Source organism: Haloarcula halophila (assembly GCF_029278565.1).
GTDB classification, from domain to species: Archaea; Halobacteriota; Halobacteria; order Halobacteriales; family Haloarculaceae; genus Haloarcula; species Haloarcula halophila.
The window spans coordinates 2,678,048-2,732,138 of record NZ_CP119559.1 but is presented as its reverse complement, the minus strand read 5'-3'; the positions used below and the strand labels follow the sequence as shown (position 1 = coordinate 2,732,138).

59 protein-coding genes and 1 pseudogene (2 of these 60 cut by a window edge) are annotated in these 54,091 nt (G+C 66.5%); 23 read left to right on the top strand and 37 right to left on the bottom strand.

Annotated elements, in window-relative coordinates; all coding sequences use genetic code 11:
- A protein-coding gene (gene rocF / locus P0204_RS14385) for an arginase (RefSeq protein WP_276180429.1) crosses the window boundary here: on the bottom strand, positions 1-888 show its 5' portion. The gene continues 27 nt to the left of window position 1, outside the view; the window shows 888 of its 915 coding nt (coding positions 1-888); it begins with the start codon at positions 886-888; its stop codon lies beyond the left edge, outside the window.
- A gap of 70 nt (positions 889-958) precedes the next feature.
- Here rocF and P0204_RS14380 point away from each other — a divergent pair, with 70 nt between their 5' ends.
- A complete protein-coding gene (locus P0204_RS14380) occupies positions 959-1,711 on the top strand; it encodes a hypothetical protein (RefSeq protein WP_276180427.1) in 753 nt (250 codons plus the stop codon).
- Positions 1,630-2,517 carry a PAS domain-containing sensor histidine kinase gene (locus P0204_RS14375; protein WP_276223290.1) on the top strand — a complete coding sequence of 296 codons (888 nt, stop codon included), beginning with the start codon at positions 1,630-1,632 and terminating at the stop codon, positions 2,515-2,517. The genes P0204_RS14380 and P0204_RS14375 overlap by 82 nt, the downstream gene beginning before the upstream one ends.
- Before the next feature lie 105 nt (positions 2,518-2,622).
- Here P0204_RS14375 and P0204_RS14370 read toward each other — a convergent pair whose 3' ends face one another.
- On the bottom strand, positions 2,623-3,540 hold the full coding sequence (locus P0204_RS14370) for an NAD-dependent epimerase/dehydratase family protein (protein WP_276180425.1): 918 nt from the start codon (positions 3,538-3,540) through the stop codon (positions 2,623-2,625).
- Positions 3,541-3,643: 103 nt separating this feature from the next.
- Between P0204_RS14370 and P0204_RS14365 the strand changes: the two genes are divergently transcribed.
- From P0204_RS14365 to P0204_RS14355, 3 genes are all read left to right on the top strand, one after another.
- Complete coding sequence (locus P0204_RS14365; protein WP_276180423.1) at positions 3,644-4,177, top strand: HTH domain-containing protein; 534 nt, start codon at positions 3,644-3,646, stop codon at positions 4,175-4,177.
- Positions 4,178-4,307: 130 nt separating this feature from the next.
- Complete coding sequence (locus P0204_RS14360; protein ID WP_276180421.1) at positions 4,308-5,471, top strand: NAD(P)/FAD-dependent oxidoreductase; 1,164 nt, start codon at positions 4,308-4,310, stop codon at positions 5,469-5,471.
- A 185-nt stretch (positions 5,472-5,656) separates the two neighbouring features.
- Positions 5,657-6,043 carry a zinc ribbon domain-containing protein gene (locus P0204_RS14355; RefSeq protein WP_276180419.1) on the top strand — a complete coding sequence of 129 codons (387 nt, stop codon included), beginning with the start codon at positions 5,657-5,659 and terminating at the stop codon, positions 6,041-6,043.
- 80 nt (positions 6,044-6,123) lie between these two features.
- Here the strand turns inward: P0204_RS14355 and P0204_RS14350 are convergent, their stop codons facing one another.
- The 5 genes from P0204_RS14350 to P0204_RS14330 all read right to left on the bottom strand — a co-directional run bounded on the left by P0204_RS14350 (position 6,124) and on the right by P0204_RS14330 (position 9,817).
- Positions 6,124-6,948 (bottom strand): nucleoside phosphorylase, encoded by an 825-nt coding sequence (locus P0204_RS14350; RefSeq protein WP_276180417.1) that lies wholly within the window; start codon positions 6,946-6,948, stop codon positions 6,124-6,126.
- Positions 6,945-7,337, bottom strand: a complete 393-nt coding sequence (gene cdd / locus P0204_RS14345) for a cytidine deaminase (RefSeq protein ID WP_276180415.1) — start codon at positions 7,335-7,337, stop codon at positions 6,945-6,947. The genes P0204_RS14350 and cdd overlap by 4 nt, the downstream gene beginning before the upstream one ends.
- A gap of 88 nt (positions 7,338-7,425) precedes the next feature.
- The gene (locus P0204_RS14340; protein ID WP_276180413.1) at positions 7,426-8,787 is read right to left on the bottom strand and encodes a phosphohexomutase domain-containing protein; all 1,362 of its coding nucleotides are present in this window, start codon (positions 8,785-8,787) and stop codon (positions 7,426-7,428) included.
- 77 nt (positions 8,788-8,864) lie between these two features.
- On the bottom strand, positions 8,865-9,596 hold the full coding sequence (gene psmB, locus P0204_RS14335) for an archaeal proteasome endopeptidase complex subunit beta (RefSeq protein ID WP_276180411.1): 732 nt from the start codon (positions 9,594-9,596) through the stop codon (positions 8,865-8,867).
- 50 nt (positions 9,597-9,646) lie between these two features.
- Positions 9,647-9,817 carry a hypothetical protein gene (locus P0204_RS14330; protein ID WP_276180409.1) on the bottom strand — a complete coding sequence of 57 codons (171 nt, stop codon included), beginning with the start codon at positions 9,815-9,817 and terminating at the stop codon, positions 9,647-9,649.
- 254 nt (positions 9,818-10,071) lie between these two features.
- Between P0204_RS14330 and P0204_RS14325 the strand changes: the two genes are divergently transcribed.
- Together P0204_RS14325 and P0204_RS14320 are read left to right on the top strand one after the other, a co-directional pair.
- Complete coding sequence (locus P0204_RS14325; RefSeq protein ID WP_276180407.1) at positions 10,072-10,440, top strand: DUF555 domain-containing protein; 369 nt, start codon at positions 10,072-10,074, stop codon at positions 10,438-10,440.
- Positions 10,441-10,485: 45 nt separating this feature from the next.
- Positions 10,486-11,028, top strand: coding sequence for a CBS domain-containing protein (locus P0204_RS14320; protein ID WP_276180405.1), 543 nt, complete (start codon positions 10,486-10,488; stop codon positions 11,026-11,028).
- Between the two features lie 14 nt (positions 11,029-11,042).
- Here the strand turns inward: P0204_RS14320 and P0204_RS14315 are convergent, their stop codons facing one another.
- The 4 genes from P0204_RS14315 to P0204_RS14300 form a co-directional block, all read right to left on the bottom strand.
- Entirely contained in the window at positions 11,043-11,168 is a 126-nt protein-coding gene (locus tag P0204_RS14315) for a hypothetical protein (RefSeq protein WP_417374539.1), read from the bottom strand.
- 161 nt (positions 11,169-11,329) lie between these two features.
- Positions 11,330-12,322 carry a phosphoribosylformylglycinamidine cyclo-ligase gene (gene purM / locus P0204_RS14310; RefSeq protein WP_276180403.1) on the bottom strand — a complete coding sequence of 331 codons (993 nt, stop codon included), beginning with the start codon at positions 12,320-12,322 and terminating at the stop codon, positions 11,330-11,332.
- 42 nt (positions 12,323-12,364) lie between these two features.
- Complete coding sequence (locus P0204_RS14305) at positions 12,365-12,997, bottom strand: site-2 protease family protein (protein ID WP_276180401.1); 633 nt, start codon at positions 12,995-12,997, stop codon at positions 12,365-12,367.
- Positions 12,994-14,502, bottom strand: coding sequence for a TraB/GumN family protein (locus P0204_RS14300; protein WP_276180399.1), 1,509 nt, complete (start codon positions 14,500-14,502; stop codon positions 12,994-12,996). Before P0204_RS14300 ends, P0204_RS14305 begins: the two co-directional genes overlap by 4 nt.
- A gap of 269 nt (positions 14,503-14,771) precedes the next feature.
- Between P0204_RS14300 and P0204_RS14295 the strand changes: the two genes are divergently transcribed.
- Entirely contained in the window at positions 14,772-15,047 is a 276-nt protein-coding gene (locus P0204_RS14295) for a PadR family transcriptional regulator (protein WP_276180396.1), read from the top strand.
- Between the two features lie 141 nt (positions 15,048-15,188).
- Positions 15,189-16,331, top strand: coding sequence for a KaiC domain-containing protein (locus P0204_RS14290; protein ID WP_276180394.1), 1,143 nt, complete (start codon positions 15,189-15,191; stop codon positions 16,329-16,331).
- A gap of 7 nt (positions 16,332-16,338) precedes the next feature.
- Here the strand turns inward: P0204_RS14290 and P0204_RS14285 are convergent, their stop codons facing one another.
- Complete coding sequence (locus tag P0204_RS14285; protein ID WP_276180392.1) at positions 16,339-17,040, bottom strand: DUF4013 domain-containing protein; 702 nt, start codon at positions 17,038-17,040, stop codon at positions 16,339-16,341.
- Positions 17,041-17,143: 103 nt separating this feature from the next.
- Between P0204_RS14285 and P0204_RS14280 the strand changes: the two genes are divergently transcribed.
- Positions 17,144-17,587, top strand: coding sequence for a universal stress protein (locus P0204_RS14280; protein ID WP_276180390.1), 444 nt, complete (start codon positions 17,144-17,146; stop codon positions 17,585-17,587).
- Here the strand turns inward: P0204_RS14280 and P0204_RS14275 are convergent, their stop codons facing one another.
- Together P0204_RS14275 and P0204_RS14270 are read right to left on the bottom strand one after the other, a co-directional pair.
- Positions 17,588-18,019: a universal stress protein gene (locus P0204_RS14275; RefSeq protein ID WP_276180388.1), complete on the bottom strand. Its 432-nt coding sequence runs from the start codon at positions 18,017-18,019 to the stop codon at positions 17,588-17,590. It abuts the gene before it with no gap.
- Between the two features lie 47 nt (positions 18,020-18,066).
- Entirely contained in the window at positions 18,067-18,762 is a 696-nt protein-coding gene (locus tag P0204_RS14270) for a Bax inhibitor-1 family protein (RefSeq protein ID WP_276180386.1), read from the bottom strand.
- Positions 18,763-19,017: 255 nt separating this feature from the next.
- Here P0204_RS14270 and P0204_RS14265 point away from each other — a divergent pair, with 255 nt between their 5' ends.
- Positions 19,018-19,881, top strand: a complete 864-nt coding sequence (locus P0204_RS14265; RefSeq protein ID WP_276180384.1) for a class 1 fructose-bisphosphatase — start codon at positions 19,018-19,020, stop codon at positions 19,879-19,881.
- A gap of 12 nt (positions 19,882-19,893) precedes the next feature.
- Here the strand turns inward: P0204_RS14265 and P0204_RS14260 are convergent, their stop codons facing one another.
- Positions 19,894-21,714 carry an ATP-binding protein gene (locus P0204_RS14260; RefSeq protein ID WP_276180382.1) on the bottom strand — a complete coding sequence of 607 codons (1,821 nt, stop codon included), beginning with the start codon at positions 21,712-21,714 and terminating at the stop codon, positions 19,894-19,896.
- Between the two features lie 126 nt (positions 21,715-21,840).
- Between P0204_RS14260 and P0204_RS14255 the strand changes: the two genes are divergently transcribed.
- Both P0204_RS14255 and P0204_RS14250 read left to right on the top strand, forming a co-directional pair.
- Positions 21,841-22,623 carry an endonuclease/exonuclease/phosphatase family protein gene (locus P0204_RS14255; RefSeq protein ID WP_276180380.1) on the top strand — a complete coding sequence of 261 codons (783 nt, stop codon included), beginning with the start codon at positions 21,841-21,843 and terminating at the stop codon, positions 22,621-22,623.
- 47 nt (positions 22,624-22,670) lie between these two features.
- A complete protein-coding gene (locus P0204_RS14250; RefSeq protein WP_276180378.1) occupies positions 22,671-23,009 on the top strand; it encodes a DUF7113 family protein in 339 nt (112 codons plus the stop codon).
- 17 nt (positions 23,010-23,026) lie between these two features.
- On the opposite strand, the gene P0204_RS14245 is transcribed toward P0204_RS14250, so the two are convergent.
- Complete coding sequence (locus tag P0204_RS14245) at positions 23,027-24,277, bottom strand: DNA double-strand break repair nuclease NurA (RefSeq protein ID WP_276180376.1); 1,251 nt, start codon at positions 24,275-24,277, stop codon at positions 23,027-23,029.
- Between the two features lie 117 nt (positions 24,278-24,394).
- Here P0204_RS14245 and P0204_RS14240 point away from each other — a divergent pair.
- Both P0204_RS14240 and P0204_RS14235 read left to right on the top strand, forming a co-directional pair.
- A pseudogene (locus tag P0204_RS14240) lies at positions 24,395-24,763 on the top strand (sodium:calcium antiporter); the annotation flags it as partial.
- 157 nt (positions 24,764-24,920) lie between these two features.
- A complete protein-coding gene (locus P0204_RS14235) occupies positions 24,921-25,460 on the top strand; it encodes a sodium:calcium antiporter (protein WP_276180374.1) in 540 nt (179 codons plus the stop codon).
- A gap of 1 nt (position 25,461) precedes the next feature.
- Here the strand turns inward: P0204_RS14235 and P0204_RS14230 are convergent, their stop codons facing one another.
- Positions 25,462-25,854, bottom strand: coding sequence for a DUF7522 family protein (locus tag P0204_RS14230; RefSeq protein WP_276180372.1), 393 nt, complete (start codon positions 25,852-25,854; stop codon positions 25,462-25,464).
- 112 nt (positions 25,855-25,966) lie between these two features.
- Here P0204_RS14230 and gpmI point away from each other — a divergent pair, with 112 nt between their 5' ends.
- Positions 25,967-27,526, top strand: coding sequence for a 2,3-bisphosphoglycerate-independent phosphoglycerate mutase (gpmI, locus tag P0204_RS14225; protein WP_276180370.1), 1,560 nt, complete (start codon positions 25,967-25,969; stop codon positions 27,524-27,526).
- 21 nt (positions 27,527-27,547) lie between these two features.
- Here gpmI and P0204_RS14220 read toward each other — a convergent pair whose 3' ends face one another.
- From P0204_RS14220 to nadA, 5 genes are all read right to left on the bottom strand, one after another.
- On the bottom strand, positions 27,548-28,195 hold the full coding sequence (locus P0204_RS14220) for an RNA 2'-phosphotransferase (protein ID WP_276180368.1): 648 nt from the start codon (positions 28,193-28,195) through the stop codon (positions 27,548-27,550).
- A gap of 38 nt (positions 28,196-28,233) precedes the next feature.
- Complete coding sequence (locus tag P0204_RS14215) at positions 28,234-29,532, bottom strand: hypothetical protein (protein WP_276180366.1); 1,299 nt, start codon at positions 29,530-29,532, stop codon at positions 28,234-28,236.
- Positions 29,533-29,641: 109 nt separating this feature from the next.
- Positions 29,642-30,448, bottom strand: coding sequence for a carboxylating nicotinate-nucleotide diphosphorylase (nadC, locus tag P0204_RS14210; RefSeq protein ID WP_276180364.1), 807 nt, complete (start codon positions 30,446-30,448; stop codon positions 29,642-29,644).
- The gene (locus tag P0204_RS14205; protein ID WP_276180362.1) at positions 30,448-32,034 is read right to left on the bottom strand and encodes an L-aspartate oxidase; all 1,587 of its coding nucleotides are present in this window, start codon (positions 32,032-32,034) and stop codon (positions 30,448-30,450) included. The genes nadC and P0204_RS14205 overlap by 1 nt, the downstream gene beginning before the upstream one ends.
- A gap of 2 nt (positions 32,035-32,036) precedes the next feature.
- A complete protein-coding gene (nadA, locus tag P0204_RS14200; RefSeq protein WP_379801846.1) occupies positions 32,037-33,173 on the bottom strand; it encodes a quinolinate synthase NadA in 1,137 nt (378 codons plus the stop codon).
- 253 nt (positions 33,174-33,426) lie between these two features.
- Between nadA and hmgA the strand changes: the two genes are divergently transcribed.
- A complete protein-coding gene (gene hmgA, locus P0204_RS14195) occupies positions 33,427-34,638 on the top strand; it encodes a hydroxymethylglutaryl-CoA reductase (NADPH) (protein WP_276180357.1) in 1,212 nt (403 codons plus the stop codon).
- 6 nt (positions 34,639-34,644) lie between these two features.
- Here the strand turns inward: hmgA and P0204_RS14190 are convergent, their stop codons facing one another.
- The gene (locus P0204_RS14190) at positions 34,645-34,992 is read right to left on the bottom strand and encodes a hypothetical protein (RefSeq protein ID WP_276180355.1); all 348 of its coding nucleotides are present in this window, start codon (positions 34,990-34,992) and stop codon (positions 34,645-34,647) included.
- Positions 34,989-35,513 carry a DUF5817 domain-containing protein gene (locus P0204_RS14185; RefSeq protein WP_276180353.1) on the bottom strand — a complete coding sequence of 175 codons (525 nt, stop codon included), beginning with the start codon at positions 35,511-35,513 and terminating at the stop codon, positions 34,989-34,991. Before P0204_RS14185 ends, P0204_RS14190 begins: the two co-directional genes overlap by 4 nt.
- An 87-nt stretch (positions 35,514-35,600) precedes the next feature.
- On the opposite strand from P0204_RS14185, the gene P0204_RS14180 reads away from it, so the two are divergent.
- Together P0204_RS14180 and P0204_RS14175 are read left to right on the top strand one after the other, a co-directional pair.
- On the top strand, positions 35,601-35,939 hold the full coding sequence (locus P0204_RS14180) for a cupin domain-containing protein (protein WP_276180351.1): 339 nt from the start codon (positions 35,601-35,603) through the stop codon (positions 35,937-35,939).
- 46 nt (positions 35,940-35,985) lie between these two features.
- Positions 35,986-36,789 carry a hypothetical protein gene (locus P0204_RS14175; RefSeq protein WP_276180349.1) on the top strand — a complete coding sequence of 268 codons (804 nt, stop codon included), beginning with the start codon at positions 35,986-35,988 and terminating at the stop codon, positions 36,787-36,789.
- A gap of 63 nt (positions 36,790-36,852) precedes the next feature.
- Here the strand turns inward: P0204_RS14175 and icd are convergent, their stop codons facing one another.
- The 7 genes from icd to mfnA form a co-directional block, all read right to left on the bottom strand.
- Entirely contained in the window at positions 36,853-38,115 is a 1,263-nt protein-coding gene (gene icd, locus P0204_RS14170) for an isocitrate dehydrogenase (NADP(+)) (protein ID WP_276180347.1), read from the bottom strand.
- Positions 38,116-38,195: 80 nt separating this feature from the next.
- A complete protein-coding gene (locus P0204_RS14165) occupies positions 38,196-38,891 on the bottom strand; it encodes a hypothetical protein (protein ID WP_276180345.1) in 696 nt (231 codons plus the stop codon).
- Positions 38,892-38,942: 51 nt separating this feature from the next.
- The gene (metG, locus tag P0204_RS14160) at positions 38,943-41,057 is read right to left on the bottom strand and encodes a methionine--tRNA ligase (protein ID WP_276180343.1); all 2,115 of its coding nucleotides are present in this window, start codon (positions 41,055-41,057) and stop codon (positions 38,943-38,945) included.
- A gap of 103 nt (positions 41,058-41,160) precedes the next feature.
- Positions 41,161-41,745 (bottom strand): YqaA family protein, encoded by a 585-nt coding sequence (locus P0204_RS14155; protein ID WP_379801845.1) that lies wholly within the window; start codon positions 41,743-41,745, stop codon positions 41,161-41,163.
- 115 nt (positions 41,746-41,860) lie between these two features.
- Positions 41,861-42,538 (bottom strand): DUF7504 family protein, encoded by a 678-nt coding sequence (locus P0204_RS14150; protein WP_276180341.1) that lies wholly within the window; start codon positions 42,536-42,538, stop codon positions 41,861-41,863.
- Positions 42,535-43,452 (bottom strand): GAF domain-containing protein, encoded by a 918-nt coding sequence (locus tag P0204_RS14145; RefSeq protein WP_276180339.1) that lies wholly within the window; start codon positions 43,450-43,452, stop codon positions 42,535-42,537. Before P0204_RS14145 ends, P0204_RS14150 begins: the two co-directional genes overlap by 4 nt.
- 218 nt (positions 43,453-43,670) lie before the next feature.
- Positions 43,671-44,723 (bottom strand): tyrosine decarboxylase MfnA, encoded by a 1,053-nt coding sequence (gene mfnA / locus P0204_RS14140; RefSeq protein ID WP_276180337.1) that lies wholly within the window; start codon positions 44,721-44,723, stop codon positions 43,671-43,673.
- A 121-nt stretch (positions 44,724-44,844) separates the two neighbouring features.
- On the opposite strand from mfnA, the gene P0204_RS14135 reads away from it, so the two are divergent.
- Both P0204_RS14135 and P0204_RS14130 read left to right on the top strand, forming a co-directional pair.
- Positions 44,845-45,774, top strand: a complete 930-nt coding sequence (locus tag P0204_RS14135) for a GAF domain-containing protein (RefSeq protein ID WP_276180335.1) — start codon at positions 44,845-44,847, stop codon at positions 45,772-45,774.
- Positions 45,771-46,421 carry a DUF7504 family protein gene (locus P0204_RS14130; RefSeq protein ID WP_276180333.1) on the top strand — a complete coding sequence of 217 codons (651 nt, stop codon included), beginning with the start codon at positions 45,771-45,773 and terminating at the stop codon, positions 46,419-46,421. The genes P0204_RS14135 and P0204_RS14130 overlap by 4 nt, the downstream gene beginning before the upstream one ends.
- Before the next feature lie 61 nt (positions 46,422-46,482).
- Here the strand turns inward: P0204_RS14130 and P0204_RS14125 are convergent, their stop codons facing one another.
- The 3 genes from P0204_RS14125 to P0204_RS14115 all read right to left on the bottom strand — a co-directional run bounded on the left by P0204_RS14125 (position 46,483) and on the right by P0204_RS14115 (position 50,739).
- Positions 46,483-47,388 (bottom strand): RAD55 family ATPase, encoded by a 906-nt coding sequence (locus P0204_RS14125; RefSeq protein ID WP_276180331.1) that lies wholly within the window; start codon positions 47,386-47,388, stop codon positions 46,483-46,485.
- 44 nt (positions 47,389-47,432) lie between these two features.
- Positions 47,433-49,742: a phosphoenolpyruvate synthase gene (ppsA, locus tag P0204_RS14120; protein WP_276180329.1), complete on the bottom strand. Its 2,310-nt coding sequence runs from the start codon at positions 49,740-49,742 to the stop codon at positions 47,433-47,435.
- 85 nt (positions 49,743-49,827) lie between these two features.
- Complete coding sequence (locus tag P0204_RS14115; RefSeq protein ID WP_276180326.1) at positions 49,828-50,739, bottom strand: PhzF family phenazine biosynthesis protein; 912 nt, start codon at positions 50,737-50,739, stop codon at positions 49,828-49,830.
- A gap of 262 nt (positions 50,740-51,001) precedes the next feature.
- On the opposite strand from P0204_RS14115, the gene P0204_RS14110 reads away from it, so the two are divergent.
- Positions 51,002-51,712: a phosphoribosyltransferase gene (locus P0204_RS14110; protein WP_276180324.1), complete on the top strand. Its 711-nt coding sequence runs from the start codon at positions 51,002-51,004 to the stop codon at positions 51,710-51,712.
- On the opposite strand, the gene P0204_RS14105 is transcribed toward P0204_RS14110, so the two are convergent.
- Positions 51,709-51,981: a hypothetical protein gene (locus tag P0204_RS14105; protein ID WP_276180321.1), complete on the bottom strand. Its 273-nt coding sequence runs from the start codon at positions 51,979-51,981 to the stop codon at positions 51,709-51,711. The genes P0204_RS14110 and P0204_RS14105 overlap by 4 nt on opposite strands.
- 50 nt (positions 51,982-52,031) lie before the next feature.
- Positions 52,032-52,295, bottom strand: a complete 264-nt coding sequence (locus P0204_RS14100; protein WP_276180319.1) for a hypothetical protein — start codon at positions 52,293-52,295, stop codon at positions 52,032-52,034.
- Between the two features lie 83 nt (positions 52,296-52,378).
- On the opposite strand from P0204_RS14100, the gene P0204_RS14095 reads away from it, so the two are divergent.
- A complete protein-coding gene (locus tag P0204_RS14095) occupies positions 52,379-53,026 on the top strand; it encodes a hypothetical protein (RefSeq protein WP_276180317.1) in 648 nt (215 codons plus the stop codon).
- A gap of 5 nt (positions 53,027-53,031) precedes the next feature.
- On the opposite strand, the gene P0204_RS14090 is transcribed toward P0204_RS14095, so the two are convergent.
- Positions 53,032-54,091: the 3' portion of a site-2 protease family protein gene (locus tag P0204_RS14090; protein WP_276180315.1), read on the bottom strand. The gene runs 104 nt beyond the window's last position; only the last 1,060 of its 1,164 coding nucleotides appear in the window; the start codon falls outside the window, past its right edge; its stop codon occupies positions 53,032-53,034.

Genomic DNA, 54,091 nt, shown 5'->3' with positions numbered 1-54,091 from the left:
CGAAACGAGTTCACAGGCCAGTTCCGCGGTCCGGTTGTGTTCGTCGAGGATCGGGTTGACCTCCACGACTTCCATCGAGCGGAGCGAGGCGCTGTTGTCGGCGACGTGCTCCATGGCGATGTGTGCCTCCCGGTAGGAGACACCGCCCCTGACGGGTGTCCCGACGCCGGGCGCTTCCGTCGGATCGAGCCAGTCCAGATCAAGCGAGACGTGGATCGCGTCGGTGCCGTCGGTAGCGATAGCGAGCGCCTCCTGGACGACCGTCGAGGCCCCACGGGTGTCGATATCGGACATCGTAAAGGCCGTCACGTCGCTCTCGGTGAGCAACTTCCGCTCGCCCTCGTCGAGGCTCCGTAGTCCGACGAGGACGACGTTCTCCTCGCTGACGCCCGGAGCACGCGCCCACGGTGTTTCCCCGAACCGCCCCTTCCCGAGAATCCCGGCCAGCGACATCCCGTGGATGTTGCCGCTCGGCGTCGTCTGTGGGGTGTTGAAATCTCCGTGTGCGTCGAACCAGACGATTCCGAGTTCCTCGTCGGGGTCGGTCGCTCCGTCGACGGTGCCCATGGCGATCGAGTGGTCACCACCGAGAACCAGCGGGAACTCGCCGTCGGCACGTGTCGCCGCAACAGCCGCCGAGAGATCGGCACAGACCTCCCGTGTCTCGGGGAGGAACTTCGTACGACCGTCCGGGAGGTCGTTCGCGTCCGGATCGCCCGCCTCCGGTCGTGGAACGGCGATATCACCGCCGTCGATACAGTCGAACCCGAGATCGTCGAGCCGATCCGCGAGGCCACCGTACCGGATGGCCGACGGTCCCATGTCGACGCCCCGGCGGTCGGCACCCAGATCCATCGGGACCCCCAGGACACGTACGTTCTGTCGCATACATTCAGTATCAACGGCCGCAGTAAAAAATGGTGCCAGTTAAGTTAGTCTACCGAGTACCTTCGGGACGATGGAACGATGCGAGTCGGCCCACTCCACCGAAGGGTCGACCCACGTCCTCGTCGTCGATCCCAACTCGGCACGGGGGGATCGACTCGCGGACTCGCTGGAAAGGCAGGGTGCCATCGAAGGATACGGGAGTGTGTCTGTCAGCGACGCCATCGACCGACTGGCGTGGCCCGATATCGACTGTCTGGTCGTTCGCCACGGCACTGAGGGGTTCGACGCCGTGGAGGCAGCCGACGCGATCGGTGAGAAACACCCCTGTCTCCCGATCGTCCTGTTTACGACCGTCACGGACCCGACGATCGCGGAACAGGCCGTCGGGACTGCAGTCGACGAGTTCGTCGACGGCACCGACGGTGACGCGATGGCTCGGCTCGCGGCCACCGTGGAAGACGCCGCACTGGATTCGAGCGCACGGGGAGGACTGGCGACACCACCCCTCGACGAGAACCCAACGCCGAACGTCGATTCCGGGGCTGTCGAGGAGTTGCTGGCCGAGGGCATCGATGCGGGCTACCTCTCGCAACTCCTCCACAAGAGCCGGCTGTTCGATACGATCATGGAGTCGATTCCAGTCCACCTCTATATCAAGGACGCCGACGCGCGTCACCTCTACGTGGGAACCGGCTACTTCGAGGAGCCACTGGAGGAGTTCATCGGGAACACCGCCCCGAGATCGGGCTCTTCGCCGGCAGACAAGCGCTGCGAGCCCACCGAGAGGACAGCCACGTCATCGAATCGGGCGAGCCGATCCTGAACAAGGTCGAATACCTGCCGATGATCGACCAGTGGAACCTCACCTCGAAGGTCCCCTGGCACGGCCCCGACGGGGACGTCGTCGGACTCATCGGTGTGACCCGTGATATCTCGGCCCGCAAGGAGCGCCAGGAGGAGGTCAAACGCCAGAACGAGCGGCTCGAACGGTTCTCGAAGATGGTCAGTCACGACCTCAGGAACCCGCTGCAGTTGGCGACGATGCGGCTCGAACTCGCTCGCCGGGCCGACGACCCGACGCCACACCTCGACGACATCGACGAGGCGCTCCAGCGGATGGATAGCCTCATCGAAGACGGACTCGCACTGGCGAGACAGGGCAAACAGGTCGTCAGTCCCGAACCAGTCGAACTCGACGGCATCCTCCGGACGGCCTGGAGTTCGGTCGACGCCCCGGGAGCGACGTTCGTGATCGACTCTCCACCCGGGGTGGTCTTGGGTGACGTGGGACGCTTACGACAGTTGGTGGCCAACGTCTTCCGGAACGCGATCGAACACGGTGGACCGTCAGTGACAGTTACCGTCGGGCAACTCCCAGACGACACCGGGTTCTTCATCGAGGACGACGGTCCCGGGTTCCCGAACCCCGATGACGCCGACCTGTTCGAGGTCGGCTACACCACCAGCGAGACGGGAACCGGGCTCGGGCTCTCGATCGTCGCGGAGATCGCCGACGCACACGGCTGGACGGTCCGTGTGGGGACGAGCGACGAAGGCGGTGCACGGCTAGAGTTTGTGGACGTCGAGCGGCCGTCCAGCGGGTTCGATACCGACGCTGACGAAAACTGAGTCCGGGAACCCCCGCCCAGCGAGGGACGGACTGTGACGGGTCCCTCGCTTCGATCGGCTCAGCGGATTCCCGTCACGCCTCGATCTGTGGCCACTCGTCGGCGGTCACGTATACTGCTCACAGACCCGTTCGATTCCGTCCTCGAACGAGATCTGGGGCTCCCAGCCGGTCGCCTCGTTGATCTTCGAGTAATCGCCACAGGTGTCGTGAACGTAGACGTCTTCGGGGATCGGGTTCTCGACGAACTCGGGGTCGATGTCGGTCCCGAGTTCGTCGTTGAGCATCTCGACGACAGTCAGGAAGTCGTAGGCCTCGCCGGTTCCCAGGTTGTAAACGCCGTTCAGTTCGTGATCGGCGGCCTGTTCGAGTCCGCGGACGATATCCGTGACGTGCGTGAAATCACGGGTCTGAGTGCCGTCGCCGTACAACACCGGTGGTTCGCCGTTGGCCATGTCGTCGGCGAACTGTGCGATGACGTTGGCGTACTCACCTTTGTGTTCCTCAGCCCCACCGTAGCCCTGGTAGACGGAGAAAAACCGCATCCCGGCGAGCGAGAGGTCGTAGTGGTTGTGGAAGTATTCGGCGTACGTCTCCCGTGCCATCTTCGAGGCCTCGTAGCCGGTGTTGACCGTCACGTCCATCTCCTCGGGGGAGGGGTCGGTCTGGCTGCCGTAGATCGACGACGTGGAGGCGTAGACGACGGTGTCACAGCCGTCGTCACGGGCCTGTTCGACCGTGTTGACGAACCCCTCGACGTTGACCCGAGCGCCGTGGGTCGGGTTGTCCTCGTGCATCTGATAGGAGGACAGCGCCGCCAGATGGAACACGACGTCGACGTCCGTCGGGAGATCGTCCTCGACGACGCTCCGCTCGACGTACTCGACCGCCTCGGAGACGTTCGCCGGCGTCCCCAGATAGCCGTCGTCGACCACGATCACGTCGTTGTCCGCCGCCAGCGAGTTCGCGAGGTTCGACCCGATGAATCCGCCACCACCGGTAACCAACACGCGTTGACCGTTCATGTTTGTCCCACGTATACCGACTGACAAGTGGGTATCGGTTGCGGGTCGCCGGCGTGGACCCACCACCGTCGCTTTTAAGGACGGTTGTACCGAACGAAATATTATGTCATCGATAGAACTGACTCCGAGTCAAAAAAATATCTTACAGGAACTCGTAAACCTCTACCGCGAGAGCGAGAGTGCCGTCAAAGGCGAAGATATTGCGGAGAAAGTCGACCGGAACCCCGGGACGATCCGTAACCAGATGCAGAGCCTGAAGGCGCTCCAACTCGTCGAAGGCGTTCCTGGCCCGAAAGGCGGGTACAAACCGACTGCGACGGCCTACGACGCCCTCCAGATCCAGGACATGGACCAGGCAGCCGAGGTCCCCCTTCGGCACAACGGCGAACTCGTCGAGAACGCAAACGTCGAGGAGATCGACCTCACGAGCGTCCACCACCCCGAGGAGTGTCGCGCCGAGATACAACTGCAGGGGTCGATCTCGCAGTTCCACGAGGGCGATTCGGTTACTGTCGGCCCGACACCGCTCTCGAAGCTCCAGATCATCGGGACCCTCGAAGGGAAAGACGACACGAACAACAAGCTCATCCTGACGATCGACGATATGCGGGCACCGGCCGGAGAACCGGAGCACTGACCGGCGGCGACTCTCTGCTGTTCTCTTTTCCGTTACCGCACGCGAATCCGTCACGAACGATTGCTCGGGAAAGCAGTCCTCCGACAGCGATTTCAAAGCCTTTGTATCACCGGACTACCGAACCCACTGTATGACAGACCACGTTGTCGTTCTCGGCGCAGGGTATGCCGGTGCTGGTACCATAAACAGCCTCGAATCCGAACTAAACGGGGAGGCGGACATCACCTGGATCTCCGATACGGACTACCACCTCGTGCTCCACGAGTCCCACCGCTGTATCCGTGACCCGAGCGTCCAGGAGAAGATCTCGATCCCGGTCCACGAGATCAAAGAGCCAAGCACCGCGTTCATCCAGGACGAGGTCACCGGTATCGACACCGAGGATCGACAGGTCGAACTGGCCGACAGCGACGACGTCGAGTACGACTACCTGCTGGCCGGTCTGGGCACCAGTACCGCTTTCTTCGGCATCGACGGTCTCGAAGAGTACGCACACACGCTCAAGAGCCTCGACGACGCGCTGGGTATCCACGACGCGATCCAGCAGGCCTCCCGAGAGGCCTCCCGGAACGACCCCGCACAGATCGTCGTCGGCGGTGCCGGCCTGTCGGGCATCCAGACGTGTGGCGAGATCGCGGAGTTCCGTGACGATCACCGCGCACCGCTTGACATCCACCTCGTCGAGGGGCTGGACGAGATCTTCCCCGGGAACGACCCCGAACTCCAGGGGGCACTGCGCAAGCGCCTGGAGAACCGCGACGTGAGCATCATGTGTGGCGAGTTCATCGGCGAGGTCGACGAGGAGACCGTCTACATCGGCGACGACGAGGAACTCGACTACGACGTGCTCATCTGGACCGGCGGCATCACCGGCCGGGAGTGTATGCAGGACGTCGATCTCGACAAAGACGAGCGCAACCACCGCGTCCACGCGGAAGGTGACTTCCAGACGGAAGACGAGCGCGTCTTCGCCATCGGCGACTGCGCACTGATCGACCAGCCCGGCGAGAACCCCGCCCCGCCGACGGCCCAGGCAGCCTGGCAGGCCGCCGAGGTCGCCGGCGAGAACCTCGCTCGCGCGGTCCGCGGCCAGCCGCTGAAGACCTGGACCCACAAGGACAAGGGGACCGTCATCTCCGTCGGCGAGGAGGCCGTCGCTCACGACGTCGTGAACGTTCCCATCGACACGTTCGGCGGACTGCCGGCGAGGATGCTCAAGAAGGGCATCGCCGCCCGCTGGATCTCCGACGTGACCGGCTTCGGCCGCGCCGCGAAGGCGTGGCCCGACATGTAAGACCGCGTTTTACTGCATCACCCGTCGTCGCGTACTCGACGAGTTCCAGCACACTCCTGGCCACCGCACCGTACAGACGGCGATTCCACAGCTCAGGTCCGCAAACCCACCGCGACTCCGTTGAGTCGGGCGAGAACGCGGCGGGTGGGACCGCTTTTTTGTCTCCGTATCACTGAACGCCACTAATGGCCCCCGATGACAGCGAGCCGGACGACGACAGCGACTCCCCCCGCCCCTCCTCCGTCCACTGTCCCGACTGCGGGACGAAGGCGTCGGCGGACTGGTCGTTCTGCCGGAGTTGCGAAGCGTCGCTCAGCGACGCGGAACCGGCGGACCGGACGCTCGGCGACGGGAGTGAGTTATCCGAATACATCGACGGGGAGACGGGTTGTCCGAAGTGCGGTCACGCGGACGCGGAGGTCGACAACATCACGACGACGGGCGAGGGCGTCACCAGGCTCCTCGACATCCAGAACCGGCGGTTCAAAGCCGTCTCCTGTACCAGATGCGGGTACACGGAGTTCTACAGGGGACAGGACGCGGGCGTGGTGCTCGACCTCTTCATCGGCTGAGAGCGGGCGGCGACGGGTGGGTGTCCTACTCCGCCCACAGCCCGGAACCAAAGCGGTGGGACGGAGCGACACACCGACCGCTACCGGTCGATCGAGAGCCCGGCGTGCCACCGGTCGGCGTCGGCGGCGGCGACGGCCTCGTCCATCCGTTCGAGGTAGGTCACCGCGAGACTGGCACAGTTTGCGGCCTTGCGCTCGCCCTCGGTACGGAACTCGCCGGTGACGCGGTTGGCGTACACCGTACAGACGGCGCCGGCGCGTAGACCGTAGAGGCCGGCGAGCGTGAGAATGCTCGCGGCCTCCATCTCGAAGTTGAGGACGCCCGCCTCGCGGAGTTCGTCGAGTCGTTCCTCGGTCCCACGGGCCTCGAAGCCGCCGAAGCCCGGCCGTGACTGGCCAGCATAGAAACTATCCGTCGAACAAGTCACCCCGAGGTGGTAGTCGTAGCCCAGTTCCTCGGCGGCGGCAACCAGCGCCGAGACGACCCGGTGGTCGGCGCTTGCGGGGTAGTCCTCGCGGACGTATTCGTCGCTGGTCCCCTCCTGACGGACCGCACCAGTCGTGATGACCAGATCCCCGACGCTAGCTTCCTCGCGGATCGTGCCACAGGAGCCGACCCGGAGGAACGTATCCGCACCGACCCGGGCCAGCTCCTCGACGGCGATCGCGGCCGACGGGGAGCCGATCCCCGTAGAGGTGACCGAGATGGGCGTTCCCTCGTGGGTACCAGTCGCGGTACGGTACTCCCGGTGGTTCCCGACGATTTCGTGGTCCTCCCAGCCGTCGACGACCTTCGCGACCCGTTCGGGGTTGCCCGGCAACAGGACACTGTCAGCGACGTCGCCGGGGCCGACTTCGAGGTGGTACTGCTCGTCGTCGTTGGGGTCTTCGCTGTCGCCGGTCATACGTCCAGGTGGGCCTTCGTGATGGTGTTTGGAAGCAGTTCCCCCAGCGTGTACTCGCTGACTTCACCGTCGCCCTCGTCGCAGTAGACCGGTAGATCCTCGCCACAGAACTCCGCGAGCGACTGCCGACACATCCCACAGGGCGTGACGCCGTCGCGCTTGTCCGAGGCGACCGCGAGGCGAGCGAACTCGCGGTGGCCGTCCTGGACCGCCTTGCTCAGCGCGAGTTCCTCGGCGTGGATGCTGTTGCTGTAGTTGGCGTTCTCGATGTTGCAGCCGGTGTAGACGGCTCCGTCGGCCGTCTCGATAGCGGCACCGACCCGGTACTCGGAGTAGGGGGCATAGGAATCCCCGATAGCCGTCCGGGCTGTCTCCAGCAGGTCGTTCATACCGGGGCAACTCGTGGGACGGGCAAATACCCACCGGCGCCGGCCGGACGGTGGCGAGGGACAGTCTGGACGGTCACAGAGCGCCGACTCAGCCCTCGGACTGTGTGGCGACGGCCTCTGCGACCGTCTCGACGACGCCCTCGACGAGCGTGTCGACGTCGTCGCTCTCGGCGTAGACCCGGACGTACGGTTCGGTCCCGCTGGGGCGGACCAGCGTCCAGGACCCGTCGTCGAACGAGAGGCGGACACCGTACTCCGTCGAGACACTGGCCTCGGGGTAGGTGGCGGGCAATGATTCCGTCAACGTCTCCATGGCGTCCGCTTTTGCGGCGTCCGGGCAGTCGACGCTGACTTTCCGGTACGGTCGTTCGGGGACGACCGCTCGCCGGTCGGCCAGCGACTCTGAAGCGAACAGACAGGTCAGGACGGCCGCGCTGACGACGCCGTCGATCCAGCCGCCGAAAGCCGGGTGGATATGTTTCCAGGGCTCGCCGGCGAAGACGACCGCTGTCCCCTCGTCGGCGTCGGCCCTGACCCGTGCGATGCCCTCGTGGAGCGCACCGAGGTGGACCCGTTCGACCCGGCCGCCGGCGGCCGAGACGCGTTCGTCGACCCGCCCGGAGGCGTTCGGCGTCGTCACGACGACGGGGTCATCGGCGGCCGAGGCCCGCGTGTAGTGCTCACCCAGGATCGCCAGGATCGTGTCCTCGTGAACGACCGCGCCGTCGCTGTCGACGACGACGATGCGGTCGCTGTCCCCGTCGTGGCCGATGCCGATGTCGACCGTGGTGTCGGCGACGAACGACCGGAACTCCGACAGCGTCTCGGCCGTGGGTTTGCTCTCCCGTGCCGGGAAGTAGCCGTCGACGTTGGCCTCGACGGCGCGGACGTCTGCTCCCAGTTCCCGGAGAACCTGTGGCGTCGCGACGCCGGACATCCCGTTGCCGCTGTCGACCGCGACCGTCAGGTCGCTGGGATCGCTGCCGTAGTCGCCCGCGTACGCGGCGACCGCCCGGCGGTACTCGGCGAGTGGCTCGACAGCGGTGGTGTCACCCCACCGGCCCCACTCGGTCGGCGCGACTCCGGTGTCGATGCGGTCGCTGATACGGCGCTCGGCCTCGCCGTCGTACTCCTGGCCGTCGACGAACAGTTTGATGCCGTTGTCGTGTGGCGGGTTGTGACTCGCCGTGATCATCACGCCCCGGCGACCCCGTGACGCCCAGGCCAGCGTCGGCGTCGGCACCGCTCCGACGCGGACGACCTCGATACCGGCGCTTGCCAGTCCTGCGGCGAGTGCGTCGGCCAACGCCGGGGAAGTGATCCGGCCGTCGTACCCGAGCACGAACTCCTCGCCGTCCTGTCCAGCGGCCCGCCCCACCTGCAGCGCGAGTTCGGGGGTCACTCGCTCGACGACGTCTCCTCGAATTCCGGCCGTCCCGAACAGTTCCATACCGCTTCTCGGAACGGCTATCGCTTAGTTCTGTCCTCGCTCGTGTTGCGATGGTGATCGCCGCCGGGAAAACAGCCTCAGAGCAGTTCGTCGAAGTCGTACCCTTCGATGTCGACGCCGTCGCTCGTGACGTCGGCCAGGTAGATACCGTTACCCGATCCGGTATCGCGTTCGGCAGCAGCCTTGATCGCGGCGGCGGCGACCTCGCGAGCCTCCTCGTTGGTCATGTCCTCCTCGTAACGGTCCTCAAGGGTCCCGTAAGCGACGGTCAGCCCGGAACCAGTGACGGTGTAGTCGTCCTGCATGACGCCGCCGGCGGGGTCGATGGAGTAGACGTGGTGGCCGTCCTCGTCGACGCCCCCGAGGATGGGGTTGATCATGAAGAAGGGGCCGCCACGGGCGAAGTTCCCCGCGAGCGTCGAGAGCGCCTGCATGCTCATGTCTTCACCGCGACGGGCCTCGTAGAGGTTCACTTCGGCCCGCAGCGAGCGGATGAACGACTGGGCGCCACCGACGCTGCCGACCAGGGTCAGCGCCGCAGTCGGGTGGATCTGTTCGACCTTCTGGACGTTTTTGTTCGAAACGAACCGGCCGCCCAGCGAGGCGCGCATGTCAGTCGCGATGACGACGCCCTCGCTCGTCGCGATCCCGATCGTCGTCGTCCCGGTCTTGTTGACTTTCTCCGTGTCCTGCTCGCTACGGTCGGGCAGGGAGCCGACCTCCGGCTCGTAGGGGTCGGTCTGGAACTCGTCGGTCGACGGGGGACGCTGTCGCTGAGAGAACGGTGAGTCAGGAGTGGTGTCGCGCATTAGCGCTTCTTTCCCGTCGGGCGGTGATAAAACCTCTTCTTGGAACTCCCCTACGCACTCGCCCGGTCGTAGGCCGAGTTCAGTTGGGTCACCAGGCGGTCGATCGGCAGTCGCAGTCCCACGCGCTCGGTGACCATCGCAACCGGCAGGAGTGCGATCCCGAGCAGCAGCGTCAGTTGATACAGTGCGAGCACCGCAGCGGAGTACAGTCGAACGTCCATCGGTCTATAGCACCAGACAGGGAGAGAGTCGTATATAAACCTTCCGTCGGATTTAGCGAGAAAAAACCGCCGCAGTCTGGTGGTTTTCCGGGACACCCTCTCGTTTGGCCGCTGCTGGCTCAGTGGCCCCGCTTCGAGCGTAACACGAGTGTCGATGAACTCCCTCGTTCGCATAACTTATGGCGATAATGACGGTGACGTGCGCACACCGACGAATCAAAACTATCGAGTAGTCGGCCCACATTGGAGGAGATATGAACTACCTCGTGGCGATGGAAGCAGCCTGGCTGGTTCGTGACGTAGAAGATATCGACGACGCGATCGGTGTTGCCGTGAGCGAAGCGGGCAAGCGCCTCAACGAGGCCGACATGGACTACGTCGAGGTCGAGGTCGGCGCCACCGGGTGTCCCGCCTGCGGTGAGCCGTTCGACTCGGCGTTTATCGCGGCCGACACGGCGCTGGTCGGACTGGTCCTCGAAATGGAAGTGTTCAACGCCGAGTCGACCGAGCACGCACAACGGATCGCCAAGAGCGAGATCGGCGGCGCGCTCCGTGACGTCCCGCTGAAGGTCGTCGAATCCTTCGAGACCGAGGCCGACGAGGAGTCCGAAGCCGAGGCCTGAGTCGACCGCCGGTGGCTTTTTGTATTACCCCAGGTTATCGGGGGTATGGACTTACCCACGTCAGCGGACCTCCGGGAACGCCGTACCGAACTCGATCTGACCCAGAGCGAGTTGGCCGACAGGGCCGACGTTTCACAGCCGCTGATCGCGCGGATCGAGGGCGGCGACGTCGACCCGCGGCTCTCGACGCTGCGCCGGATCGTCAACGCCCTCGAAGAAGCCGAAGGCGGGATCGTCCGGGCACGGGATCTGATGAACTCGCCGGTCCACAGCGTCGAACCGGACGATTCGGTCCACAACGCCAAGGAACTGATGGACGGGAAGGGGTTCTCGCAGGTCCCGGTCGTCCGGGACGGCTCCCCCGAGGGACTGATCGGGAACTCGGACATCCGCCAGCGCGACGAGGAGAACGTCGGCGAACTCCCGGTCGCCGAAGTGATGAACGAGTCGATCACGACCGTCGAACCCGACGCGACCATCGACACCGTCGACGACTACCTCAACCACAACGCCGCCGTCCTGGTCGTCGAGGACGGACGGACCGTCGGCGTCATCACCGAGGCCGACATCGCTCGGACGGTTAGCTGATCGGCGTCGCGGGGTCACTCGGTCAGTTCGAGCCCGCGAATCGCGACGGCTTCGTCGCCCTCGGTGATCTCGCCGACGATCCGCGCGTCCTCGCTGTCCTCGACGACCGCCGCGGCGTCCGCTTCCGGCAGCGCCGCCACGAAACCCGTCCCGCGACCACTTTTTCCTCCTCGGGTTCGACTCGCGGCTTCACCGCGGTCGAACCGCTCGTCGCAAAAACGTGGGGCAAAACTCCCTGCTGGCTCACTGCGTTCGCCAGCAGTACGCATCCTCTCGTCACCGCAACCGCACCGCGACCGCACTACTGTAGTTCTAGTCCCCGCACCGCCACGCACTCCTCACCCTCGGTGACTTCGCCGACGATCCGCGCGTCCTCACTGTCATCGACGACCGCCGCGGCGTCCGCTTCCGGCAGCGCCGCCACGAAACCCGTCCCCATGTTGAACGTCCGGTGCATCTCCTCGTCGTCGACGGTCCCTTCCTCTTGGACGAACTCGAAGACCGGCTGGGCCTCGAACGGATCGGTGATCTCGTAGCGGTGTTCACCCATCCGTGTGAGGTTCGTCCAGCCGCCGCCGGTGACGTGGGCGGCGGCGTGAGTTTCGTGGCCCCGCAACGTCGGCAACACGTCGGTGTAGATACGGGTCGGTGTCAGCAGTTCCTCGGCGATCGTCCGGTCCGGATTCGGCGGGAACGGGTCGGTGTACTCGTGGTCGCGGGTGACCGCTTCGCGGGCCAGCGTGAGCCCGTTCGAGTGGATACCCGAGGACGGCCAGCCGACGATCGCGTCGCCGACCTCGGCTTCGCCGGGGAAGACAGCGTCTTTCGGCGCCAGGCCGGCACAGGTGCCGGCGATGTCCAGGCCCTTGATCACGTCGGGCATCACCGCCGTCTCGCCGCCGACGAGTGCGACACCCGCCCGCTCGGCGCCCTCGCGCAGGCCCGCACCGATCGCCTCGCTGGTCTCTTCGTCGGGTGCTTCGACCGCCAGATAGTCGACGAAGGCGACGGGTTCGACGCCGGTAGCGACGAGGTCGTTGACGTTCATCGCCATGCAGTCGATCCCGATCGTCGAGTAGTCGTCGATCGCCTCGGCGACGAGCAGTTTCGTCCCGACGCCGTCGGTCGCAAGCGCGAGGTACTGATCACCGATGTCCACCAGCCCTGCGTAGTCCCCCTCGAACTCGCCGGCGGCGCCGATGAGTGCCATCGTAGCTGCCTCGCTCTCGTCGATGTCGACGCCGGTCTGGGCGTACGTGAGTCCCTCTTCTTCGGGGTCGTCCTCTGCAGTCATGTCCGAGAGGGTGCGGGGCGCGGGCAAAAGCCCATCGTTCCATCAGAGCACGAACAGCGCGCCGATGCCGAGCAGGATCGAGGGGACGGCCACGGCGACGAACACGCCCGTGTTCCACTCGCGGACCTTCCGGCCGTCCAGCGGACCGAACGGGATCATGTTGAACCCGGCCAGCAGGAGGTTGATCTGGAGCCCGCGGCTGGCGAGGTCCCAGAGAAAGCCGCCGACACCGCTGGCGGCGAACGAGAGATACGGAACGAGAAAGACCACGGCCAGTCCGATGTTCGTCACCGGCCCGGCCAGCGCGATGAGGCCGTTCTCCTTGGGCGTGATCCGTCCGCGATGGACCACGGCACCGGGCGCAGCGAAGAGAAAGCCCACGAGCGCGCCGACGATCGCGAAGCCCAGCATCCGGTAGTCGGCTTTGAACGCGGCGACCTGGCCGAAGCGGATCGCGACGACCTTGTGTGCGAGTTCGTGGAGCAGGAAGGCGACGCCGACGGTCAGGAGGCTGACCACGAGGGTCAGTGTGACGACGCCGACGGAGACTCCGCCGGCGGTCCCGAGGAGCGCATCGGTCAGCCGTGGTTCCAACAGGAGCGTAAACGCGAGCCCCAGCGCCAGCCAGGCGACGAACAGGTCCCGGAGTTCTTGGCGAGTGAACGTCAGGTTCACGTCACCACCCCCCAGAGGAGGTCCGCGCTGTTGCGGGCACCGCGGAGCATCAGACGGGCGACCCCGTCGACGCCCCCGATCTCCTGTGAGAAGTACGGTAACAGGACCGTCGCGAACAGGAAACTCGCGATCATACTCCCGACGTTTGTCAGCGCGACGATCATGATGAGCCGGAAGAGCGGCACCGCACGCAACCGCTTGACGAGGTCGAGGATCGGCGACTCCTCGTCGGCCAGGATCTCGTTCAGCGTCGCGATATCGCCGACGTTGACCGAGATGTACCGCAACTCGACGTAACCGGCGAACCAGCCCGGCGCGAGCAGGGGGTTGACGCTGGTCATCCAGGCGACCCCACCGCCGACGAGCGAACTCGTCCAGTGGGCGCCGGCCAGTCGAGCGAGCCCCGCGGCGATGATACCGTTGATAAAGAACCAGGCGCCGAACAGTCGCAGGAGGAACGCGTCGTTGACACCCGCCATCACGAGCAGGAGGAAAAACACCAAGAAGCCGACTGTCATCGCGTAACCCAGGAGTTTGTACACCGAGAACCGGCTTCCCGTCTCTTTCCCGGTCAACGACTCCATGGGCGGGAGTTCCCCGGGGTGTTCCAGATACCGCTCGATCCCCTCCCTGTGTCCGGCACCGACGACGGCGACCACGTCGTAGCCGGCGTCACGGAGCGCAACGAGCCGGTGGGCGATGTAGGCGTCCCGTTCGTCGATCAGTGCCTCGGCGCCGCCCGGCGAGAACCGTCGGAACTCCTCCATCATGGCGCTGACGGCGTCGGTATCGGTCAGTTGCTCCATGTCGAACTCGTCGATCTCCTCTTCACTGTGAAGTTGCGTGACGAACGCGGCGACAGGGACGCCGATCCCTGCGGTCACGAGGACGCCGACGAGGACGGTGTTCAGGACGGAGGCCAGCGATCCGACGGCGGCGGTCGGGATCAGGACCGGCCAGCCGACGACACCCGAGACGACGGCCGCCATCACACCGAAGACGGCACCGATAGTGAGGCCGACGGTCAGTGGCGGCCCCATCTCGGCCATGAGGCTTCCGAGCAGTTTCAGTTTCTCCAATGCGGTGAGCCGGGACCAGAACCGCTGGACGGTCGTCTGGATATCGCGGTCGACGAGCGCGACGCCGAGCCCGTGTTGCTCGGCCGTGTCGATCGCGGCCTGCATGTCGGCACCGGGTTCGATATCGAACCGGTCACCCAGGCGTGCCTGGATGTACGAGAGCATCCAGTACGCGAGAAACTGGAAGACGGTGTTCCCACGGAGGAGATCGCCGGCGTCGAGGTCGTCGGGCGTCTCGCCTTGCATCTGCCGGTAGCGACCCTCGTCGAGTTCGACAGCGACGATGTCGGGCTGCTCCTCGGTGATGCGTTCCCGTACTTCCTCGACGCTGTGCTCCGAGACGTGGGCGGTACCGACGACACGGACACGGCCGGCGCCCGACGGCTCCGGGAGTCCGTCTGCCACCGACTCCGCGTGTTCGGTCATCAACCGCTCTACACAGTCGGGTCCTTTACCCTTGTCGGGACACAGCAAGCTCCGTGAGGAGGAGACCACGGATCGACGTGGGTTTCTGTTACAGTTCCAGTTCGGAGACATACCCGCCGATACCGGCGACAGTATCTCCGGAGGTCGAAGTTAGATTTAGCAGCCGAGTCCCGAGAACTACCGGACGTGGGGAGATAACTATCTGGTAAGTAGGTTACCCGTATACCATGAATATTGATATGTATGGCGCCGAAACAATCCGGAGACGAATGTACGATCTGACCGGATTCCAACGAGATCTGTTGTACGTGATCGCTGGCCTCGACGAACCGCACGGGCTCGCGATCAAAGAGGAACTGGAGCACTACTACGAAGGCGATGTCAACCACGGCCGTCTCTATCCCAACCTCGATACACTCGTCGAGAAGGGACTCATCGAGAAAGGCGAACTCGACCGCCGGACGAACTTCTACACACTGACGAAGCGTGGTCAGCGTGAACTGGACGCACGCAACGACTGGGAAGCACAGTACGTCTCGGCGTAGTGGCATCAGTGGATTCTGTTCCGCTATCGGAAGCGAGTGGCTATCTGTCGACGGCAAACAGCGGATAGCGACAGCAAGGATATATCAGGCTCCACGAAAACTCTGGGGTATGGTGCGTCTTCGCGGTCGGTGGTCGGACGCATGAGCGACGACGACTCCACAGAACAGGAGGACGGTGACTGGTTCGAGGAGGCAATCGAGGAGGCGGACGACGAGTCCAGCGACCGAGTCGTCGGTGGTGACGACGCCGACCCCTTCGAGGAGGGTACTGACGGTTCCGAGAGCGCCGGCGCCGGGACGAGCGAGAGCCCCGACGCGGAGAGCGACGGCCCGTTCGACGATAGCAGTAATGAGAGCCCCTTCGACGATAGCGGCAGTGACAGTCCGTTCGACGGGGGCGGCGGCGACGGTCCGTTCGGTGACAGTGGTGGTGACAGCCCGTTCGACGATAGCGGTGGCGAGTCGTTCGACGACAGTGGTGGAGAGGGCGAGGGCGGTCTGTTCGACGACGACTTCGCGTCCGCGTTCGATTCAGCCGGGGGCGGAAGCGGCAGTGGCGGCGAGTTCGAAGACGAAGATTTCGATTCGGACATCCCGAGGATCGATATCGGTATCGAGGGACTCGACCGGATGATCCAGGGTGGGATTCCCGAACGCCACCTCGTCGTCACGATCGGTTCTGCGGGGACCGGGAAGACGACGTTCGGGCTCCAGTTCCTCCATCACGGCCTGGAGATCGGCGAGAGTTGCATCTTCATCACGCTCGAACAGTCCTACGAGTCGATCATGGACACCGCTAACGACCGGGACTGGGAGTTCGAGCAGTACGAAGCCAACGATCAACTCGCCGTCATCGACTTAGACCCCGTCGAGATGGCAAACAGCCTCGACAACATCCGCGGGGAACTCCCGCGGCTGATCGAGGACTTCGACGCCGACCGGCTTGTGCTCGACTCCGTGTCGCTGCTGGAGATGATGTACGACGACCAGGCCAAGCGCCGTACCGAGGTGTTCGACTTCACCCGAGCGCTGAAAAACGCCGGCGTGACGACGATGCTGACCTCGGAGGCGAGCGAAGACAACGCCTACGCCTCCCGGCACGGGATCATCGAGTATCTGACCGACGCCGTCTTCATCCTCCAGTACGTCCGCTCGGAGACCAGAGAGACGCGACTGGCCGTCGAGATACAGAAGATCAGGAACGCCAACCACTCACGCGAGACCAAACCCTACGAGATCACGATGGAGGGGATCAGCGTCTACCAGCAGGCGAATATTTTCTGAACGGCGTTCAGACTGCGGCCGCCGCGGAGGGTTCGGTCTCGTCGGATCGTTTCATCACGTCGTTGTAGCCACCGGCCCACAACTCCGCGGCGACGATGTAGGCGTAAAACGAGAAGAACGGCCCGATGACCGCTCCGAGGCCGGGCACCACGTTGAGGACGCTGACGGCGATGCCGGCCGCGAAGAAGATCCCGACCGAGATGAGCCACGGGACCGCGTAGTCCGAGGACAGCGCCAGTTTCCGGAGCGCTCCGATGTCGAAGGCGGCACCGAGGCTGTCCTCACAGGCGAAGTTGACGATGGCCGCGACAGCGAAGTAGCCGAACACGAGCGAGAGGATCCCCGAGATGACGAACCCGCCCAGCAGGCTCGCCATTCCGAGCCCGGCGCCCGCATCGGTGCCGGTCAGGAACCCCATGATCGCCGTGCCGACGGTGAGGACGAACACGCCGACCGGGATGATCATGTAGACCAGTCCGATGACTGTCGCCTTCAGTCCGTCGACGAGGAGGTCTCCCCACTCGTCGAACACCGGCGGTTCGGTCGCGCCCCCAGCGCGCTCGCGGATCGCCCGGACGACGTATCCGCTGACCAGGATCGCCGGAACGATCAGGAAGCTGAACAACCCGAGCAGACCGCCGATGATGACCGTCTTTACCCACTCGTCGCTCTCCATCGGATAGCGCAGTGAGTCTTCACTGAAGCTCATGTTACGGATACATACTTTACACCTACATAACCTTTTGTGTCGTGTCACCGGCCCGCACTCGCGACCGGCAACAGTTAACTCACGCCCGGTCCAGACGCCCGATATGGTTCTGTTAGTTCCGTTCGACGGGTCGGATCTGTCCGCGGCAGCGCTCGAACGAGCGACCGAGTTCGCCGCCTACCGGGACGAGGAGGTACTAGTGTTGAGCGTGGTCCCGCAAGCCCCGGAGTTCGCGCTGGAACGGGGCTGGCTCACCGCCGACGAGACGTTCAGCACCGAGTTGGTCGCGGAGAAACTCGAAACACAGGTCCACGAGATCGCCCCCGACGCACGCTTCCGCTGTGAAGTGCCGGAGGACGTGAGCTCGATGGCGTCGCTGACCACCGACGTCGTTCGGACGATCCGAGCCGTCGCCAACGAAGTGAACGCCTCGATCCTCTTCATCGGCAGCGAGAACGCCGGCCGGGTGTCGACGCCGGTCACGAGCGTCGGTGCGCCGGTCTCGGAGGACCCCCAGTACGACGTTCACATCGTCAGGCACGCCTGATCAGCGGACGACCGTCACCGGAACCGTCGCCCGTCGGACGACGATCTCCGCGACGCTTCCGAGGAGGATGCGGGAGACGCCGGAGCGGCCGTGACTCCCCATCACGATGTGGTCGATGTCGTTGTCCCCGGCGTAGTCGACGATGGTCTTCGTGGGGCGGCCGACCTCCAGCGCGTGCTCGGTCTCGCCGCCGCCCGCAGCACGGACCGTCTCGTCGAGTTTGTCGAACAGTTCCTCGGCCGTGCGCTCCTGTTGTTCGTACCACTGCTCGGAGAAGGAGGGGACCGATGCCTGGGCGCTGTAGCCCGCCTCTGCGGGATTGATGACGTGTAACAGCACCAGAGTCGCGTCCGGGAACTCCTCGGCGGCGAACTCACAGGCGTGTGCTGCCCCGTCGGACCCGTCGACGGGAACGAGGATGCGCTTTCCCATACAGTACGTGGTCACGCCGTCGGGCTTGAACCTTTGGCCCGAGATCACTACAGTTCCGAGAGCACTCGGAGGACGAGTTGGAGGATGTGGATGAACACACCCATCACGGCGATGTAGATGCCGATGGCGTTGAGCAGGTCGCTGGCGTACTGGTCGGTCTTGAGCGCCCAGATCTCGTAGACGAGGTCGGCGAGGAACCCGAGGAAGAAGAACACGCCCGCGACGACGACGAAGGCTGGCGCGGCGAAGTACGCGACCGCCCCGACGACGAAGCCGCCGCCGAAACAGACGTAGGAGTACAGTTGCCAGCGCGAGAAGTCGTGGTCCGTCTTGAACACGATGACGGCGGCGACAGCGGTGATGAGGCCGGTGACGACCGCGGTGATTCCCAGCGCCGGCGCCCGGATCGACGCGGGTGCGACCAGGAGAATCGCCGAGCCGAGCAGCCCGTAGCCAGTCTGTGTCAGGGCCACGCCGGCGCCAGCAAGCGGCATGTTTCCGCTCTCAGTTCCCTTTCCAGCCAGCCAGTAACCGCCGCCCACCGTCACGAGGAAGACGGCGATACCGATGAAGAAGTTCGAGAACAGCACGGCCCCCAACTCCGCTATCGGGGTGTACGAGAGGGCGAGCATCAACAGGACGTTGACGACGACCAGTGCGGACGCGATGCCCGCGACTTTGTTGACGTTAGTCGTCGCTGTCGGCTGTGCACTGACCGATCCGTAACCGCCGGATTCCGCCATATTCGGTTTTCTCACTGCCGTCGTACTTGTAACTTAATGGACCGTGCCCGTAATCCAGGCTGGTAGCCGGAAGCCAGGTTCGGACGACGGTGCGGCCCGCTCGCTGCCAGCGTTCGGCATCACTTGACAGACACGGTGATCCGGGGAGCCGGGAGAGTTACGTGGCTATCACGTCAACGGGGAAGCGATGCGCTATCAGGCCGCGGCAGTCGACGACGAAACGACCGACGACACTCCGGTAGCGGGGGGTCGTCGATGACGGCCTACGAACCGGGCGGGGACGCCGTCGACCGGATCGTCGACAGCATCGCTGAGACGGCGACGGCGGTCCGGGACGGACTCGCCAGCGACCGGACCGCGAAGGTCGGAACGAACCCCAGCGGCGAGCGCCAGGAGGCCGCCGACGTCCGCGCGGACGAGTTGTTCGAGGAGGCGCTGTTGGCCCACGAGGGGGTGGGGACCTACGCCAGCGAGGAGCGCCAGGAACTCGTCGACGGCGGGTCGGGGGAGTACCACATCGCACTCGATCCGCTGGATGGCTCCTCGAACCTCCGGTCGAACAACGCGATGGGAACCGTCTTCGGCATCTACGACGCGCCGCTGCCCGCGAAAGGACGTGACCTCGTCACCGCCGGGTTCGTCCTCTACGGACCGATCACGACGATGGTCGTCGCCCGCGACGGCGTCGTCGCCGACTACCTCATCGAGGGCGAGACGCCGGAGCGACTCGCCGACGACGTCACGCTCCCCGAGGACCCCGACATCTACGGGTTCGGCGGGTTCGTCCCCGACTGGCCGGACGATTTCACGGCCTTCGCCCGGGAGATCGAACAGGAGCTGAAACTCCGCTACGGCGGTGCGATGATCGCCGACATCAACCAGTTGCTCACCTACGGCGGCATCTTCGCGTACCCCGGACTGGAGAGCAACCCGAACGGGAAACTCCGGCTCCAGTTCGAGGGGAACCCCATCGCCTTCGTCTTCGAGGCAGCCGGCGGAGCCTCCTCGGACGGCACACAGTCGATGCTCGACATCGAACCCGAGGGGTTCCACCAGCGGTGTCCGCTCCACGTCGGCAACACCGAACTCATCGAGCGACTGGAAGCGAGCCTGGAGTAGCCGGGCCGTGGGTCATTCCCGTCCGTGGCGGGTCACGCACGTCGAGAGACCGATCAGCTCGACGGGCTCGGAGTTGTCCGGCGAGTACACCACCCGCTGGCCTTTCTCCATGTAGGGGACCTTCGATTCGAGGTTCGTGGGGATGTTCACCGCGGAGATCGCGTCGTCGTCGCCCAGGTTCAACACCATCGTCGTGTTGATCTGTTTGAACACCGAGTCCGCGATGTCCTGGGGGTCCTGGGTGATGAGATACAGCCCGAGCCGTTCCTTGCGGCCCTGTTTCGCCGCTTCGGTGAACCTCCCGATGACTTTCCGGGCCTGGACGCTGTCGGCGTCTGTCAGGAAGTTGTGGGCCTCGTCCATCCCCAACACCAGAGGCGTCTCCTTGATCCGGTCGTACGTCGGGTCGTTCGAGAGCTTCTGGTCGATGAGCAGGCTGGACACCGCCAGCACGACCGTCGAGGCCGTCCGCGAGTCGGAGATGTGGTAGGTCGGGATGACCGTCAGCCCGCCCGCCCGGACGAACTGTGAGATCTGGTCGGTGATCGGCCGGGCGTCCTGGTCGAAGACGGCCCCGAACCCTCGCACGCGTCGCTTGACCGCGTCGAAGGTCGCCTCGTGGACGTCACCGGTTTCGTCGAGTTCCTCCTTGAGCGCCGGGTCGTTGAGGAACGTCAGGAACTGGTCGTAGGTCGCCTCCCGGCCGTACTCTCGCTTGAAGCGCGGCAAGAGGGTGTTCACGAGGGCGCCGTACTGGTTGTCGTTGAGGCTGGAGCCGGCGATGAGCCACGGGTTCTCGTGGACCAGCGAGAACGGAACGGTGAACTCGACCTGCTCGGCGCGGTGGTGGCTGGCGCTGTAGTCCGCGCCGGCGACCTTCGGAACGAACGCGATAGTGTCGTCGTAGCCGCCCGTCGCGACCCCCTCCCGTTCACAGCGGCGGGCGAACTCGTCGGTCATCGCGGGGTTGTCGTCGTGCATCTGTGCGTACTCGTCCTGGGGGTCGAACTGGACGACGGCCAGTTCCGGGGAGCGACCGTCGGTCATCTCGTATGTCCGTCCGAGATACTGCCGGAGGACGTTCTTCGAGGCGTGGGTCTTCCCCGACCCCGTCCCGCCGGCCACGAGCGTGTGCCGGAAGACGAGCGGGTCGCCGTCGTCGTAGCTGTCTTTCAACCGGTAGTCGATCGTCGGTGGCTCCGCGGCCGTCTGGACCTTCTCGCCGCCGACCGAGAGGTGACCCAGGAAGACGCCGTCCTCGGGGATCTTCAGCCCGGTCTTGATCTCGCTCTTGTCGGTGGCCTCCCGGACGACCGTCTCCGGTTTCGGGACCCGATCGGTCATCCGCCGTTTGAGGTCGTCGCCGTCCGAATAGAGGACTGCGACCGGGTCCAACTCGGCGATGAACTTGAAGTCCTGCTCGTCGATCCCCTGCTCGCGCATCGCTCGCCGGGCGTGGATCTCGGTGGCGTCGTCGGCCCGGAACTCCTGGGCGTACTCCAAGGCAGTGATCCGACAGAACAGCCGCTCGCCGTCGGGATAGGGGACCAGGAGGTACTTGCCGAGCCGGACCGCCGAGCGGTTCGCGGCGGTGACGTAGGCGAGCAGGAGCGATTCGTCTTCCTCCTCGCTGATCCGGAGCCCGTTGGTCGCCGAGAGCACGCCGAGCCCGCTGTCGGGGTCGGCCGGCGAGACGTCCATCGGCTCGAAGGCGCTGTCGGGTTCCGCCTCTTCGGCCGCGCGGTCGGTCTCGCCGGTCGGAGCCTCGGCCGTGTCCTCGTCGGTCGGCCCGTCGTCGGCGTCGAAATCCGTGAAATCCCCGAGGTCTGACATGGTCTCATCGAGGGTGGCGGGGAACTAACGCCTTTCCCTGCCCGGGCGGGCACGGGGACGTCCGGTGGAGGGGGACAGTCAGTCCGGAACTGGAACCCTTACCACGGAGGGCGCCACAGCACAGATATGAACCGGGTGCGGGTGGCGTCGTTCAACGTACGGTACGACGCCGCCACCGACGGCAGGGACAACTGGGCGCACCGCCGGCGGCTGGTGGCCGGGACGATCCGGTACCACGCCCCCGCCGTCGTCGGCGTCCAGGAGGCGATGACACACCAGCTTCGGGAACTGCAGTCGATGCTCCCGGAGTACGACTGGGTCGGCGACCCGCGGGACGGCGTCGCCAGTGGCGGCGAGCACACCGCTATCGGCTACCTGACCGACCGCTTCGACTGCGTCGCGACGGGGACGTTCTGGCTCTCGGAGACCCCCGACGAACCGGGCAGCGTCGGCTGGGACGGGGCCTATCCCCGCGTGGCAACATGGGCTCGTCTGGACGACGACAACCCGCTCGTCGTGGTCAACACCCACCTCGACCACAAGGGCGAGCAGGCCCGCCGGCGCGGGGTCGACCTGGTGCTGGAGCGACTGGACGGCCTCGTCGACGGCGAACCGGCCGTCCTCCAGGGGGACTTCAACTGCGTCGTCGGTGACCCCGCCTACGAGCGTGCGGCGGGCCGGTCGCTGTCCGACGGCCGCGAACTCGCGGACACGCGGTCCCTGGCCGACCACCGTCACGGACCGACGACGACACGGACCGACTTCCACGACCTACTCCCCGAGATGGGCATCGACCACGTGTTCGCCACGGACGACCTCGACGTGACGAGCCACGCCGTCTGTACGGACCGGGACGACGACCACTACCCGTCGGATCACCTCCCCGTCGTCGTCGATCTCAGTCGGTGACGCCGTCCGGAGAGAGCCTTTTATCGCTGTGGTCCCTACGTTCGGGCATGCTCCACATCCGCGGATCGGCCGGCGGTACCGGGTTGACCGGGACCCTGTACGAACCCGGTGAGTCGCCACCGTCGTTCAAGGGCGCACCGGACGGCGGCGCTCCCTACGTCTGGGTGTGTGACGCCTTCTACGAGGTCGAGAGCGGTGGCCAGACGCAATCGATCGGCGACCGCGAGGTCAACGTCGCCTTCGAATCGCCGATGCCACAGGGGTTCGAGGACCGCGATACCGCTATCGAGGCGGCCAAAGACCACGTCCGGACCCAGTTCGCCCGCCTCGGCGTCGCCGAGGCCGCGGTCGAGGTGACCGTCCTGCAAGCCGAGGAAGCGCGGTAGTCCGGCGCTGAGAGCGATCAGAAGGCTTCTTCGACGGCTCCCCAGCGCAGGTCGTCGTAGCCCCGCTCCCGGTCGGTGTCGAAGGCACGTTCGATGCGGCGCGTGAGTTCCTCGCCGCCCTGACGGTCGATCCCGGCGAGTTCGTCGGCCTTCGAGACGGCCAGCGGAGGACCGCGCTCGGCCGCGACATCGTGGAGCACCTGCCGGGCGAGCCGTTCCCGACAGTCGGGGTCCCGTGTGAACGCGTAGGGAGCTTCCACGCGGAAGACGAGGTCGTTGCGCGGGTCGTAGCAGACGAAGAACGTGACCTCGTAGGCCTCGGGGTCCAGCTCCCGCTCGATGCCCAGCGCGCTCCCGTCGGCGGCCATGATCCCGTCGGTGCCCGCCCGCGAGCGGAACCAGTTCGTACAGGTGAGCGCGTCGGTCCGCCGCTCGCCGTCGTCGTCGCGCCGTTCGAGTACCCGCCGGAAGAAGGCGGCGTCGTCGACCCACGGCGCGTTAGTCTTGCGGCGAACCGCGCGGGTCAGGGCCTTCGTCGAGGAGTTCTTGACGAACCCGATCAGTGGAACGTCCCGCTCGACGAACCGTTCGACGAGTTCGACGTAGTTACCGACGACGGTCTTCGGGCGGTCGTCCTCGGCCAGTAGGTCGGCCAGTTCCGTCTCGCGGTCGGCCCAGCGCAGGAGGCCGGTCGGGTAGATCGGCCCGTCGAGGACGAACAGGTCCTCGACAACGTCGGCGTTGGTCAGTGCGTGCTCGCTCTCGGCGAGATACAGCGCCAGCGCGTGGACGACCCGCTGCTCGTAGCGGTCGACCTGGGGGGCGTTCAGGACCCGGCGTTTCGCGTAGCCCCGGTCGTCGACCGCCCAGTCCTCGGAGAGCGAGACGGTGGCGTCGTTGGAGTGGACCGCCATGATGATCGTCCGCCCGCGGTGGAGTTCGACGTCCGACGGGACCGCGCTCATCGCCGCCTGAGCGACGTCCAGCACCAGGCCGTTCTTGAACGTCGTCGGGTTGATCGTCCCCGAGTCGAGTCCGTGCTGGGTGGGAAAGGGTGGGTCCGTCAGTGCGATATCGTCGATCGGGACCTTCCGGCGGCGTCGGTCGCCCATCGGAGTCAGGATCTCGTCGCCGTCGTGATAGAGCGGGTCCAGAAAGTCCTCCCACACCCGTTGGGCTGCGGCGTCGTGGTCGCTCGTCTCGACGGTCTGGCGCACCTGGCGTGCGAGGTGCGCGATGCCGTCGACGTGTACCGGGTCCAGGGTCATGGCGGTTGTTCGACGGCGGGGAGGTAAGGCTTTGGTGGGACATTTTAAGGACGGCCGGCCGACAGCGGGAGTATGAACTTGGGCAGACGGCGCCGTGTCGGAGGGAGACACTGACCCGTGTTGTTCGACGTTCTCTTCGTCGCTGTGGCCGTCGTGGGGCTGTGGGTCGGTGCCGAGCAGTTCGTCGCCGGTGCGAGTCGGGCGGCCCGCCGGCTCGGCGTCCCGGGACTCGTCGTCGGGCTGACCGTCGTGGCCTTCGGGACCTCCGCGCCGGAGTTCGCGGTCACTCTCGACGCCGCGCTCTCGGGGCGGCCGGACGTCTCGGTCGCGAACGTCGTCGGCTCGAACGTCCTCAATCTGGGCTTCATTCTGGGCGGGGTCGCGCTGGTCCGCTCGCTGCCCATCGGTCGTGACCTCGTCCGGCGGGACAGCACACTGCTTGTCGGGACCACGCTCCTGTTGCTCGTGGTCCTCCGCGACCTCCGAGTGAGCCGCGGGGACGGGCTCGTGCTGTTGGGTGTCCTGGTTGCCTATCTCGTCGTCCTGGTGCGTGCGGGCTCGTCGGGGACGGGCTCGTGCTGTTGGGTGTCCTGGTTGCCTATCTCGTCGTCCTGGTGCGTGCGGGCTCGTCGGGGACGGGCTCGTGCTGTTGGGTGTCCTGGTTGCCTATCTCGTCGTCCTGGTGCGTGCGGGCTCGTCGGGGACCGGCGAGGACCGTCCGACGGGTCGGCCGTTCGGCTGGCTCGACCTCGGCCGGTTGGTCGGCGGGCTGGGACTGGTCGTCGGCGGGGCGCACCTCCTGGTCACGTCGGCGGTCGACATCGCGCTGGCTGTCGGCATCTCCGAGTGGGTCATCGGCGTGACCGTCGTCGCGGCCGGCACCTCGATCCCGGAGTTCGCGACTTCCGTCGCCGCCGTCCGCCAGGGACGGGTCGGCATCTCCGCCGGAAACGTCGTCGGAAGCTGCGTGTTCAACACGCTCGGCGTGCTGGGGCTGGCCGCCGCAGTCCAGCCGCTCCCCGTCGCTGGGGCCGCTATCGGGACGGCGCTGTGGCTGCTGGGGTTGACTGTTCTCGTGACGGTGCTGTTCTACACGAACGAACTGCTCTCGCGCGTCGAGGGCGCCGTCCTGGTCGCACTCAACGCGGTGAACTGGGTCCTGGATTTCGTCGTCTACGGGTAGTTCACTCCTCCCCGGACTGGTCGCGCAGGAGTTTGTCGATGGCGTCGGCGATCTCCTCGTAGGAGTTCATCGAGAGTCCGTCTGTCGTGATGAGCACACCCTGGCGCTGTGTCGCCACCCGGAGGAGGTAGCCGTTCTCGAAGGCCCGAACGGTAAAGCGATAATCGCCGAGTTCGGACTCCTGATAGGCGTTCTCGGTCTGTTTGTACCCCTGCCACTCGTGGCCGACGAAGTCGTTGAGGTCGGCGTCGCGTTCGAGGTCGTCCCGCAGATAGAGCTGTTCGTAGTCGGCGCGAGTGAAATAGGTGACAGAGCGCAGTGAGTCGCCGGTCGCCGTCCGGGCGGTGGTGACGATGCTGTCGGCGAGCTCGTCCGAGAGGATATCTGGGCTCATAGCCGGACGGAGACGTTCCACCCTATTAATATCGAGGTTCCCGGCACCCTCGACGACCGCGGGACGGTACGTGACCGAAGCCCTCTTTTGGGTCTCCCGTGAGGGTTCACCCATGCACGTCGGCCTCGTCATCCTCGACGGCTGGGGGCTCAATCCGGACGAAGACACGCGGGACGCCGTCGCCGCGGCCGAGACACCGAACTTCGACCGCTACTGGGACGACGGTGCCCACTCGACGCTCGCGACCCACGGCCGCCGGGTCGGTCTCCCGGAGGGCCAGATGGGCAACTCCGAGGTCGGCCACCTCAACATCGGCGCCGGCCGGGTCGTCAAACAGGACTCGGCGCGGATCACCGACAGCATCGCCCGCTCGCGCGGCGAGAGCGCGCCCGACGACGCCGCAGAAGACCCCCCGTTCTTCGAGAACGAGACGGTCCTGTCGGCCTTCGAGTACGCCGACGATCACGACGGCCGCGTCCACTTCATGGGGCTGGTCTCCGACGGCGGCGTCCACTCGTATCAGGACCACCTCCACGCGCTGATCGAACTGGCCGGCCAGCGCGGGACCGAAGCGGTCAGCCACGCCTTCACCGACGGCCGAGACACCTCCCCGACCGGGGGCGAACAGTACCTCACGGACCTCCAAGCCCACGCCGAGGCCCACGGGACGGGCCACGTCGCGACCGTCTGTGGCCGCTACTACGCGATGGACCGGGACCAGAACTGGGACCGGACCCGCCGGGCCTACGACGCCATCGTCGACCGGGCTGGCGACCACCACGCCGACGATCCCGTCACGGCCGCCACGAGGTCCTACGAACGGGACGACACCGACGAGTTCATCGAGCCGACGACGGTCGGGGACCACGCCGGACTGGCCGACGGCGACGCGGTCCTCTTCTTCAATTTCCGGGCCGACCGCGCCCGACAGCTCACCCGGATGCTCGGGGACATCCGCCCGGAGGACTGGGGCGCGGACACCACCCCGCCGGAGACCCGGCTGGTGACGATGACCGAGTACGACGCGACCTTCGACGTACCCGTCGCCTTCCCACCGAACCAACCCGAAGACGTACTCGGCGAGGTGCTCGCGGCGAACGGGCTCACGCAGGTCCGTCTGGCCGAGTCCGAGAAGTACCCCCACGTCACCTACTTCCTCAACGGCGGCCGCGAGGTGGAGTTCGACGGCGAGATGCGCCGCATCGTCGAGAGCCCCGACGTCCCGACCTACGACCGCCAGCCCGAGATGAGTGCGCCCGAACTCGCCGACACCGCTATCGAGTTCATCGAGACCGAGGACCCCGACGCGCTCGTCCTCAACTTCGCGAACCCCGACATGGTCGGCCACACCGGCGACTTCGACGCGGCCGTCGCCGCAGTCGAGGCCGTCGACGAGCAACTGGGCCGCCTGGTCGCGGCGATCAACGCCGCCGGCGGACACGTCCTCATCTGTGCCGACCACGGCAACGCCGACGACATGGGAACAGCCGAGGACCCACACACCGCCCACACGACCAACCCGGTGCCGTTCGTCTATCTCTCGCCGGACGGCACCGCCGACGGGAGGACCGCCCGCGACGGCGGAACCCTCGCGGATCTGGCACCGACGATGCTCGCGCTGCTGGGTATCGAACAGCCGGCGGCGATGACCGGACAGTCGCTCGTCGAGTGAGCGATCGAGCGGTTCCGCGGGCTACAGCGACCGCCGGGAGACGTACCGCGGGGGGACCCGGTCGGTCGTGTAGGTCGCGGACCCGCGTTTGACGATATCGTGGCCCTCGGCCCGCATCGCCGCCGCGTCGACGACCAGCACCACGGGGTCCTCGGCGTGGCGCGCACCGACGGCCTGGGCCTCCTCGACGCTCTCCGAGAGGTGGACTTTCTGGCGTGACATCGGCCGCAGCCCTTCGCTCATGATCGCGTCGACGTGTCGCGGCGCAGTGCCGTGGTACAGCGTCTCCGGAACCGGCGTGGGTGCCGACGCCAGATCGACCGGAACCGAGTGGCCGTACGCGGCTCTGATGCGCTGTTCCCCGCCCGCCTCGTCCAGTTCGAACCGGCCTTTCGGGTCCGTCGCGACGACGCCCTCGACGTGGTCGCGGCTCGCCCAGTCGTAGTTGTCCTCGACCGCACCGACGAGTGCGGCCAGCGGCGTCCACCCGGCCTCGTCGAGTTCGATCCCGGCGTCGTCGGGAAAATGCCGCAGGGCACCGCTGACGAACTTCGAGAGCTGTCGTCGACGGCTACCGTCCAGGACTTCACGGCCGACCCGGTCACAGACCGGGCACCCCTCCCCCTGGTAGTAACTGTGGGTCTCACAGGCGAAGATCGGGTCCGGCATGTCCGGGAGTTCGAGCAGGGTGCGGAAAACTCGATCGGTCAGTTCTGGAGGTCGGCGTTGGCCTGTGCGACCTCGTAGCGGATCGCCAGCACGTCGAAGTGGTCCATCAGTTCTTCCCGAGTCCTGCGGATCGACTCGGGATCACCGGGCGGGAACTCCTCGGCGAGTTCTAGCGCCCGGTCGAGGTCGTCCCGGGCGCTCGATAACAGGTCGTAGGCCGTCTCCTCGTTGCCGGCGTCCCACTCCCAGTCGCCGGCGGTCCGCCGTTCCCGGGCCGACGCCAACAGCGCCTCGATCAGATCGGCGATGACAGCCTCGATCTCCTCGCGAGCCGTCTCCTCGCCGCCCTCGAAGGGGCCGTCGCCGCCCGCGACCAACTGCGCGACCACGCGGTAACTATCGAGAGCGTCTTCGAGGGCGGTCACTCGATCGGTCGGTTCGTCGACCGCCTGTGCACGTTCGTGGGCCTCTCGGGCGGTCGTCAGCGGGCGCTCGGCGACTGTCGTCGCGAGTTCGGTAGCGGCGGCCAGCCCCTCCTGGGCCGCCTCGTCGTCGATATCGTGTGTCGTCGCCACGTCGGTTGCGTCCTGGAACCGCTCTCGGGCCGTCCGGACCCGGTCGTAACTCTCCTCGTACTGTCGGTCGTCGAGCATCCGGCGGGCCTCGGCGAGGAGTTCCTCGCCGCGGACGACGTTGCGGTCCCGGACGAGCCGATAGAGGTCCGTTTCGAGCCGGTCGATCCGGTCCTCGACGCCCTCGAACGGCGCGGCGTCGGCCCCGTCACGGGCCGTCTGTAGTGCGGTTTCGGCGTCGGCTCGGTACTGGTCGAACGCGGTCCAGTCGGCCGATTCGAGCGCGTCGGCGAGCGCGTCGCAGTGGTCCGACAGCGTATCGAGCGCGGTCCGGACCTCGCCCCAGACGCCACACGCCTCCCGAAGGAATTCCGCGACCTCGTCGATGTCGGCCTCGCGTGCAGTGAACTCCCAGATCGCCCCGGCGCTGGTCTCGAACTGGAGCCGTGCGGTCAGGAGTTCGGTGACGGCCTCGGCCTCCTCGACGTCGGCGTACGGGAGTGAGGCGACGTAGTCGCCGTCGGAGCGGGCGGGCGGATCGCCGACGAGCAGGAGGACGCGCCGGTCGGTCAGGGCGGCGACGGCGCCACAGTCCTCGCCGGCGGTAACCTGCGTCGTGTCACCGTCCTCGGTCCGCTCGACGCCGACCCGTCGGTTGGTCAAAAGGTGAAACAGCTCTTCGTCGCTCCCGAGGTACGCGTCCAGCCGGCGCTGGTCGAGAAGATCGTCCACGTCGCTGTCATCGCCCAGGAGTGACGGCCCCATACCTAGCTCTCAGTATCCACTGCTATCTGGCTGCTCTATGTGGAATTTACCGGATGGTTCTGATAAACATACTGGTCCCGCGTGATACTGCCGGCACCGTCAGCCTCGGTTATCCCGTCCGAAAGGAGAGGTCGAGCGTCGGTGCCGAGTGAGTCAACGCACCCATCGAAATCACGTCGACACCAGTCCCGGCGTAGTCGGGAACGTCCGCAACGGTGATCCCACCGCTGGCTTCGGTCGACACAGGGTCGTCGACGAGGTCCACGGCACGCTCTGTCTCGGTCGGCGACATGTTGTCCAGCAGGACGATGTCCGCGCCGGCCGCGGCCGCTTCGGGTGCCGCTGCCGGCGTCTCGACCTCGACTTCGAGCTTCGTCGTGAAGGACGCACGCTCACGGAAGTGATCGACGGCATCCTCTAGTCCCATCTCGGCGACGTGGTTGTCCTTGACCATCACCGTATGCGAGAGATCCAGCCGGTGGGTGTCCCCGCCGCCGGCGACGACCGCCCGTTTCTCGATCCCGCGCAGCCCGGGCGTCGTCTTGCGGGTGCAGGCGATCCGTACGTCGCCGTCGACCGCGCGGGCGGCCTCGACGGCCCGTCGGGTCGTCGTCGCCACACCGGAGGCGTGGCCAACGAGGTTGACCGCGACCCGCTCGCCGCGCAGCGTCTCGCGAGCGGGGCCGTCGGTCCGCAGGACGACATCGTCGGGATCGATCCGCTCACCAACGTCGACCGCCGTTTCGACGGCCACACCGAGATAGTCGAACACCGCCGTCGCAGCCTCCAGGCCGGCGGCGACGCCGGACTCCTTCGCGACGAGTCGTCCCTCGGTCTCACCCGGAACGTGGTTCGTGACGTCGTGGTGGCCCACGTCCTCCCGGAGCCAGCGCTCGACATCGGCGTCGGTGAGCATCAGTCGGCGGTCGGCTCCGGCGGCTCGTCGGCCGCCGTGAGGTTGTGGGTCCCGACGCTGGTGTCGTTCTCGGCCGCGTGGCGGGCGACCAACAGCGCCGTGACGCTGGCGTTGCGGAGTTCGTACAGCGACCGGGCGGTCCGAGTCCGGACGTAGGCGTCGACCTCGCCCTTGAGGCGGCGCAAGACGGCCATCGACCGCCCCAGTTCGGCGGGGTCGCGTTCGACGCCGACGTACTCGTCCATCACCCGGCGTAGCCGGTGGAACTTCTCGCGAGCGAAGCTATCCGGGAGGTCCGGGTCCCGTTCGAGCAGGTCCGGGGCCTCGATAGGCTGGATCGCGTTCCCGGCGGCGTCTTCGCCGGCGCGCAACCCCCAGACCAGCCCCTCCAGCAGCGACGTGGAGGCCAGTCGGTTCGCGCCGTGGACACCCGTGCGGGAACACTCCCCGACGGCGTAGAGCCGATCGAGCGTCGTCCGGCCGCGGTCGTCGACGGCGATCCCGCCACAGAGGAAGTGTTCGGCCGGCGCGACCGGGATGCCGTCGGTCCAGTCGATCCCGTACTCCTCGCAGCGGTCGGCCAGGCCCGGAAATTCCTCTGCGAAGGCGAGCGGAGAGACGTCCAGTCGGACGTCGCCGGTGGCCTCCCGCTGGGCTTTCACCGCACGGGCGACCACGTCACGGGGAGCCAGTTCGGCGTCCTCGTGGTAGTCGGGCATGAACCGGTCGCCGTCGCCGTTTCGCAGCAGGCCGCCCTCGCCGCGGACGGCCTCGCTGACCAGGAAGGCGACCGCGTCGTTGCCCGACTCGTCGCTGTCGTCCGACTCGCCGACCACGCAGGCGGTCGGGTGGAACTGGACGTACTCCATGTCCGCGACCTCGGCCCCGGCCAGGGCTGCCATCGCGATGCCGTCACCGGTGGCGTCGTCGGGGTTGGTCGTCCGCGGGTAGAGTTCGCCGATGCCACCGGTCGCCAGGACGACGCTGCCGGCGTACCAGGGCTCGACGGCCCCGTCGGACTCTAGCATCGCGCCGTGGACCCGACCTTCGTGGCGGATCAGGTCCAGCGCGGCGGTGTCGTCCCTGATCTCGACGGCGTCGTGGTCGTCGAGGTAGTTCAGGAAGGGGACGTGGATGTGCTTGCCAGTGGCGGCGTCGACGTGGAGGATGCGGTCCTCGCTGTGGGCGGCCTCGCGGGCGTAGTCCAGGTTCGAGCGACTCGCGGGCGCCGTCGACGCCCGCTCGTCCGTGTCCGTCGAACACGGCTCGACGCGGTCGAACTCGACGGCCAGCGTCTCCAGTAACACGTCCTCGACGGCCTCGTTCGCGTTCTCGACGAGCACGTCGACGGCTTCGGGGTCTGCCGTCCCGTCGCTCGCGGTGACGATGTCTCGTTTGAACGCCTCGGGCGTGTCCCGGGAGACGGCGATACCGCCCTGTGCCCACCACGAGGAGGCCCCCTCCGGACGGGTCGCCTTCGTCGCGACAGTCACGTCGCTGCCCTCACGAGCGGCCGCGAGTGCTGCCGCCAGCCCGGCGATGCCCGAGCCGACGACCAGCACGTCGGTAGTATTGTGGTCGGTCATGGTCAGATCTCCAGCATCCGGTCGAGTGCGACCTGTGCCAGTTCCTTCTCCTCGGGGTGGACCTCGATGACGTTGCGTTCACGGCCCGCAACCAGTTCCTCCAACACCCAAGCGAGGTAGTTCGGGTCGATCTGGCGCATGGCGTTGCAGTCCATGCAGGCGTCCCCACACAGCGGGAGGACCTCGACCTCGGGGTACCACCGCTGGAGGTGGTGGGTGAGGTGGATCTCGGTCCCGATCGCCCAGGTGTCGCCGGGATCGGCCGCCTCGACAGCCTGGCAGATATCAGCCGTCGAGCCGGCCACGTCGGCGGCCTCGACGACCTCGCGGCGACACTCGGGGTGGACGATGACGTTGGCGTCGGGATGGTCGGCGCGGATAGCCTCGATGTGGGACTCGCGGAACCGCTCGTGGACCTGGCAGTACCCCTCCCAGAGGATGACGTCGTGCTCGACGGCGGCCTCGGCGTCCGTGCTCTCGGGGTCCCAGGGGTCCCACTCGACGATCTCGTCGGCCATGTCCAGGCGGTAAGCCGTGTTCTCGCCGAGGTGTTTGTCCGGCAGGAACAGCACCTTGTCGCCGTGCTCGAAGGCGTACTCGAAGGCCTTGTGGGCGTTCGAGGAGGTACAGACCAGCCCGCCCTGTTCGGCACAGAACGCCTTCAGATCGGCGTAGCTGTTCATGTACGTGATGGGGACGATCTCCTCGTCGTCGTCGAGCGCCGCGGTCAGTTCCGCCCACGCGGCGTCGACCTGGAGCGCCTCGGCCATCCCGGCCATCGGGCAGGAGGCCTCCATCGACGGAAGGATCACCTGTTGGTCGTCGTCGGTGATGATGTCGGCGGATTCGGCCATGAACGTCACACCGCCGAAGACGACGTAGTCGGCGTCGGCCGCCGCGGCCTCCTTCGAGAGTTGGTAGGAGTCCCCGATGAAGTCGGCGTGTTCGACGATCTCCCGGCGCTGGTAGTTGTGGCCCAGGACGACCACGTCGTCACCGAGTTCGTCGAGAGCGGCTTCGATCCGCTCCGTCCGCTCGTCTTCGCCCAGTTCCCGGTACTCCGGGGGAAGCTGTTCGAGGTTGTCGTATTTGAAGAGACTGAGATCCGTTTCGAACGTAGCTGTTTCCATCTGTGGCATGGGTACGGTATCCTGTGGCTACTAGATGGTTCGGACTTGTGTATTGAAAAAATTTTGCCTTCGATACTGGCTACTGAGGGAAACAATGAGTTGTATATCGGCAATTGATGGGTTTTGTTTTATGTTAACGAGTACCAGTCTCCGGATCGAGAACGGACCGGACAGCCAGTCAGTGGGACCGGAGGCGACGGGAGCGGGTGAGTGACGGCCGACAAGAGCAACTGTTAGGGGTGCGGCCCGCCACCGCCCCTGTATGACCGACGCCGAGACCCTCGCACAGCGCGTCCGCGAGGGTGAACTCCGCCTGTACGAACTCGAAGACCACGCCGACCCGGACACGGCCGCCACGGCCCGCCGGCGTCTCCTCGCCGCGGAAACCGGTGCCGACCTCTCGACCGTCGGCGACTACGGCTTCGACGCTGGCGAGGCCGACAGCAACATCGAGAACATGGTCGGGACCGCACAGGTCCCGATGGGCGTCGTCGGACCGCTGCCGGTCGACGGCGGGGCGGCCGACGGCGAGCACTACCTCCCGCTGGCGACGACCGAGGGAGCCCTGTTGGCTTCGGTCAACCGCGGCGTCTCGGCCATCCGGACTGCCGGCGGCGCAACCGCACGAGTCCTGAAATCCGGGATGACACGGGCACCGGTGTTCAAGGTCGAGGACGTGGCTGCCGCGGGGGAGGTCTCGGCCTGGGTCCGGGACCACGTCGACCGACTGGCCGCGGCCGCCGAGGGGACGACGAGCCACGGCGAACTCCAGGAGGTCACCCCCTACACCGTCGGGGACAACGTCTTCCTGCGGTTCTCCTACGACACCAAGGACGCGATGGGGATGAACATGGCCACCATCGCGACCGAGGCCGCCTGTGAGGTCGTCGAGAGCGAGACACCGGCCGAACTGGTGGCGCTGTCGGGCAACCTCTGTTCGGACAAGAAACCCGCGGCGATCAACGCCATCGAGGGCCGGGGCCGGACCGTCTCCGCGGATGTCCTCCTCCCCCACGAGCAGGTCCAGCAGCGCCTCGACACGACCACGGACGCCATCGTCGAGGCAAACACCCGCAAGAACCTCGTCGGCTCCGCGAAGGCCGGTGCGCTGGGGTTCAACGCCCACGCGGCCAACGTGATCGCCGCGGCCTTCCTCGCGTTCGGCCAGGACGCCGCCCAGGTCGTCGAGGGCGCAAACACCATCACGACCGTCGACGCCCGCGATGACGGGCTGTACGCCTCGGTGACGCTCTCCTCGCTGGAGGTCGGAACCGTCGGCGGCGGGACGGGACTGCCGACCCAGTCGGAGGCGCTGGAGGTAGTCGGCTACGGCGGCGGCGGCGACCCGCCGGGGAGCAACGCCGACGCGCTCGCGGAGGTCATCGCCGCCGGCGTCCTGGCCGGCGAGCTCTCCCTGCTGGCGGCGCTGTCGTCCCGGCATCTCTCCTCGGCCCACGCCGAACTCGGGCGCTGACGGCGGTTACCGCGACTGGCTCACCAGGAACCCGACGCCGGCGACGAGTACGACCACGCCGGCGAGCAGCAGGTCCCCGTTGCCGAGCAACGGCCCCGCGACCAGCAGCGCCCAGGCGACCGCGAACACGCCGTGGGCGAGCGCGAACAGGCGCTGCCCGCGGCGAGCGAAGACGACCGTCCCGAGCGTGAACCCGGCGGTCAACGCGACGGCCGAGAGCGCGACTGGACTCACCGACAGCCCGCCGATCGGAACCGGACCGACCAGCGGCGTCACCAGGAAGAGCAGTCCGGAGAGCCCGACGAGGCTCCCGACCGCGACCGGCCCTGGTTCCAGATCGAGCGTCGTCGTCATAGGAGTCGGTAGCGCCCCCGGGACTCGGTGACCTCGCCGGCCCTGACGAGCTTTCGTAACGCCGTCCGCGTGTAGTCGGGAGGAACGTCCCGCTCCCGGGCGTAGGCGACGACCTCGTCCTCGCTGGGCGCGTCGAGCGACCGGAGTGCCGCCAGAACCGTCTCCTTCCGTGACTGTCCCCCGCCGGCACCCGTCTCCGCGCGGTCGCCGGCCGCCGCCACGCTGTCGGTGTCGACGCCCGACCGTTCGAGGTACGTCTCGTCGTCGACCCCGGCATCCTCGACCCGGCGCTCCATCTCCGCGACCGAGTCCAGGTCGGCGAAGGCGTCGCCGTGGCCCTGTCGGTTCGCCAGCATCGAGGCCCTGACCTCCCGTGCGTGGGCCTCGTCGTCGGTCTCGACGAACCGCCGGCGCTTGTCGTGTTGCCGGCGGGACCCACAGCGGGGACACTGACTCGTCGCCTGCTCGCCCTCGACGATCCAGAGGGCGCTGCACTCGCTACACCCCACGACGGCGTACATGGTCGGAGGTTAGGCCCGCGTCCGATTGAACGTTCGGATGGCCCGTCGACCCCTGGATTTAGGCCGGTCGCTATCGATCGCCGGGACATGGAGGAAGTTTCCCAGGCAGCCAGCGAGACTGTCGAGGCGGTCGATGGCGTCCACCTGACGCAACTGGTCGTCGGCGAGCGGATGAGCGCCCAGCAGTTCCACATCGAACCCGGCGCCGTCGTCCCGGAACACAGCCACGATCACGAGCAGATCGGCTTCGTCGTCAGTGGCGCGTTCACGTTCTTCATCGACGGCGAGGAGTCCGTCGTCAGTTCGGGTGACTCCTACGTCATCCCCGGCGGTGAACCCCACCGGGTGGAGAACCGGACCGACGAGCCAGTGACCGGTATCGACGTGTTCAGTCCGCCCCGGATCGACCCCGACTGGCGTGGCTGAGACTCGGGCCACTACTGGTTTGTAGGAGTATCCCTAAGTCGGCTCGATGAGACGGCTCGGGCTCCTGATCGTCGGCCTCGCGTTACTGCTTGCGGGCTGTAGCGGGTTCAGCGCACAGGGTGCGAACGAGCCGGTGACACCGGCACCGATCCCCACCGACGAGGTACCGTACCCACCCGGCGTCTCCGAGCGGGCGATCGAGCCGAATGTCCTCGCTCGCTCCCACGAAGGAGCGCTCCGGACGACGAGCTACACGCTGACGACGCGTCAGTACATCGTGGATGCGGACGGGGAGATACTGCGCCGGACGAACCGCTCACGGCAGGTCGCGACAAACGCGACCAGTTACCGCGGCTACTTCTCACAGAACACTACCAAGTACCCCAGCGCCGGGCTCACGACGCGAGTCGACTACTGGACCAACGGGACCGTCGTCGCGACCCGACACCAGGAGCGGACCGGCCGCCAGTCGCTACACATGTGGCTCGCCGAGAACGGCGACCCGATGACCGATCTCACCGCACACCAACGGATCGAGGCCGTACTCGGTGCGGTCAACGTGACCGTCACACGCCACGAATCCGACGGCGACGTCGTCCTGGCCGGCTCGGAGTTCGTCGACCGCGAGCGACTCATCCGGCCGCTGTTCGTCAGTCATCCGACGAACGTCAGCGTCCAGTTACGGGTCCGCTCGGACGGGACCGTCGTCGCGAAACGGGTCGGCTACGACGCCACACTCGGTAGCCACGACGTCCGCGTCGTCCGGGAGACCCGCGTCACCGACGAGGGGACGACGACGATCGACCGGCCGGCGTGGGTCGCGAACGCGACGCTGTCGACCGAGGAGTGACGAAAAATCGTGGGTCGAGTAGGGAGCGTCTCGATATGCTCACGGGGAGAGCCAGGCGGCTCTCTACGAGAGTTGTTCGATGTTCTCGACGACCTTGTCCGCGTACTCGGAGGTCGAGAGCTTGGTGCCGCCCTCGATCTGGCGCTCCAGGTCGTAGGTGACGTCGCCGCTGGAGATGGTCTCCTCGACGGCGTCACGGACGAGTTTGCCGGCGTCCTTCCAGCCCATGTATTCGAGCATCAGGCGACCCGAGAGGATCATCGCGGTCGGGTTGACCTTGTCCTCGCCGGCGTACTTCGGGGCCGAGCCGTGGACCGGCTCCGCGAGACAGCGGGCCTCGCCGAAGTTCGCACCGGGAGCGATGCCGAGGCCGCCGATCTGTGCACCGGCGGCGTCGGACATGTAGTCCCCATTGAGGTTCATCGTCGCGATGACGTCGTACTCGTCGGTCCGGGTCAGTAGCTGCTGGAGCATGTTGTCGGCGATGCGGTCGTTGACGACCAGCGCGTCCTCGGGGGCCTCGCCGTCGTACTCGTCCCACAGCTCGTCCTCGGTAATGACGTCCTCGCCGTACTCCTCCTCGGCGACCTCGTAGCCCCAGTCGCGGAAGGCGCCCTCGGTGAACTTCATGATGTTGCCCTTGTGGACCAGCGTGACCGAATCGCGGTCCTCTTCGAGGGCATACTCGATGGCCTCGCGGACCAGGCGCTTGGTCCCGAACTCGGTGATCGGCTTGACGCCGATGCCGACCGAGCCGTCGTGGATCGTGTTGTCGAAGCCCATCTCCTCCTCGACGAACTCCTTGACCTCCTGGACCTCGTCGGTCCCGGCTTCCCACTCGATGCCGGCGTAGACGTCCTCGGTGTTCTCCCGGAAGGTGACCATGTCCATCTCGCCGGGGTTCTTGACGGGCGACGGGACGCCGTCGAGGTGGTAGGTCGGGCGGACGTTGGCGTAGAGGTCCAGCGTCTTCCGCAGTGCGACGTTCAGCGAACGGAACCCGGCGCCGACGGGCGTCGTCAGCGGGCCCTTGATGGCGACGTTGAACTCCTTGATCGCCTCGACGGTGTCGTCGGGCAGGTTCTCGTCGTACATCTCGCGGGCCGAGGAGCCGGCGTAGACGCGCATCCAGGAGATGTCACGTCCGGTCGCGTTCGCGGCGGCTTCGAGGACCTTCTGGGCGGCGGGACCGACGTCCGTCCCGATCCCGTCCCCGTGGATGATGGGGATGATCGGGTTCTCGGGAACGTCGAGTTCGTTGTCCGCTGTGACTTCGATCGGGTTGCCCTCGTCGGGCACCTCTACTTTGTCGTAATCGTATCCCATATCTCCGGCATCGATACTGTGGCCTAAAGGATTGCCGTTTTGCTGCAAGAACGGTAACGTGAGACACACGAACGTGCTCCTCAGAGCGCGTCGAGCATCGCCAGCAGCTCCCGCGGGCCACTCGAAACGAGCGCCCGCGGGAACCGGCGTCTTGCGTTTCCGACGGCGTCCTCCAGCGCATCCCCGGCGTCCTCGAAGACACCGGTGCCGTGACCGACCAGCACCCGTTCGGGGTCGAGGTCGGCGAACGGCTCCCGAGGCGGGGACAGCCGGAGAAAGAGGTTCATCGCCAGCCGTTCGTTCCCGACGGTGAACGACTCGCCGGTCGAGAGAACGTCGGGGACGTACAGCGTCCCGTCGCGTTCCCGGTAGGCGACGGTCTCGCGCCAGGCCCGCAGCGGGTTCAACCGCCGGAGTTCGAAGTCCGCGAGCGAGTTCGTGACCCGGCGTGTGGGCACGTCCAGCCGCTCGACGACGCGGTTCAACCCCGTCGGGACCGTCACCGGAACGTCGTGGCGTCGGGCGAACGCCGCCGCGTCGCGAGTGTGATAGTCCGCGAGGACGGCCACGCCGACGACCTCGCCGAGATCGGCGTACACGTCGGTCACGTCCGGCGCGTCCAGCGGGTCCAGCAGCCAGACGCCGCCGTCGTCGTCACGGATCGCGTGGCTCGTCCGGCAGCCGCCTTCTTCGGGGTGGGCCTGCCAGCCGACGCCGTCGGGAAAGCGGTCGACGATCCGGGGTTCGGTCGCCTCGTCGCGGGCGTACATCGGCATGGCTGACACGGGAGCAGCCACCGAGAAAGGGGTTCAGGTTCCGGCAGGGGGCTACTGGATGCGGGTGCCGAGCGGCGCGTCCTCGTGAGTGGTCAGCAGGTCGGCCTCGTCGCCCGCAGCGAGTACCATCCCGTTGGACTCGATACCGAACAGCTCGGCTTTCTCCATGTTGGCCAGCAAGATGACCCGCGTCCCCGGAAGCTCCTCGACGTCGTGGAGCTTCGCGAGGCCGGCGACGACCTGGCGGACCTCGTGACCGATATCGACCTCCAGGCGGAGGAGCTTGTCGGCGTCCTCAACCGGCTCGGCGGTGACGATCTCGCCGACGCGCATGTCGATCCCCTCGAAGTCCTCGAAGCCGATCCGCTCCTCGACAAGCGGTTCGAGGTCGACCGTCTCCTCGGCGTCGCTCTCACTGTCGTCTCCGCCGTCCTCGCTCGCAGCCTCAACGCGACGCTGGAGCTGTTCCTGGAGGGCCTCGATGTGGTCGTCCTCGACTTGCTCGAACAGTTCGACGGGCTCGTCGAACTCGGCGGGCGGTTCCGAAAGCGCCGTCTCCAGGGTCACGTCGGCCACGGAACCCCGTTCGCCGAGTTGGCCCCACAGCCGCTCGGCCTTCCCGGGCATGACCGGCTGCATGACGACGGCGACGGCCTTGGTCAACTGCACGCAGTCCCGGATGACTTGTGCCGCTTCCTCGGGTTCCTCGCCGACCAGGTTCCAGGGCTCGTTGCGCTGGATGTACTCGTTGCCGTAGTTCGACAGTTCGATCGCGACCTCGGCCAGCGATCGGATGTCGTACTCCCTGACGGCGGTCTCGAACGTCTCGATCGCGTCCTCGATGCGCGCCTCGACGTCGTCGCTGACCGCGGCCTCGGGCGTGCCGTCGTAGTTCCGGTGGGCGAACAGCAGCGACCGGTAGGCGAAGTTGCCGACGTTGCCGACCAGTTCGCCGTTGACCCGCTCGGCGAAGCGGTCCCAGGAGAAGTCGACGTCCATCTCCAGGCCCGCGCCGGTGGCGATGTAGTACCGGAACAGATCGGGGTGGAAGCCCGCGTCGAGGTATTCGTCGGCCCAGACGGCGCGGTTCCGGGAGGTCGAGAGCGCCTTGCCGTCGATCCCGACGAAACCGGTCGCCAGGATCGTCCGGGGTTCGTTGTACCCCGCACCCCGCAGCATCGCCGGCCAGAAGACGGCGTGGTGCTGGATGATGTCACGGCCGATGACGTGGATGATCTCGCCGTTGTCCGCGCTCCAGTCGGCCTCCCACTCGGTGCCGTGCTCGGCGTCGCCGTCGAGTTTCCAGACGTCTTCCCAGTCGTACTCGTCGGCACCGACCCGTTCGGAGTACTGTTTCGTCGAGGCGACGTACTCGATGGGCGCGTCGACCCAGACGTACAGCACGAGGTCCTCGCCGTCTTCGCCCGGGTAATCCACGCCCCAGTCCATGTCCCGGGTGATACAGAGGTCCTGTAGCTCGCCCTCGATCCACTCGCGGGGCTGGTTCTGGGCGTTGTCGGTCCCCTCCAGGCGATCGAGATATCCCTGAAGGTACTCCTGGAAGTCCGCCAGGCGGAGGAACTTGTGTTCCCGCTCGCGGTACTCCGCGGGGTTGCCCGTGATCGTACTCACGGGGTCCTCGATCTCGCCGGGTTCGAGGTGGCGCTGGCACCCCTCGTCGCACTCGTCGCCGCGGGCCTGCTCGCCGCAGTACGGACAGGTCCCCTCAACGAAGCGGTCGGGGAGTGGCTGGTCCTCCTCGGTGTCCCAGGCGACCTGGATCTCCTTCTCGTGGACGTGATCGGTGTCGATCCAGGAACGGACGAACTCCTGGGTGAGTTCGGTGTTCGTCTCGTCGTCGGTGTGCCCGTAGTTGTCGAACTCGACGTTGAACCGCGGGAACGTCTCGGCGTAGGTCTCGTGGTACTCCAGGGCGAACTCGCGGGGCTCGACGCCCTGCTGGGCGGCGTTGACCGCTACCGGCGTCCCGTGCATGTCCGACCCACTGACGAAGGCAGTCTGTTGGCCGATACGACGCAGGGCACGCGAGAGGGCGTCCCCGTCGACGTAGGTCCGGAGGTGGCCCACGTGGAGGTCGCCGTTGGCGTAGGGCAACCCACAGGTCACCACCGCCGGCTGATCCGTCGGGAACTCGTCGTGGCTCATACCCGGTGTGTGCCGCCCACGGGTCAAAAGGGGGGCGGTTTCCGGGCGCGCCGTCGTGTATTGGCCGCGTCGGTCGTGAGTGAACGCGACGACGCCACCCGTACTACAACAGCGCGAGCGTCCCGCCGGCCAGTCCCAGCGTGACCAGCAGACGACCCGCGCTGCCAGCGAACGTCGCCGCGCCGAACCGGAGGTAGTCCTCTTCGAGAACGGTAAAGGCGTAGATCGACAGCGTGTCCGGGAAGAAGGGGACACACAGCGCCAGCGCGAGGCCGACGTAGCCGTACTTCTTCGCGATCTGGATCGTCTTCTTCTCGGACCACTCGATGATGTCGAACCTGGACTGCTTGATCCACCGGACCAGCGGGCCGTACTCCTTTGCCTCCTGTCCGATGTGGAAGGCGAAGAGACTCCCCAGGGCCTTCCCGAACGCGCTGACGACGATGATGACCGCCATGTTCCCCGTCGTCGACAGCCCCAAGCGGAGCGTCTCGGCGGGGACGAGGACGACCTCGCTCGGCAAGGGGAGGATGAACGCGATCAGAAACGAGTAGAGTCCGATGATGCCCAGCCCCGTCGGCCCCGTCGCGGTACAGACTGCCTCCTCTAACGGGGACAGAGCCGTTCCCGACGACGTACAGTCGGCCGCGAAGATTATCATCGCGTGGAGGGGCGCTACCAGGTCCACACCCCCCCATAGCAATCAGGGGGTTCTAAACCTTGGTATGTTTTCTCCGTAGTCCACAATACTCCCCGCGAACGATCTGCGGACCGCTGGCGCTGCCGACGGGGCGACCGATCGACTACGGCAGTGTGAACGGGTGCCAGCCGGTCGGTTGGTCCGGGAGGCCACGGACCCTGAGTTCGTTGTCCCCGTCGTCGCTCTCCCGGACCTCGATCCGGCCGTCGGCGACCTGGCTCAGCGTGTTGACCGTCTTCGTGTCGTGGGTCGTGGGATCGATCGCGAACACCCCGAGCCCGTCGGCACTGTCGATACGGCCCGAGAGGGTCTGTGCGAACTGGAACAGCGATCGCAGGTCGACGTACATCGACAGCGAGGAGAGACTGATGAGACTGGTCCGGACGCGACCGCCCGTCGCGTCGGCGTACAGTGACTCGTACAGTGCCGAGAACTTCATCCCGATGCCGGTCAGATCGCTCTGGGTCGAGACGTACTTGACGTTCACGCCGGGTGGTGACTGTCCGATCTCCTGTCCGCTACAGTCGATGACACCCACCATGTCGGTGTCGAGCGACGGATGGGTCTGTCGGCAGGCGTCGAGGACTTTCTTGTGTGTCTTGTTCGTCGAGATGTACAGCGCCCCTTCGCCGGCGCTGTTCCCGTCGGTGACCATCGAACGTGCCAGGTCCTCGGTCCGGCTGAGTGCCGGGCCGGCGACGAGCACTGTCGTCCCCGGTGCCACCGGTTCGAGTGGCACACCGTCGCCGAACCCGTACGCCGAGTCGCTCTCGGAACTCACCGGTGGCTCCCCTCCAGGGCCTGGTTCGCATCGACCTGGGCACGTAACTCGATGAGATCCATCGCCACAGACGCGAGGTCCCGGAGGTACGCCTCGTCGGCCGGCGAGAACGAGCGTGGTTCGTCGTCGTAGATGCACAACGGCCCGATCACCAGGCCTGCGCTCGTGACGAGGTTCGCACCCATGTACGCCCGGATACCCAGTTCGAGAAGCGAGTCACTCCGGGATTCGAACCGCGGGTCGTCGGTGACGTCCTCGACGGTCATGACGTCGTCGTCTTCGAGGATCGTGAACGTACAGATCGAGTCCTCGCGGTCCATCGTCTCCCAGTCCTCGGCGCCGCCGTAGCAGGCCAGGAACTCCTGGCTGTGTTCGCTGATGATGTTGATCGACGCTTGATCGACGTCGAAGTGTGTGGCCGCGAGGTCGGTGATCCGGTCCAGCGAGGAGAGTAACTCCTCGTCGTCGAGGTCGTACGAGCGGAGGGCGGCGATCCGCTCGGCCTCGTTCTGCGGGACCGGATACGTGTTCTGGGTCCGCGACTCGATCGTCGTCCGGAGCAACTCGACGAGCCGTTCGGCCCCGAACACCGACCCCTTGCCCACGTACTCCGTGATCGACCCGCGGAGTTCGTCGGTGTCGATCGTGTCGGGGTCGGTCTCGGTGTAGAGGATACAGCCTGCGTCCGGACACCGCTCTCTGGCCGTGTTGATGAGATCGAACCCCGTCCCGTCGGGAAGTGTATACTCGGTGATGATCGCGGCTGTCTCCCTGGTCAGTGCGGCCTCCGCATCGCCGAGTGTCGCCGCCGTTTCGACGCTGTAATCGAACCCATCCAGTTCCGACCGGATCGTCTCGACAGTGTCGGCACGAACACCCTCGTCCGGGTCGACACAGAGAATGCGGTCTGTCATTCGAATCCTGGGTGAGAGTTGTCAGTGACGACTATGTACGTACTGGCCCGCGTATCAACAGCGAAAACGGGCGGTCAGTACCAGTCCAGGTCCGCCACGCCACCTTTTTCCGCGTCGGGTGACCTCGCGGCGCTTCGCGCCGCTGCGGGCACCCTCCTCGAAAAACGTGGGCGAAAAAGCCGCTCGGACGCCGCTGGCGTCCTCGCGGGCAGCATCACTCAGTACCAGTCCAGGTCCGCCACGAACGACCGCAGCATCGACCGGGTGACGTGGGGCATACAGACGACGCGCATCTCGCCGGCACCGGTCTTGGAGACGCGCCAGCCGCGGTCGCGCAGTTCGTCGGTCATCGGCACCGAGAGGTCCGCCGCGACGAGCGGGAGTTCCGGGCCGACGACCTCGTGGCCGCGGGCGTCCAGTTGATCGGCCAGCCACTCGGCGTTGGCCATCGAGCGCTCGTACTGCTCGCGGTAGCCGGCCGGCCACAGCGCCTCCATGGCCGCGACCGCCGAGGCGACACCGGCCCCCGAACGCGTGCCGGTCAGGGTCAACTGGCTCGTCGACTCCAGATACGGCGTCTCGACGGCCAACTCATCTAGGAGCGAACGATCCCGTGCCAGCAGCCCGCCGGCGGGGACCGCCGCCTGGCCGACCTTGTGCGGGTCGATGGTCATCGTGTCCACGTCCGCGTGGCCGAAGTGCCAGTCGTGGTCGGTGAAGGGGAGGTAGAACCCGCCCCAGGCGGCGTCGACGTGACAGAGCGCGTCGGCGTCCGTCGCGAGGTCGGCGATCGCGGGGATGGGGTCGACGTAGCCGTACTCCGTCGAACCGGCGACCCCGACCACACAGATGGTGTCGTCGTCGATCAGTTCCGCCATGGCCTCGACGTTCACACGGTGGTCCGTCGCGGGAGCGGTCCGCAACTCGACGCCGAGCACGTCGGCGGCCTTTGTAAAGGAGAAGTGGGCGTGGACCGGAGCGACGACGTTCGGATCGTCGGTGTCGGCGCGGTTCCTGGCGATCCGGATCGCCTGGATGTTGGCCTCGGTCCCGCCCGAGGCGACGTAGCCCGCCGGCTCCGGCAGGCCAGTTAGCTCACCGAGGGAGTCGACGGCCTCGGCTTCCAGTTCCGCGACCGTCTCGTACGTGCCGGGATCGCCGGGATTCGTCGCGAGGAACCGTTCTGCTGCCTCGCGGGCCGTCGGATGTGGGACCGTACACATCGACGAGAGGACGCGTTCGAACTCCTGTGGCTCGGCCCGCTGAAGCATTCTATCCGGTATACGGCGGGCAACCGGTTTATCGGTTTTGCTCGGCCGACGGCCGCCCGAGTATCAAAGTTGATCGCGTTAGGTATCGCTCTTTTTATATGATCCGTCGATCGTGCTGTATATGAACAGAAACGTTCTCTGTGTCGACACCGACCAGCGGATCGACGCGGTCGCGGATACGATCGACGCTGACGACTCGCTGACGGCGCTGCGGGCGACTTCGGTCGCCGAGGCGACGGCGACACTCGACGACGCTCCGGTGGTCTGTGTGGTGACTGCCTACGACCTCGACGACGGGACAGGTCTCGACGTGGTGGCCGCCGTCCGCGAACAACTGCCACAGACACCGACAGTCCTCTTTACCGACCGGCGGCCCGACGAGATCGACACCGAGTCGTTCGGGGAGACGATCGTCGAGTATCTCAACCGTGACCTGCCGGACGCCGACGATCGCCTCCAGTTCATCACCAACGACGTCATCGACCACAGCGCACAGGTCAGTTTCCTCGCGCCCGAGGACGAGGACGAACGGCTCGACGCCCTGGCCCGCTACGAGGTCGAATCGCTGCCGATCACCGAGAGCTTCGAACGGCTGACGGACCTGATCGCCGAGCACTTCGACGCGGCGGTCTCCTTTATCGGCCTCATCGAGCGCGACGAGGAGAACCTGCTGGCCTGTCACGGTGGCGACTGGGACTCGGTGACCCGCGAGGAGACGATCTGTACCCACAGCATGCTTCAGGAGGACGTGATGGTCGTCGAGGACATCCGTGCTGACGGGCGGTTCAGCGAGAACGAACTGCTAGAGAACCTGGGGATCAGGTCCTACGCCGGCGCGAACATGACCACGCCCGACGGCCACGTGATCGGACAGGTCTGCCTGCTGGATTACGAGGTCCGGTCCTACGACGACGAGGAACGCGCGCGCCTCCAGCAGTTCGCCGAGACCGCGATGGAGATCCTGGAACTCCGCCAGTCGCTGCGGGACGCACAGGCCGGGGGGACGGCCGTCGGTCCGGACGCCGCCGACACCGCAGAGGTGGAGCGATGAGCGTCACAGAGCGCGGCTTCGCGGTCGAGACCGGGGCGCTCGGCCCGATCCCGAGCGGGACGAGTATCCTGCTGACCGGCGACGACACCGACGCTCTGGAGGCGGTGTTCCACGGCTTCGTCGCGCCCGACACCGACGAGTCGAGCGTCGTCCTGGCGACCGATCTTACCGGTCGGTCGGTCCAGCGCTCGCTCGACGACGCCCGCCGGCAGTCCGACGAGCGTTCGTACGTGTTGACCGCCGAGGGCCGGGGCGGCTCGAACGTCGAGACGATCGACGACCTGAGCGATCTCACGCGGCTGGGGATGGAGTTCTCCTCGCTGGTCGCTACCTCACAGCAGGACGCCGAGCGGTTCCGGACCGGAATCCTGCTGTGTTCAGAGCTCTGCCAGGCCGTCGAGGACACCCGTTCGGTCTATCGGTTCCTCAACTCCAGTTTCCTGACCGACCTCCGCCGGGGCGACGGGATCGGCGTCTGTGCACTGAACACCGACGACGACGTGGGCGGCGACGCCAACAGCATCGTCAGCGGCCTCAAGACCTCCTTTTCGGTACATATCGAGGTCGAGAAGACCGGCGTTCGGGAGGCCGAACTCACAGTCGATGGACTCCCGGACGCTCAGGAGACGGTCACAGTGTCGCTGTAGCCCGTTCACAGCAGCCGGGTGAGTGTCGCCGAGCGAGACGAGGTGATGAGCCGTCGCCTGGTCACCAGTTCGAGGGACCGATCTTCTTGGTCGCCTTCGCCCGAAAGCCCGTCGGTCCGACGAGTGACTCGAACACCGTCTGGCGCTCCGAGTCCAGCGCGCCGCCGAAGGAGCCGACCCGCATCGTTCGGTAGGTCTCGAACCCTTTGTCGTTGGAGTAGAAGTAGACGGCACCGTGGAGCAGGCCGTGGATTCGATCGTCGTCACGAACGGCGCTGGCCCGTCGGTCGAGTTTGACGTATGCGACGTTGCCCCAGTTGACGACGGCTTCCCGCAGTCCCATGAGAAAGGCGATCTCCCGGCCCTGCGAGAGACCGAACTCGGTCGCGCGCTCGATATCCGACAGCGAATCGATCACGAGGATGTCGCCGGTCGCCTCGGTGATCTCCTCGCTGATGTCTTCGAGTAGGTCCCCGAACGTGGCGTCGTCGGCCGCCTCGTCCTCGCCCTCGACGGTCGTCTCCGCCGTCTCGATCTCGCTGTCGCCCCGGCGAGCGTCGAACAGCGCCTTCGGGACCGGGAGCAGTTCCATGAACCGCTGGGAGAAGTCGACGACGGTCATGTTCTCGGTCAGCGTCTCGAACTGGTAGCCATCGAGCACCGCGTCCAGTTCGCTGTAGACGTGCTCGCGGTCCTGTGAGAGCGTGACGTAGGTGACCGACTCCGGGATCGTGTCGCTCCGACGGGCGATCCCGTTGGGGACCATCTCCGGGGTGTGTTTCGCCAGCATCAGCGTCGCCAGACTCGTATAGACGAACGCGTCCCCACCGGCGTCGGGCGCACCGGCGACCAGAACCGTACTCCCGGTCGGGATTCCCCGGAGGGTGCCGTCCAGACCCGGGATACCGAACGGCATGTACGAGACGCCCGCACTGATACTCTTGGCCTCTGGCGCAGACGGAGTCATACCACAACGACGGCGACGGCCGTAAAAAGTAGTGTGGAGGCCGATCAGCGGACCGACTCCAGGAGCAGCCGCTGTTCGACCCGCTTGACCTCGTGTTGGACGTCACGGACCGCGTCGATGTTCGGCGAGATGGAAGTGACACCCTCGTCGACGAGGAACTGGACCATCTCGGGTTTCGAGGCCGCCTGGCCACAGATGCTCGTCGCCACGTCGTTCTCCCGGCAGGTACCGATAACCTGGCTCATCAGGTCCAGCACGGCCGGGTGGAGTTCGTCGAATCGGTCGGCGACGGTGCCGTTGTTGCGGTCGACCGCCAGCGTATACTGGGTGAGGTCGTTGGTGCCGAAAGAGACGAAGTCCAGCCCTGTCTCACACAGCTCCTCGATACACAGCGCGCTGGCGGGCGTCTCGACCATCACGCCCCAGCGGCGCTTTTCGGGGTCGATGCCGACCTCCCGCATGAGCGACTTGGCGCGCAGGATGTCCTCGGCGTCGGTCACCAGCGGGAGCATCAACTCGACGTTGTCGTAGCCCAGGTCGAACAGCCGCTCGAAGGCCCGGAGTTCGAGTTTGAACTCGCCGGGCCGGTCCAGCGACCGGCGGATACCCCGGTAGCCAAGCATCGGGTTGTGCTCACTGGGTTCGTCCTCGCCGCCCTGGAGCTGTCGGAACTCGTCGGAGGGCGCATCCAGCGTCCGGACCCGCACCGGCCGGGGGTAGAACGCTTCCGCGGCGGTCCGGACGCCCTCGACGATCTCGTCGATATAGGCCCGTTCCCCGTGGTCCTCGACGTAGCGAGCCGGCGTCTTGTCCGTCGAGAGGATCATATGCTCGATGCGGAGCAGGCCGACCCCGTCGGCGCCGGTCGCCGCGGCCCGTTCGGCGGCCTCGGGGATAGAGACGTTGACCTTCACCTCGGTCCCGGTCATCGGTTTGACCGCGGAACGCTCGCTGGTCGGCTGGTCGGCCGGTTCGGACTCCTCGTCGTCTTCGGTGGTGACCGAAGTCCCCTGTTCGACAGTGCCCATATCGCCGTCGAGCGTGACCGTCTGGCCGTCGCGGAGCCTGTCGGTTGCGTCCTCGGCACCGACGACTGCCGGGACGCCCAACTCGCGGGAGACGATGGCCGCGTGGCTCGTCATCCCACCCTCGTCGGTGACGATGCCGGCCGCTCGCTTCATCGCCGGCACCATGTCGGGCGTGGTCATCTCGGCGACGATGATGTCGCCCTCCGAGACCTTGTCGAGGTTGTCGAGTTTGGTGACCACACTGACCGTCCCGGTCACCGTGCCCGGGCTGGAGCCGATGCCCGTCAGACGGACAGTGTCGGGGGCTTCCATCTCGCCGCCGTCGGCGACGCCGGCCGCCGTCGCGTCGGTCGTTTCGTCGGCGCTCTCCTCGGCGCTTTCGGCCGCCCCCTCGTCGATGGTCGTGATCGGTCGGGACTGGAGGACGTAGATGGTGTCGTCGTCGATCGCCCACTCTACGTCCTGTGGCTCGTCGTAGTGGTCCTCGACCCGCTGGCCGATCGCCAACAGGCGCTCGATCTCGTCGGCCGAGAGGACTCGCTCGGTGCGTTTCTCCTCGGGGACCGAACGCTCGATCGTCTCGCCGTCCTCGCCGCGGACACACATCACCTTCTTGTCGGCGACGGTGGCTTCCTCGACCTCGCCGCTCTCGCGATCGACGATATAGTTGTCCGGCGAGACAGCCCCGGAGACGACGGCCTCGCCCAGCCCCCACGCGGCTTCGAGGATTGCCTTCGGTGCCCCGGTCGAGGGATGACTCGTGAACATGACGCCGGACTTCTCGGCGTCGACCATCTCCTGGACGACGACCGCGATGTCGACGTCGACGTGGGAAAAGCCCTGTTCCTGGCGGTAGTAGATCGCCCGCTGGGTGAACAGCGAGGCCCAGCATTCCTTGACGCGATCGAGCAGGTCGGCCCGCGAGACGTTCAGGAACGTCTCCTGCTGGCCGGCGAAGGAGGCGTCGGGCAGGTCCTCCGCGGTCGCCGAAGAGCGGACCGCGACATCCGACTCCCCCATCTGGTCGTACGCGGCGAGCAGGTCCTCGCGTACCGACGGGGGCGTGTCGGTCTCCAGGATGAGTTCCTGTGCGCGTTCGGCGGCCGCCGCGAGCGCCTGTGAGTCGTCGCTGTCGATATCGACCGTCTCGAACAGCTCCGTGTCGATCCCCGATTCTTCGATGAACGAACGATAGGTGTCGGCCGTGACGACGAACGCCGACGGAACCGGCAGCCCGGCCGCGGTGAGTTCTCCGAGAGACGCTGCCTTGCCGCCGACCACGTCGAGGTCGTCGGCACCGATATCGTCGAGCCACAGTGTTGGCATTGACTCATCGAGTTGTTCATGAACGACGAGTATGATCTTTCCGGTCGCGGCATTCCCGGCTTCCGTTCACTCGAAACCGAGACAATCAGATCTCGATGATGTCGTCGTCCTCGGCGGCCGGCGGGACGGTGATATCGCCGGACAGCGACGTGACTCCGCGGCCACCGATCCACACTTCGAGTCCGTCGGTATCGACCGTCACTGTCCCCGGACGGTCGATGAAGTGACCCTGCTCGACGACCACCTGCTCGACCGTACTGTCGATTGCGCCGTGCCGGCGGATGTAGGCACCACAGGCTCCGGCAGCAGTCCCAGTGACGGGGTCTTCGGCGATGCCGGCAAGCGGGGCGAACGCTCGCCCGTGGAGCGTCGATCGGCCGCTGATCGTGTCGAACGTGAACGGGTAGATCCCCTCGGCGTCGACCGCCCTGCAGAGTTCCTCGATCGCGGTCACGTCGGGGTCGATACTGCCGAGATGTTCGAAGTAGTTCACCGGGACGACCAGCCACGGGAACCCCGTATCGGCGACCGACAGGGGGAGGTCCGCACCCACGTCCCGGAGCGTCGCTACGTCGAGTCCGAGCGCGTCTGCGACCCGCTGTTCGTCGAGGTCGACCGTCCGGATGTCGGCCTCGTCCTGTTCCATCCAGACCATGTCGTTTTCCTTCGTCTCGACCTCGAAGACGCCGGCTTCCGTCGCCATCGTGTGCTGGCCGTCCTCGACGACTCCCCGTTCGGCGAGGGCCGCGTGCGCAGCGACGGTCGCGTGCCCACAGAGGTCGACTTCCCGTTCCGGCGAGAAGAATCGGAGCCGCCGGTCGGCGTCACTGTCGGTGGCCGGGAGGACGAACGCCGTCTCGCTGGCCCCCAATTCGCTGGCGACGGCCCGCATCTGGTCGGCTGTCAGTCCCTCGGCCTCGGGCACCACACCGGCCGGGTTGCCGGCCAGTGGCTCGTCGGCGAAGGCATCGACGAGCAGCGCCTGTCTCGTCTCCATGCCCGCCCGTTGTGGGGTTGCAGTGATAACCTTTGTCGGTGTCCGGCGCGGATTGATGTCCGTTCGCGACCGACGGTCGGTATGCTCCCCCCGTTCGTCCGGCGCTGTCCCGACTGTGGATACCTCGGCTGGAGCCACCGGTTCGCCGTCGTCGAGCGGCCGCCACAGGTGGTCGCCTGCCCGTCGTGTGACCACCGATTCGGCCCTGTTGAACTGAGCGCCGTCCTGAAACCGTTAAGTCCCGGCGCACAAGCGATGACACATGGGCGAGTTACCGGAGGAGTTTCCGTGTACCATCACCAACTGGGAGTACATCTACGGGCTCTGCCGCGACGTAGCCGACGAGGTGAAAGCGGCCGACTTCGAACCGGACGTCATCGTTGCGCTGGCACGCGGCGGCTGGTTCGCCGGGCGGTGTCTCTGTGACTTCCTGGGATTGGACGATCTGGCGAGTCTGAAGGTCGAACACTACGTCGGGACGGCACAGAAAAGCGGCGAGCCGGAAGTCCGCTATCCGCTGGCCGACGGCGCAGTCGACGGCAAGGACGTTCTGATCGTCGACGATATCGCCGACACCGGCGGCTCCATCTCGATGGCCGCCGAGTGTGTCGAGGACAATGCTCCCGCGAGTGTGCGGACGGCCACGCTCCAGTTGCTCCAGACCAGCGAGTACGAACCCGACTTCGTCGGCGAACGGCTCGATACCTGGCAGTGGGTGGTCTATCCGTGGAACTTCGTCGAGGACATGATCGAACTGCTCGAAGGCGTCATGGAGAAATCCGACCGACAGCACCACACCGCCGAGGACCTCCGGAAGCTCCTCGCGGAGTACCACGGGGTCACCCGCATCTCGATGGAGGTCGCACAGCCCGGTCGGCTCGACGAAGTCCTCACCGAGATGGAGCGTCGGGCCGTCGCCGAGGGGACGACGACCGCTGACGGGACCGACGCCTGGCGACTCGCCGACGGTTAGCTGTCGTCGCCGTCTTCCTCGTCGACGGGGACGGAGACGGGGCCGTCGTCATCGTCATCGTCGTGGTCGTGTCGGTGTTCCTGTTCCATATCACCCAGCGCGTAGCCGACCGCGTAGCCGGTCGACCCGCCGACGAGTCCGCCGATGCTCGCGCCGACGGGGCCGCCGGGAGAGCCCAGCACTGCGCCGACGAATCCGCCGACGGTCGCCGACCGTTCCGCCGCTCGTTCGGGGTCCTCGTCCAGGGGATCGCAGTCGTTGCCAGTCATGGGACAGCCGGTGGTTCGGGTCGCTCGGTTGAAACGTTTTCGTGACTGGCCTACCGGTCGCTGGCTTCCTCGTGGATCTCGATCCACTCCCGGAGCGGCCCCCTGATCCCGTCGACATCGACGTTGACACCCCCGTTGAACCGCCAGGTCGCCTGCGGGGAGTCGTCGCCGAAACGGATCGGGACAGTCACCGTGAGGTCCTCGGCCTCCAGATAGATCGACTCCTCGCGGTCGACCGTCTCGTCGAGGAGTCGCTCGACGGCGGCCAGCAACTCCTCCGGGTCGGGCTCCGGGACGCCCGCTTGTTGGCTCATATCCACACCAACGATGGCCGTCGTCTTGTGTGTTGTGCGGGCTCGACCCGCGGAGTCTTGAACGTGGGACCGCTACGGACCCCATGGAGGAACGAACGGGGACGTTCCGCGTCTTCCGTGTCGTCGAGTCGGTGCCCCACGTCAACTTCTTCGACACGGCGGAGACGCGGTTGTACACGGTGTTCCAGTCGGGCTACGATGAGCAGTCGACCGTCGACAGTCTGCGGACCGGCGATCTCGTCGAGGCGACACTCGCCGGTGACCCGGAGGACCCCGACGACCCCTGGTCGATCCAGTCCGTCGAGCGGATCGGCGGCGTCGCGATGGACTTCGCCGTCGACGCGGAGCCCCCGGCGGTCGCCAGAGAGCTGTGGGAGCCGGGACTGGACCACCCCGCCAGGGCGATCCTCAAAGAAGACGGCACGCCCGTCGCGGAGGTGTACGTCCAGCCGCGCGACCCGCTGCCCGGCGGATCGTTCGTCCCGAGCGTCCTCACCGGGCTGGTCCCGATGGAACCGTGGCTGACCGAGCTACCGAGCGTCGGAGAGCCGGTGACGGACGCGCTGTTCGTCGATCCCGACCCGCCGGATACCGACCAGTACAGCCACCCCTACGGCGTCGTCGTCTTGTTTTCCGACGGCGCCGACGAGACGCTCGCGGAGTTCCGCGAGCTGTACGACTGCCCGCGCGAAGCCGACACCCGGCCCGACTACGACCCCTACGGGATCTGAGCCGGTCAGACCGAGACCACGATCGGCACCGGCACGAAACAGAGGACGCCCAGCAGCAGTGTCAGGACGCCGACTGCGCTCCGGCCGGGACCCAGCGGCGTCTCGTCGAAGGGAGTCACCGCGCCGGCACGGCTGAACACCAGCGCGAGGACGCCCCAGAACCCCCAGAGGAAGGCGCCCTGACCGCGCTCGAACGCGACGAGGTAGCCCGCGAGCCCGAACAGTGCGACCGGGACGACGAGCTGGACGCTGCCGAACCGCTCGCCGACCAGCGACCGGACGACGTGAGCGCCGTCCAGTTGGCCGACCGGCAGCAGGTTCAGGAACGTGACGAAGGCGCCGACCCACCCCGCGATGACGACCGGGTTGACGATCGTCGTCGGGTCCGAATACTGTAGCGGTTCACCGACGAGCACGGCGATCCCCTGGATCAACGGCGGAAAGCCCAGTTCGACCTGGGTGACGACGCCGCCGGCGACCTGGACCGGCGGGAGCGTGACGCCGACGGCCGTCACGACCACCGTAGCGACGAGGCCGGCCAGCGGCCCCGCGACCCCGATGTCGAACAGCGCGCGCCGGTCCGGGATGTTGTCGTTCATCCGAATGACCGCGCCCAGCGTCCCGATGACGTTGAACGGCAGCGGGATGAAGTACGGGAGGCTGGCCTCGACCCGGTGGTACCGGCTCAACACGTAGTGGCCCGACTCGTGGATCGCGAGGATACCCAGGACGCCCGCGGCGAAGGGCCAGGCCTGGATGATCGAGGCGGGGTCCCCCAGCACGTCGAGGCCGTACCAGCGGCTCCCGGCAAACAGCGTCGACAGCAGCGTCGCGGCCGCCAGGAGGACGTTCGTCCACGGGACGCCGTCGACGCCGACCGAGCGCTGCTGGGCGACCAGGACGTGTTCGCCCATCTCCTCCCGGAGCGCGACCCGGTACCCCCGTTGACGGAACAGCGGCCCGATCCGCTGGAGGATCGTGTCGCTGTCGACGACCGGATCGCCGTAATACTTGACACCCTCGTCGGTCGCCGCGTCGACTTCGTAGACGCGAAAGCTCTCCGCC

What these genes read in the sequence shown, in the direction of transcription:
- psmB (WP_276180411.1), bottom strand. Translation starts at nt 9,596, where the DNA reads ATGCGCGACACCACTCCTGACTCACCGTTCTCTCAGCGACAGCGTCCC.
- P0204_RS14180 (WP_276180351.1), top strand. Translation starts at nt 35,601, where the DNA reads ATGGAGGAAGTTTCCCAGGCAGCCAGCGAGACTGTCGAGGCGGTCGAT.
- P0204_RS14290 (WP_276180394.1), top strand. Translation starts at nt 15,189, where the DNA reads ATGAGCGACGACGACTCCACAGAACAGGAGGACGGTGACTGGTTCGAG.
- P0204_RS14255 (WP_276180380.1), top strand. Translation starts at nt 21,841, where the DNA reads ATGAACCGGGTGCGGGTGGCGTCGTTCAACGTACGGTACGACGCCGCC.
- P0204_RS14300 (WP_276180399.1), bottom strand. Translation starts at nt 14,502, where the DNA reads ATGACCGAACACGCGGAGTCGGTGGCAGACGGACTCCCGGAGCCGTCG.
- P0204_RS14325 (WP_276180407.1), top strand. Translation starts at nt 10,072, where the DNA reads ATGAACTACCTCGTGGCGATGGAAGCAGCCTGGCTGGTTCGTGACGTA.
- P0204_RS14265 (WP_276180384.1), top strand. Translation starts at nt 19,018, where the DNA reads ATGACGGCCTACGAACCGGGCGGGGACGCCGTCGACCGGATCGTCGAC.
- P0204_RS14285 (WP_276180392.1), bottom strand. Translation starts at nt 17,040, where the DNA reads ATGAGCTTCAGTGAAGACTCACTGCGCTATCCGATGGAGAGCGACGAG.
- P0204_RS14175 (WP_276180349.1), top strand. Translation starts at nt 35,986, where the DNA reads ATGAGACGGCTCGGGCTCCTGATCGTCGGCCTCGCGTTACTGCTTGCG.
- mfnA (WP_276180337.1), bottom strand. Translation starts at nt 44,723, where the DNA reads ATGCTTCAGCGGGCCGAGCCACAGGAGTTCGAACGCGTCCTCTCGTCG.
- P0204_RS14125 (WP_276180331.1), bottom strand. Translation starts at nt 47,388, where the DNA reads ATGACTCCGTCTGCGCCAGAGGCCAAGAGTATCAGTGCGGGCGTCTCG.
- ppsA (WP_276180329.1), bottom strand. Translation starts at nt 49,742, where the DNA reads ATGCCAACACTGTGGCTCGACGATATCGGTGCCGACGACCTCGACGTG.
- P0204_RS14270 (WP_276180386.1), bottom strand. Translation starts at nt 18,762, where the DNA reads ATGGCGGAATCCGGCGGTTACGGATCGGTCAGTGCACAGCCGACAGCG.
- P0204_RS14130 (WP_276180333.1), top strand. Translation starts at nt 45,771, where the DNA reads ATGAGCGTCACAGAGCGCGGCTTCGCGGTCGAGACCGGGGCGCTCGGC.
- P0204_RS14190 (WP_276180355.1), bottom strand. Translation starts at nt 34,992, where the DNA reads ATGACGACGACGCTCGATCTGGAACCAGGGCCGGTCGCGGTCGGGAGC.
- P0204_RS14115 (WP_276180326.1), bottom strand. Translation starts at nt 50,739, where the DNA reads ATGGAGACGAGACAGGCGCTGCTCGTCGATGCCTTCGCCGACGAGCCA.
- P0204_RS14095 (WP_276180317.1), top strand. Translation starts at nt 52,379, where the DNA reads ATGGAGGAACGAACGGGGACGTTCCGCGTCTTCCGTGTCGTCGAGTCG.
- cdd (WP_276180415.1), bottom strand. Translation starts at nt 7,337, where the DNA reads ATGAACGACCTGCTGGAGACAGCCCGGACGGCTATCGGGGATTCCTAT.
- P0204_RS14275 (WP_276180388.1), bottom strand. Translation starts at nt 18,019, where the DNA reads ATGGGAAAGCGCATCCTCGTTCCCGTCGACGGGTCCGACGGGGCAGCA.
- P0204_RS14365 (WP_276180423.1), top strand. Translation starts at nt 3,644, where the DNA reads ATGTCATCGATAGAACTGACTCCGAGTCAAAAAAATATCTTACAGGAA.
- metG (WP_276180343.1), bottom strand. Translation starts at nt 41,057, where the DNA reads ATGAGCCACGACGAGTTCCCGACGGATCAGCCGGCGGTGGTGACCTGT.
- hmgA (WP_276180357.1), top strand. Translation starts at nt 33,427, where the DNA reads ATGACCGACGCCGAGACCCTCGCACAGCGCGTCCGCGAGGGTGAACTC.
- P0204_RS14330 (WP_276180409.1), bottom strand. Translation starts at nt 9,817, where the DNA reads ATGGACGTTCGACTGTACTCCGCTGCGGTGCTCGCACTGTATCAACTG.
- P0204_RS14145 (WP_276180339.1), bottom strand. Translation starts at nt 43,452, where the DNA reads ATGACAGACCGCATTCTCTGTGTCGACCCGGACGAGGGTGTTCGTGCC.
- P0204_RS14320 (WP_276180405.1), top strand. Translation starts at nt 10,486, where the DNA reads ATGGACTTACCCACGTCAGCGGACCTCCGGGAACGCCGTACCGAACTC.
- P0204_RS14295 (WP_276180396.1), top strand. Translation starts at nt 14,772, where the DNA reads ATGTACGATCTGACCGGATTCCAACGAGATCTGTTGTACGTGATCGCT.
- P0204_RS14100 (WP_276180319.1), bottom strand. Translation starts at nt 52,295, where the DNA reads ATGAGCCAACAAGCGGGCGTCCCGGAGCCCGACCCGGAGGAGTTGCTG.
- P0204_RS14250 (WP_276180378.1), top strand. Translation starts at nt 22,671, where the DNA reads ATGCTCCACATCCGCGGATCGGCCGGCGGTACCGGGTTGACCGGGACC.
- P0204_RS14135 (WP_276180335.1), top strand. Translation starts at nt 44,845, where the DNA reads ATGAACAGAAACGTTCTCTGTGTCGACACCGACCAGCGGATCGACGCG.
- P0204_RS14245 (WP_276180376.1), bottom strand. Translation starts at nt 24,277, where the DNA reads ATGACCCTGGACCCGGTACACGTCGACGGCATCGCGCACCTCGCACGC.
- nadA (WP_379801846.1), bottom strand. Translation starts at nt 33,173, where the DNA reads ATGCCACAGATGGAAACAGCTACGTTCGAAACGGATCTCAGTCTCTTC.
- purM (WP_276180403.1), bottom strand. Translation starts at nt 12,322, where the DNA reads ATGACTGCAGAGGACGACCCCGAAGAAGAGGGACTCACGTACGCCCAG.
- P0204_RS14165 (WP_276180345.1), bottom strand. Translation starts at nt 38,891, where the DNA reads ATGCCGATGTACGCCCGCGACGAGGCGACCGAACCCCGGATCGTCGAC.
- nadC (WP_276180364.1), bottom strand. Translation starts at nt 30,448, where the DNA reads ATGCTCACCGACGCCGATGTCGAGCGCTGGCTCCGGGAGGACGTGGGC.
- P0204_RS14220 (WP_276180368.1), bottom strand. Translation starts at nt 28,195, where the DNA reads ATGCCGGACCCGATCTTCGCCTGTGAGACCCACAGTTACTACCAGGGG.
- P0204_RS14380 (WP_276180427.1), top strand. Translation starts at nt 959, where the DNA reads ATGGAACGATGCGAGTCGGCCCACTCCACCGAAGGGTCGACCCACGTC.
- P0204_RS14280 (WP_276180390.1), top strand. Translation starts at nt 17,144, where the DNA reads ATGGTTCTGTTAGTTCCGTTCGACGGGTCGGATCTGTCCGCGGCAGCG.
- P0204_RS14105 (WP_276180321.1), bottom strand. Translation starts at nt 51,981, where the DNA reads ATGACTGGCAACGACTGCGATCCCCTGGACGAGGACCCCGAACGAGCG.
- P0204_RS14340 (WP_276180413.1), bottom strand. Translation starts at nt 8,787, where the DNA reads ATGGAACTGTTCGGGACGGCCGGAATTCGAGGAGACGTCGTCGAGCGA.
- P0204_RS14355 (WP_276180419.1), top strand. Translation starts at nt 5,657, where the DNA reads ATGGCCCCCGATGACAGCGAGCCGGACGACGACAGCGACTCCCCCCGC.
- P0204_RS14185 (WP_276180353.1), bottom strand. Translation starts at nt 35,513, where the DNA reads ATGTACGCCGTCGTGGGGTGTAGCGAGTGCAGCGCCCTCTGGATCGTC.
- P0204_RS14215 (WP_276180366.1), bottom strand. Translation starts at nt 29,532, where the DNA reads ATGGGGCCGTCACTCCTGGGCGATGACAGCGACGTGGACGATCTTCTC.
- P0204_RS14110 (WP_276180324.1), top strand. Translation starts at nt 51,002, where the DNA reads ATGGGCGAGTTACCGGAGGAGTTTCCGTGTACCATCACCAACTGGGAG.
- P0204_RS14350 (WP_276180417.1), bottom strand. Translation starts at nt 6,948, where the DNA reads ATGACCGGCGACAGCGAAGACCCCAACGACGACGAGCAGTACCACCTC.
- gpmI (WP_276180370.1), top strand. Translation starts at nt 25,967, where the DNA reads ATGCACGTCGGCCTCGTCATCCTCGACGGCTGGGGGCTCAATCCGGAC.
- P0204_RS14360 (WP_276180421.1), top strand. Translation starts at nt 4,308, where the DNA reads ATGACAGACCACGTTGTCGTTCTCGGCGCAGGGTATGCCGGTGCTGGT.
- P0204_RS14230 (WP_276180372.1), bottom strand. Translation starts at nt 25,854, where the DNA reads ATGAGCCCAGATATCCTCTCGGACGAGCTCGCCGACAGCATCGTCACC.
- P0204_RS14370 (WP_276180425.1), bottom strand. Translation starts at nt 3,540, where the DNA reads ATGAACGGTCAACGCGTGTTGGTTACCGGTGGTGGCGGATTCATCGGG.
- icd (WP_276180347.1), bottom strand. Translation starts at nt 38,115, where the DNA reads ATGGGATACGATTACGACAAAGTAGAGGTGCCCGACGAGGGCAACCCG.
- P0204_RS14205 (WP_276180362.1), bottom strand. Translation starts at nt 32,034, where the DNA reads ATGACCGACCACAATACTACCGACGTGCTGGTCGTCGGCTCGGGCATC.
- P0204_RS14260 (WP_276180382.1), bottom strand. Translation starts at nt 21,714, where the DNA reads ATGTCAGACCTCGGGGATTTCACGGATTTCGACGCCGACGACGGGCCG.